The organism is Streptomyces sp. WG5 (genome assembly GCF_049974565.1).
In the GTDB taxonomy this organism is placed as follows: Bacteria; Actinomycetota; Actinomycetes; order Streptomycetales; family Streptomycetaceae; genus Streptomyces.
In genome coordinates this window covers 114,585-169,504 of sequence record NZ_JBNGGC010000001.1, presented here as the reverse complement: position 1 = coordinate 169,504, position 54,920 = coordinate 114,585, and the positions used below count along the sequence as shown (strand labels likewise).

General features: G+C 70.4%; 55 protein-coding genes, 1 tRNA gene and 1 riboswitch (2 of these 57 cut by a window edge). Of the genes, 19 read left to right on the top strand and 37 right to left on the bottom strand.

Annotated features, from left to right (window positions below; translation table 11 throughout):
* Positions 1-445 carry the 3' end of a DNA cytosine methyltransferase gene (locus tag ACP4IX_RS00710; RefSeq protein ID WP_426554426.1) on the top strand. The gene continues 905 nt to the left of window position 1, outside the view, so only the last 445 of its 1,350 coding nucleotides appear in the window; its start codon lies beyond the left edge, outside the window; the stop codon is at positions 443-445.
* On the opposite strand, the gene ACP4IX_RS00705 is transcribed toward ACP4IX_RS00710, so the two are convergent.
* Genes ACP4IX_RS00705 through ACP4IX_RS00690 form a run of 4 tightly spaced genes read right to left on the bottom strand, consistent with a single transcriptional unit; the run spans position 371 to position 4,840 of the window.
* Entirely contained in the window at positions 371-838 is a 468-nt protein-coding gene (locus ACP4IX_RS00705; RefSeq protein WP_426554425.1) for a very short patch repair endonuclease, read from the bottom strand. The genes ACP4IX_RS00710 and ACP4IX_RS00705 overlap by 75 nt on opposite strands.
* Before the next feature lie 44 nt (positions 839-882).
* Positions 883-2,700 carry a DEAD/DEAH box helicase gene (locus ACP4IX_RS00700; protein ID WP_426554424.1) on the bottom strand — a complete coding sequence of 606 codons (1,818 nt, stop codon included), beginning with the start codon at positions 2,698-2,700 and terminating at the stop codon, positions 883-885.
* Positions 2,697-4,118: a hypothetical protein gene (locus ACP4IX_RS00695; RefSeq protein WP_426554423.1), complete on the bottom strand. Its 1,422-nt coding sequence runs from the start codon at positions 4,116-4,118 to the stop codon at positions 2,697-2,699. Before ACP4IX_RS00695 ends, ACP4IX_RS00700 begins: the two co-directional genes overlap by 4 nt.
* A gap of 17 nt (positions 4,119-4,135) precedes the next feature.
* Complete coding sequence (locus ACP4IX_RS00690; RefSeq protein WP_426554422.1) at positions 4,136-4,840, bottom strand: hypothetical protein; 705 nt, start codon at positions 4,838-4,840, stop codon at positions 4,136-4,138.
* A 313-nt stretch (positions 4,841-5,153) separates the two neighbouring features.
* On the opposite strand from ACP4IX_RS00690, the gene ACP4IX_RS00685 reads away from it, so the two are divergent.
* Positions 5,154-6,140 carry a hypothetical protein gene (locus ACP4IX_RS00685; protein WP_426554421.1) on the top strand — a complete coding sequence of 329 codons (987 nt, stop codon included), beginning with the start codon at positions 5,154-5,156 and terminating at the stop codon, positions 6,138-6,140.
* Between the two features lie 138 nt (positions 6,141-6,278).
* On the opposite strand, the gene ACP4IX_RS00680 is transcribed toward ACP4IX_RS00685, so the two are convergent.
* A complete protein-coding gene (locus tag ACP4IX_RS00680; protein WP_426554420.1) occupies positions 6,279-6,911 on the bottom strand; it encodes an ATP-binding protein in 633 nt (210 codons plus the stop codon).
* Between the two features lie 217 nt (positions 6,912-7,128).
* Here ACP4IX_RS00680 and ACP4IX_RS00675 point away from each other — a divergent pair, with 217 nt between their 5' ends.
* From ACP4IX_RS00675 to ACP4IX_RS00665, 3 genes are all read left to right on the top strand, one after another.
* Positions 7,129-7,974 (top strand): helix-turn-helix domain-containing protein, encoded by an 846-nt coding sequence (locus tag ACP4IX_RS00675; RefSeq protein ID WP_426554419.1) that lies wholly within the window; start codon positions 7,129-7,131, stop codon positions 7,972-7,974.
* Complete coding sequence (locus ACP4IX_RS00670; RefSeq protein WP_426554418.1) at positions 7,975-8,187, top strand: DUF397 domain-containing protein; 213 nt, start codon at positions 7,975-7,977, stop codon at positions 8,185-8,187.
* A gap of 648 nt (positions 8,188-8,835) precedes the next feature.
* A complete protein-coding gene (locus ACP4IX_RS00665) occupies positions 8,836-10,497 on the top strand; it encodes a hypothetical protein (protein WP_426554417.1) in 1,662 nt (553 codons plus the stop codon).
* Between the two features lie 329 nt (positions 10,498-10,826).
* On the opposite strand, the gene ACP4IX_RS00660 is transcribed toward ACP4IX_RS00665, so the two are convergent.
* The 4 genes from ACP4IX_RS00660 to ACP4IX_RS00645 form a co-directional block, all read right to left on the bottom strand.
* On the bottom strand, positions 10,827-11,402 hold the full coding sequence (locus ACP4IX_RS00660) for a L,D-transpeptidase family protein (protein WP_426516766.1): 576 nt from the start codon (positions 11,400-11,402) through the stop codon (positions 10,827-10,829).
* Between the two features lie 212 nt (positions 11,403-11,614).
* Positions 11,615-11,965: a hypothetical protein gene (locus ACP4IX_RS00655; protein WP_426516764.1), complete on the bottom strand. Its 351-nt coding sequence runs from the start codon at positions 11,963-11,965 to the stop codon at positions 11,615-11,617.
* A gap of 305 nt (positions 11,966-12,270) precedes the next feature.
* Positions 12,271-13,503, bottom strand: coding sequence for a peptidoglycan-binding protein (locus ACP4IX_RS00650; protein WP_426554416.1), 1,233 nt, complete (start codon positions 13,501-13,503; stop codon positions 12,271-12,273).
* A gap of 545 nt (positions 13,504-14,048) precedes the next feature.
* The gene (locus ACP4IX_RS00645; RefSeq protein ID WP_426516760.1) at positions 14,049-14,876 is read right to left on the bottom strand and encodes an SAM-dependent methyltransferase; all 828 of its coding nucleotides are present in this window, start codon (positions 14,874-14,876) and stop codon (positions 14,049-14,051) included.
* A gap of 340 nt (positions 14,877-15,216) precedes the next feature.
* Between ACP4IX_RS00645 and ACP4IX_RS00640 the strand changes: the two genes are divergently transcribed.
* A complete protein-coding gene (locus ACP4IX_RS00640; RefSeq protein WP_426554415.1) occupies positions 15,217-16,251 on the top strand; it encodes a hypothetical protein in 1,035 nt (344 codons plus the stop codon).
* Positions 16,252-16,285: 34 nt separating this feature from the next.
* On the opposite strand, the gene ACP4IX_RS00635 is transcribed toward ACP4IX_RS00640, so the two are convergent.
* A complete protein-coding gene (locus tag ACP4IX_RS00635; protein WP_426516756.1) occupies positions 16,286-16,756 on the bottom strand; it encodes a carboxymuconolactone decarboxylase family protein in 471 nt (156 codons plus the stop codon).
* 463 nt (positions 16,757-17,219) lie between these two features.
* On the opposite strand from ACP4IX_RS00635, the gene ACP4IX_RS00630 reads away from it, so the two are divergent.
* Positions 17,220-17,522: a hypothetical protein gene (locus tag ACP4IX_RS00630; protein WP_426516754.1), complete on the top strand. Its 303-nt coding sequence runs from the start codon at positions 17,220-17,222 to the stop codon at positions 17,520-17,522.
* 86 nt (positions 17,523-17,608) lie between these two features.
* Here ACP4IX_RS00630 and ACP4IX_RS00625 read toward each other — a convergent pair whose 3' ends face one another.
* From ACP4IX_RS00625 to ACP4IX_RS00615, 3 genes are all read right to left on the bottom strand, one after another.
* Positions 17,609-17,971: a VOC family protein gene (locus tag ACP4IX_RS00625; RefSeq protein ID WP_426554414.1), complete on the bottom strand. Its 363-nt coding sequence runs from the start codon at positions 17,969-17,971 to the stop codon at positions 17,609-17,611.
* 62 nt (positions 17,972-18,033) lie between these two features.
* Positions 18,034-19,545 (bottom strand): MFS transporter, encoded by a 1,512-nt coding sequence (locus ACP4IX_RS00620; protein ID WP_426516750.1) that lies wholly within the window; start codon positions 19,543-19,545, stop codon positions 18,034-18,036.
* A 115-nt stretch (positions 19,546-19,660) separates the two neighbouring features.
* On the bottom strand, positions 19,661-21,055 hold the full coding sequence (locus tag ACP4IX_RS00615; RefSeq protein ID WP_426554413.1) for a DUF445 domain-containing protein: 1,395 nt from the start codon (positions 21,053-21,055) through the stop codon (positions 19,661-19,663).
* A 322-nt stretch (positions 21,056-21,377) separates the two neighbouring features.
* Here ACP4IX_RS00615 and ACP4IX_RS00610 point away from each other — a divergent pair, with 322 nt between their 5' ends.
* Positions 21,378-22,742: an SGNH/GDSL hydrolase family protein gene (locus ACP4IX_RS00610; RefSeq protein ID WP_426516746.1), complete on the top strand. Its 1,365-nt coding sequence runs from the start codon at positions 21,378-21,380 to the stop codon at positions 22,740-22,742.
* Positions 22,743-22,853: 111 nt separating this feature from the next.
* Here the strand turns inward: ACP4IX_RS00610 and ACP4IX_RS00605 are convergent, their stop codons facing one another.
* The 4 genes from ACP4IX_RS00605 to ACP4IX_RS00590 form a co-directional block, all read right to left on the bottom strand.
* On the bottom strand, positions 22,854-23,690 hold the full coding sequence (locus ACP4IX_RS00605) for a DUF1707 SHOCT-like domain-containing protein (RefSeq protein WP_426554412.1): 837 nt from the start codon (positions 23,688-23,690) through the stop codon (positions 22,854-22,856).
* A gap of 32 nt (positions 23,691-23,722) precedes the next feature.
* Positions 23,723-24,757, bottom strand: a complete 1,035-nt coding sequence (locus ACP4IX_RS00600; RefSeq protein ID WP_426554411.1) for an ABC transporter ATP-binding protein — start codon at positions 24,755-24,757, stop codon at positions 23,723-23,725.
* 86 nt (positions 24,758-24,843) lie between these two features.
* On the bottom strand, positions 24,844-25,608 hold the full coding sequence (locus ACP4IX_RS00595; protein WP_426517245.1) for an ABC transporter permease: 765 nt from the start codon (positions 25,606-25,608) through the stop codon (positions 24,844-24,846).
* Positions 25,609-25,714: 106 nt separating this feature from the next.
* Positions 25,715-26,521 (bottom strand): ABC transporter permease, encoded by an 807-nt coding sequence (locus ACP4IX_RS00590; RefSeq protein ID WP_426516740.1) that lies wholly within the window; start codon positions 26,519-26,521, stop codon positions 25,715-25,717.
* A gap of 221 nt (positions 26,522-26,742) precedes the next feature.
* Here ACP4IX_RS00590 and ACP4IX_RS00585 point away from each other — a divergent pair, with 221 nt between their 5' ends.
* Positions 26,743-29,124 (top strand): transglycosylase domain-containing protein, encoded by a 2,382-nt coding sequence (locus ACP4IX_RS00585; RefSeq protein ID WP_426554410.1) that lies wholly within the window; start codon positions 26,743-26,745, stop codon positions 29,122-29,124.
* 12 nt (positions 29,125-29,136) lie between these two features.
* Here ACP4IX_RS00585 and ACP4IX_RS00580 read toward each other — a convergent pair whose 3' ends face one another.
* From ACP4IX_RS00580 to ACP4IX_RS00570, 3 genes are all read right to left on the bottom strand, one after another.
* Entirely contained in the window at positions 29,137-29,457 is a 321-nt protein-coding gene (locus ACP4IX_RS00580; protein WP_165685864.1) for a DMT family transporter, read from the bottom strand.
* Between the two features lie 32 nt (positions 29,458-29,489).
* Positions 29,490-29,553, bottom strand: a riboswitch (guanidine-III (ykkC-III) riboswitch).
* A gap of 72 nt (positions 29,554-29,625) precedes the next feature.
* A complete protein-coding gene (locus ACP4IX_RS00575) occupies positions 29,626-29,982 on the bottom strand; it encodes a GroES family chaperonin (protein ID WP_426516736.1) in 357 nt (118 codons plus the stop codon).
* Positions 29,983-30,005: 23 nt separating this feature from the next.
* Positions 30,006-30,338, bottom strand: a complete 333-nt coding sequence (locus ACP4IX_RS00570) for a DUF3618 domain-containing protein (RefSeq protein WP_426516734.1) — start codon at positions 30,336-30,338, stop codon at positions 30,006-30,008.
* 92 nt (positions 30,339-30,430) lie between these two features.
* Here ACP4IX_RS00570 and bcp point away from each other — a divergent pair, with 92 nt between their 5' ends.
* The 3 genes from bcp to ACP4IX_RS00555 all read left to right on the top strand — a co-directional run bounded on the left by bcp (position 30,431) and on the right by ACP4IX_RS00555 (position 32,426).
* On the top strand, positions 30,431-30,898 hold the full coding sequence (gene bcp / locus ACP4IX_RS00565) for a thioredoxin-dependent thiol peroxidase (RefSeq protein WP_426516732.1): 468 nt from the start codon (positions 30,431-30,433) through the stop codon (positions 30,896-30,898).
* A 133-nt stretch (positions 30,899-31,031) separates the two neighbouring features.
* Entirely contained in the window at positions 31,032-31,676 is a 645-nt protein-coding gene (locus tag ACP4IX_RS00560; RefSeq protein ID WP_426554409.1) for an HNH endonuclease signature motif containing protein, read from the top strand.
* Between the two features lie 676 nt (positions 31,677-32,352).
* Positions 32,353-32,426: transfer RNA gene (locus tag ACP4IX_RS00555), tRNA-Leu, on the top strand.
* Between the two features lie 48 nt (positions 32,427-32,474).
* Here ACP4IX_RS00555 and rdgB read toward each other — a convergent pair.
* From rdgB to ACP4IX_RS00535, 4 genes are all read right to left on the bottom strand, one after another.
* Complete coding sequence (rdgB, locus tag ACP4IX_RS00550) at positions 32,475-33,077, bottom strand: RdgB/HAM1 family non-canonical purine NTP pyrophosphatase (protein ID WP_426554408.1); 603 nt, start codon at positions 33,075-33,077, stop codon at positions 32,475-32,477.
* 46 nt (positions 33,078-33,123) lie between these two features.
* Positions 33,124-33,531: a hypothetical protein gene (locus ACP4IX_RS00545; protein WP_426516726.1), complete on the bottom strand. Its 408-nt coding sequence runs from the start codon at positions 33,529-33,531 to the stop codon at positions 33,124-33,126.
* A gap of 197 nt (positions 33,532-33,728) precedes the next feature.
* A complete protein-coding gene (gene rph, locus ACP4IX_RS00540; protein ID WP_426516724.1) occupies positions 33,729-34,469 on the bottom strand; it encodes a ribonuclease PH in 741 nt (246 codons plus the stop codon).
* Between the two features lie 99 nt (positions 34,470-34,568).
* On the bottom strand, positions 34,569-34,802 hold the full coding sequence (locus ACP4IX_RS00535; protein ID WP_007388582.1) for a glucose PTS transporter subunit EIIB: 234 nt from the start codon (positions 34,800-34,802) through the stop codon (positions 34,569-34,571).
* A gap of 207 nt (positions 34,803-35,009) precedes the next feature.
* On the opposite strand from ACP4IX_RS00535, the gene ACP4IX_RS00530 reads away from it, so the two are divergent.
* Both ACP4IX_RS00530 and ACP4IX_RS00525 read left to right on the top strand, forming a co-directional pair.
* Positions 35,010-36,305, top strand: a complete 1,296-nt coding sequence (locus tag ACP4IX_RS00530; protein ID WP_426554407.1) for a PTS transporter subunit EIIC — start codon at positions 35,010-35,012, stop codon at positions 36,303-36,305.
* Between the two features lie 252 nt (positions 36,306-36,557).
* Positions 36,558-37,808: a PTS transporter subunit EIIC gene (locus ACP4IX_RS00525; protein ID WP_426516719.1), complete on the top strand. Its 1,251-nt coding sequence runs from the start codon at positions 36,558-36,560 to the stop codon at positions 37,806-37,808.
* A gap of 124 nt (positions 37,809-37,932) precedes the next feature.
* On the opposite strand, the gene ACP4IX_RS00520 is transcribed toward ACP4IX_RS00525, so the two are convergent.
* On the bottom strand, positions 37,933-38,685 hold the full coding sequence (locus tag ACP4IX_RS00520; protein ID WP_426516717.1) for an MBL fold metallo-hydrolase: 753 nt from the start codon (positions 38,683-38,685) through the stop codon (positions 37,933-37,935).
* Between the two features lie 204 nt (positions 38,686-38,889).
* Between ACP4IX_RS00520 and ACP4IX_RS00515 the strand changes: the two genes are divergently transcribed.
* Positions 38,890-39,354, top strand: coding sequence for a type II toxin-antitoxin system PemK/MazF family toxin (locus tag ACP4IX_RS00515; RefSeq protein WP_426516715.1), 465 nt, complete (start codon positions 38,890-38,892; stop codon positions 39,352-39,354).
* A gap of 31 nt (positions 39,355-39,385) precedes the next feature.
* Here ACP4IX_RS00515 and ACP4IX_RS00510 read toward each other — a convergent pair whose 3' ends face one another.
* The 7 genes from ACP4IX_RS00510 to clpS all read right to left on the bottom strand — a co-directional run bounded on the left by ACP4IX_RS00510 (position 39,386) and on the right by clpS (position 44,226).
* The gene (locus tag ACP4IX_RS00510) at positions 39,386-40,336 is read right to left on the bottom strand and encodes a PLP-dependent cysteine synthase family protein (protein WP_426516713.1); all 951 of its coding nucleotides are present in this window, start codon (positions 40,334-40,336) and stop codon (positions 39,386-39,388) included.
* Between the two features lie 5 nt (positions 40,337-40,341).
* Positions 40,342-40,620 carry a MoaD/ThiS family protein gene (locus ACP4IX_RS00505; RefSeq protein ID WP_073723595.1) on the bottom strand — a complete coding sequence of 93 codons (279 nt, stop codon included), beginning with the start codon at positions 40,618-40,620 and terminating at the stop codon, positions 40,342-40,344.
* A 101-nt stretch (positions 40,621-40,721) separates the two neighbouring features.
* Entirely contained in the window at positions 40,722-40,817 is a 96-nt protein-coding gene (locus ACP4IX_RS00500) for a putative leader peptide (protein ID WP_313662420.1), read from the bottom strand.
* 79 nt (positions 40,818-40,896) lie between these two features.
* Positions 40,897-41,319 (bottom strand): Mov34/MPN/PAD-1 family protein, encoded by a 423-nt coding sequence (locus ACP4IX_RS00495; protein WP_426516710.1) that lies wholly within the window; start codon positions 41,317-41,319, stop codon positions 40,897-40,899.
* 144 nt (positions 41,320-41,463) lie between these two features.
* Positions 41,464-42,891 (bottom strand): amino acid permease, encoded by a 1,428-nt coding sequence (locus ACP4IX_RS00490; protein ID WP_426516708.1) that lies wholly within the window; start codon positions 42,889-42,891, stop codon positions 41,464-41,466.
* A 367-nt stretch (positions 42,892-43,258) separates the two neighbouring features.
* On the bottom strand, positions 43,259-43,867 hold the full coding sequence (locus ACP4IX_RS00485; RefSeq protein WP_426516706.1) for a DUF2017 domain-containing protein: 609 nt from the start codon (positions 43,865-43,867) through the stop codon (positions 43,259-43,261).
* A gap of 41 nt (positions 43,868-43,908) precedes the next feature.
* Positions 43,909-44,226: an ATP-dependent Clp protease adapter ClpS gene (gene clpS, locus ACP4IX_RS00480; RefSeq protein WP_073723603.1), complete on the bottom strand. Its 318-nt coding sequence runs from the start codon at positions 44,224-44,226 to the stop codon at positions 43,909-43,911.
* A gap of 181 nt (positions 44,227-44,407) precedes the next feature.
* Here clpS and ACP4IX_RS00475 point away from each other — a divergent pair, with 181 nt between their 5' ends.
* Together ACP4IX_RS00475 and ACP4IX_RS00470 are read left to right on the top strand one after the other, a co-directional pair.
* Positions 44,408-45,763, top strand: coding sequence for a nicotinate phosphoribosyltransferase (locus tag ACP4IX_RS00475; RefSeq protein WP_426554406.1), 1,356 nt, complete (start codon positions 44,408-44,410; stop codon positions 45,761-45,763).
* Positions 45,764-45,890: 127 nt separating this feature from the next.
* Positions 45,891-46,478: a nicotinamidase gene (locus ACP4IX_RS00470; RefSeq protein WP_426516702.1), complete on the top strand. Its 588-nt coding sequence runs from the start codon at positions 45,891-45,893 to the stop codon at positions 46,476-46,478.
* 73 nt (positions 46,479-46,551) lie between these two features.
* Here ACP4IX_RS00470 and ACP4IX_RS00465 read toward each other — a convergent pair whose 3' ends face one another.
* Both ACP4IX_RS00465 and ACP4IX_RS00460 read right to left on the bottom strand, forming a co-directional pair.
* Entirely contained in the window at positions 46,552-46,893 is a 342-nt protein-coding gene (locus ACP4IX_RS00465) for a hypothetical protein (protein ID WP_426516700.1), read from the bottom strand.
* Between the two features lie 133 nt (positions 46,894-47,026).
* Positions 47,027-49,378, bottom strand: coding sequence for an immune inhibitor A domain-containing protein (locus ACP4IX_RS00460; RefSeq protein ID WP_426516698.1), 2,352 nt, complete (start codon positions 49,376-49,378; stop codon positions 47,027-47,029).
* Positions 49,379-49,865: 487 nt separating this feature from the next.
* On the opposite strand from ACP4IX_RS00460, the gene ACP4IX_RS00455 reads away from it, so the two are divergent.
* Entirely contained in the window at positions 49,866-50,150 is a 285-nt protein-coding gene (locus tag ACP4IX_RS00455) for a hypothetical protein (RefSeq protein ID WP_426516696.1), read from the top strand.
* Positions 50,151-50,165: 15 nt separating this feature from the next.
* Here the strand turns inward: ACP4IX_RS00455 and ACP4IX_RS00450 are convergent, their stop codons facing one another.
* On the bottom strand, positions 50,166-50,945 hold the full coding sequence (locus ACP4IX_RS00450) for an RDD family protein (RefSeq protein ID WP_426516694.1): 780 nt from the start codon (positions 50,943-50,945) through the stop codon (positions 50,166-50,168).
* 288 nt (positions 50,946-51,233) lie between these two features.
* Positions 51,234-52,973 carry an RDD family protein gene (locus ACP4IX_RS00445; RefSeq protein ID WP_426516692.1) on the bottom strand — a complete coding sequence of 580 codons (1,740 nt, stop codon included), beginning with the start codon at positions 52,971-52,973 and terminating at the stop codon, positions 51,234-51,236.
* A gap of 252 nt (positions 52,974-53,225) precedes the next feature.
* Here ACP4IX_RS00445 and ACP4IX_RS00440 point away from each other — a divergent pair, with 252 nt between their 5' ends.
* Positions 53,226-53,645 carry an SsgA family sporulation/cell division regulator gene (locus ACP4IX_RS00440; protein WP_426516690.1) on the top strand — a complete coding sequence of 140 codons (420 nt, stop codon included), beginning with the start codon at positions 53,226-53,228 and terminating at the stop codon, positions 53,643-53,645.
* A 61-nt stretch (positions 53,646-53,706) separates the two neighbouring features.
* On the opposite strand, the gene ACP4IX_RS00435 is transcribed toward ACP4IX_RS00440, so the two are convergent.
* Positions 53,707-54,920, bottom strand: partial view of an FAD-binding oxidoreductase gene (locus ACP4IX_RS00435; protein WP_426554405.1) — the 3' portion only. The gene runs 241 nt beyond the window's last position; the window shows 1,214 of its 1,455 coding nt (coding positions 242-1,455); its start codon lies beyond the right edge, outside the window; the stop codon is at positions 53,707-53,709.

Sequence of the window (54,920 nt, the reverse complement as noted above, 5' to 3'; positions counted from 1 at the left end):
CGGTGCCGACCTCGGACCTACGCGCGCCAAGCGCGCGTGGGCCGATCTGGGCGTCGACGGGATGGGGATCGCCAACGATCCGGAAAACTGCGACCCGGAACGCGATCTGTTCCGCCCGGCCGGCCCGATGCTCACTGTCGCCCAGGCGGCGGCCATCCAAGGATTCCCGGAAGACTGGAAGTTCCAAGGACGGAAGACAGCCCGTTACCGTCAGGTCGGGAACGCCTTCCCGCCGCCGGTTGCCGAGGCAGTGGGACGCGCGATCGCCGCAGTTCTCCTCCCTGAATACAGCGAAGCTCTCACCAGGGACTACGAGATGGAGCCCACAGGGGTGGCCCTCATCAACGACGTTCCGCAGCAACTGGAGATTTCAGTCGCCCCGCGCCGGGCCTCCCTCACGCCGGCCCAAGACCGTCGCAGCGATTTTGTCAGCACAGGTGTCTGACGGCTCGTGCTCCCAGAAGCGGAGCACGAGCCAGCCAGCTTCCCGCAGCCTTTCGTCGGTATCCCGGTCCCTCTTGATATTGCGAACGACTTTTTCCGACCAGTAACCGGAATTAGTCTTCGGCGGGACGTAATGCTCAGGACAGCCATGCCAGTAGCAGCCGTCGATGAACACCGCGACCTTCGCCGAACGGAAGACCATGTCCGCCGTCCGGCGAAGATCGGGGAGGGGACGGGCAGCGACCCGGTACCGCAGCCCTGTGGCATGTACGAGCCGCCTGATCAGAATCTCCGGCTTCGTGTCACGGCTGCGGATCGCCTGCATGTTGCGGCGGCGTGCTGCGGAGGAAGCCCAGGAGCCTTCCGGGGCCTCCCATTCGGCTTCGGGGGACACACCGCAGAGGGTAGTCCCGTCGGTGCCACAGCACGCAGCCAGTCCTAGCGACCCCCCATGTGACTCAGCAGCGCCTCGATGTCACCCGGTGCGAGACCAGCCGCCACTGAAGGCTCCTCCTCAAGATCCGCGAGCTGCTGCACGGTGGGGTCGTCCAGGATGCGTCCCATGAATTCCAGCTTTCTCTCCAGGCTCGCGGCCACAACCTCGTCGACGGAGTTCCGCACCGCCAGGACTGTCACCCGGGTCTCTGTGCCGGGGGCGAGCCCGAGACGGTGGATCCGGTCCAGGCTCTGGAGGAACCGCCCCGCCATGAAGTCACGGTCCACGTAGACCGCGTCATGGCAGACGTGGTGCAGGCTGATTCCCTCCCCCAGAGTGGCCGGGTTCGAGATGAGCACCATGCACGCCGGGTCCTCCCTGAACCGGCGAATCTGCTCCTCGCGGTCAGGCGTACCGCCGTAAACGACAGCCGGACTGTATTTCTCCAGCATGCGCTCCAGCGTGGTGAGACTCCGGACGAACGTCGTCCAGACCAGCGTCTTCCGGCCCTGCGCAGCGTTCTCCGCGATGATCGCCACGGCTTCCTTGTACTTGGGCGAAAGCTCGTAGTCGGGAAGGTTCTGCATGAGCGAGTACAGCGAACCTCCCTCGGGGATCTCCATCGGCGGCAGCTGATAGGCGAGTGGTTCGTAGCGGCTGCCGCCTTCCAGGAGAAGGGCGGGGCTCGTGGCAGCCATGAGGAGGCGGAGTGCCGTCTTCCCGAGGGAACTCAAGTCCTCGCGCGCGGCGCCGCTCTTCTCGCCGCCCACGATCGCCGTGTAGATCTCGTCATGCAGCGGCGGCATATCAACGAAGCGCAATCCCAACTGCACGGGGGGCAAGCCGAGTTCGTGCTTCGTCGTGCGGGTGAACAGCGGCCGGAGGACAGTGCTGGCGTGCGCGAGATCTCCTCCAGCAACCGCCTGGACCACCGTGCGCTGGCCGTGGCCGGGCCACACGAAACCCAGGAGGTTCTCCAGGTCCCGTGAACCGTTCGGAGCCGGCGTACCGGTCAGGATCAGTCGGCGTGCGGCCAGAGGTCCCAGCGCCATGCAGGCCGCCCCGTAGGTTCCCCGGGCACCCAGTTTCATCCGGTGCGCCTCGTCCAGGATGATCATGGAAGGAGCCGACTTGAGCCATCCAGCCAGCCTGGACAGTGACCGGTCGAGACGCTCGTAGTTCACCACGAGCACCTCGGCCCACTGATCCAGCGACCCGTCCAGGACGTTGATGCGCAGCGGATGGATGAGGCACTCTGCGGTCTCGTAACGCCATGACTCGTATGCCGACTTAGGGCACACGACCAGCAGTCGGCTCACCCGGCCTGCCGCCTTCTGGGCTGCGTACACAGCGAGCGCGACCCGGGTCTTGCCGGCGCCGGGCACGCTGAAGTTGGCACCGTGCTGAAGCGACAGGAGCTTCGCGATATCCCGGCGCTGGAACTCGCTCAGTTCCCCCTTCCAGCTATCGCCGAGAAGCACGGGCACGTCATCGGGCGCGACCTCGCCGGCCGTCTGCCGCCCAGCGAGCCGCTGCTGCACGGTGTGGGCGTCCTGGACCACTCCGGATACCAGGTCCCGAAGGTCGTCCGCCCACTCCACACCGGCGGGGTCGGACCAAGTACCGAGCAGGCCGAGGTCCGCGAGCAGCTCGTCCAGGGAGACGGAGGCGCTCAGCGGGCCAAGCTGGCCGCCGGTACGAAAGCGGGCGGCCAGCTGTACGAGTTCCTGCTGGAACGATTCCGTGGTTCGCAGCACCACTCGGGTCCGGGTCTCATCGAACCCAAGACGCAGCGACTTCTCGCTGACGGAACCGCTCACCGGGACCCCTCCGCCATGACCGCTTCCAGCAGCCAGGCCACGCCGTCTCCCGGCTGCGGCAGCCCGCGGCCGGCCTGCTGTGCGAGCTTCAGCAGACTGCCCCGCAGCTTCACCACCGCGTCATCGAATGCCTCCTCGTCCAAGCTGCGGGAGGTACGCGCCTGCACCAGGTCGCTCACACACTGGTCGATGCTCGCGCAGGCGTCGGCCAGCCGGGCGGGGGCGAGCTGCTTGCGCTTGCGCAGCCGGGCGCTGCGACCCGCCGCCTCGATCACCTCGTCGAACGCCTGCCAGGTGTTGTCCCAGGTATCCTGCGCGGCGGCCTTCAGCTCGTCACCGAGGTCCGAGGCTTCGTTCCTCACCACGGCGGCGGTGCGGAGGATCTCGTCGTTCATCGCCCGGGCCTCCGCGACGGCGGAGGAGGCGGCGGGCACCTCCAGGCCCAGACCGGGGATCGACACCGACTGCGGCTGCGCGGCCGTCGTACCGCCCATGGGCAGCCGCTGCTCGAACCCCGCCTTCAGGAAGTCCTCGTTGATGTGACGGACGTCGGTCTTCGAGAAGTTCAGAAGGATCGCGGCCAGGCGCAGTTCCTTCAGTACCTCAGCCTGGTCACGGTCCACCGTTTCCAGCTTCACGTACAGCCTGTGGAGCTCCTTGAGACGCTCCTGCGCGCCCTCCCAGTCCACCAGGCGCAGTCCGTTGCCGCCGCCTGTGCGACTGCGCTCGTTCAGCTCTCGGATCGTGCTGAGGATCCACCGCTCCTGGTGGTAGGTGCGGACCTGAATGCGGAAGTCCTTGGCGATCTGTTCCGGCGTCCGGCCCAGCGCCGCCTGCTCCTCCATGGCAAGGAGACGGTTGATGTAGGAGTAGTCACGCCGGTGGTCCTTGCGAAGCTGCAAGGACAGCTCGACGGCGTTGATGTCGGCCCAGGTAAACGACGCCGGCAGCACGCCGACGCGCATCGACTGCGCGCCGAGCTCGCGCAGCGCCGCAGCCCGGGTGTTGCCGTTGACCAACACCCCGTGCCGGGTCACCAGCCCGGGGTCGTTCTGCCCGAACTGGTCAAGGCTGTCCTTCAGGACATCGAAGTCCTTGTCCCGCACATTCGTGTTCTCAGGGTCCGCCTTCAGCAGGAACCCGAGATAGTCCTGGCTCTCCGCACTCCAGGGGTCCTTGTCCAACGCCGCGTCCCGCTCGGCGTCGTGGCTGCGCTGTGCCCGGATGCGGTGGGTGCTGGGGTTGTAGAAGAGGCTGCTGAGCGGCAAGTCGATCACTTCGACATGGGCCTGCTGCCCGTTCCAGTCGACGGTCACGGTCTCCCGGGTGCCGCCAGACGTCTTGACCTCCTCGACCTTCTTGCTGATCAGCTCGCTGAACTCGACCGCCCGCGGCGGGGCCGGAAACTCGCGCATCATCGTTATCCCGTCCTGTCTCAGTCGTCCGTACCGTCAAGAGAGTCGGCCACAGCCTTACGGGAGTCCTCCGGCAGGGTCCGGTACATACCCCACAGCACCTCCAGCGAGCTGTAAGTGCGCTGGTCGTTCTTCACCCAGCTGCTCAGCACGCTCCGCTCAAGGGGCGCCAGCGACTCGATCCGGGAAAGCACCTGCGGCAGATGCACGGACCGGTCCACGGTGCCCCGCCCGCACCGCTGACACTCGGTTACCAGCTGGTGGGTAACGCTGCCGTCCACCAGCGTCACCTGCCGCCGGGCGACGTTGAGCACCGCCTGCGTGACTCCGTCCTCGTACGCCTCGCCGGCCGCGATGCCGCACGTACGGCACAGGTACGCGTCGGCCTGCATCACCTTCGCCCGCTGGGCGTTGGTGATGCTCGACTTGTGACTCGGCCCCTTCGCCTGGCCCGGTACCCACACATCCTTGCCGCGCGTCACGAACCGGCGCTCCTGCGGAAGCAGTTCCGGGTCTTCGCGGGCGGTCGAGATCTCCCAGCCGTAGTCGCGCAGACCGCGCATGCGCCGGTCGATCTGCGCGACGTCCGGGAAAGCCTCGCGCAGCTTGGCCACGGTGAAGATCTCGCCCTCCCCGACGACCTGGACCAGCCAGAGAGCGGCACGCGCCATGCTCCCCAGCTTGTGGTTTCCGACACTGGTCTCCTGCCACGACGGCAACGTCACGATGGGTCCCCTCCCATTAAGAACACACACAATTAGGCGGTTCTGCCGCATACGTCACGAAATGACATGAGCGCATCATTCGTGAATGTGCGACTCGCGCCATCCCCCGCACCACTGGCGGCTGACTCCTAAAGCGTGGCACATCGAAACCGCTTTGAACCCTCTCGATGCAACTTGCGCACCAACTGGCAAGAGAAGAAGCAAAAACCGCCAGGCGGCTGCCCGTTGCTGTCCGGCACAATGGCGAACAACGTCGCCGCCTGGCGACACAAACGGCCAGCCAGTTCGGCCCAGAATGCGGAGGTTTGCCGCCATGGCAGCACGCAGCAGCACTCGCCGTCCGTTCGCGTGGACCAAGAAGGAACTCGGCGAGAGCGTCTTGCCTGAGAGACGGCGACTGGCTGCCGCGCTGCAAGAGATCTGCCGCCATCTGGTCGTCACGACTCAAGAGGGGGCCACGCTTACTCATCCGACGCAGGCCCAGGCCGCCGAGTACCTGAAGGTCAGCGAGACCACACTGACGCGATACCTCCAGGGCCAGCGCGTCCCGCCAGACCAGGTGGTCGCCTTCATCTTCGACACCGCCTGCCAGAACGCGGGAGGCAGCCAGAACGTCGGCATCACGTGGGAAGAGATGCGGGACCTGCACATAAGAGCCGAGCAGGAACGATGCGGCAACTGCTCGCGGCACAGAGAGGCGGCCCGCACCGCTGGCCAGAAACTCCGGGCTTTGCAGGAAACCCACGGACAGCTCGAACGGTCGGCGGCAGAAAGAGACCGAGAGCTCAGGGAACTCCGCCAGCGCGTCACCGTACTCAAGCAGGAGACGCACCGGATGAGGGCCACTCAGCCGCTGCCGGTAGCTGAAGCCGGCCCGCAAAAGGTCCGGGAGGCGGCACGCGCCGCAAGTCTGTTGCCGGTCCCCCGCCGAGAGGGGGACCGGCAACAGAGCACAAACGAAACCGTGGCAGCCCGCTATGTCGGCCGCCGCGCCGAAGAGCTGCTCCGCGGCGGCCGGCCGGACAACACCCTCGCACTCCTGCGGCATACGGCAGAGGCTTCTACGCCCACAGAAGTAGCATTGCTGGTAACCCTGTTGCGGTCACAGGAGCAGGACGACCTGGCCGACAACCTCGTGCACATCTATGCGCGCGACCGTCACGATCAGGACGTGGTGCGGACAGCACTGATACTGCACGAGCGACAGGCCGTCGCGGACGCGGAGGTGCTCTTGCGCACGGCCGCCGCTCACCCGGGATCAGCTCTCTCCCGGGCAGAGAAGTCCGGGCCACCCAGATAACTACGGTCGGCGCGTCATCCGTGCCGACGCAGACCGCGAGCGGGCTTGCCGCTGGCGCGGAGGCAGTATGGGCCTGGCCGGCTAACACCCGTTTCGCCGCGGCGCCATACCGGCATGCAGCGAAGGGGCCAGCGAACTTCAGGCGGCAATGTCGGACTCAACTTCGTAGTGCAGTTGGGCCTGGTCCAAGACGTCGTCTGGATCAAAGCCGCAGGAAGCCGTCCAGTGCAGCAAGTCAGCGATCAGCTCAACCGCTGACTCCTTGAGAGCGAGATCTCGCATCCGGCCCTCCGCAGCCGTGCCGCCCGCAGGGCGATAGCTCCGCAGAGCCGCAGCCGCCCGTTCCGTCCGCTGACACACCGGATCGGACCCGAGAGTGATCTCGCACCACACCGACTTTCCGGCCGCCGTCAGAACCGTCCCCCAATCCGCCGTCACGGCGTCGAGCAGATGCAGTCCGCGCCCGCATTCGTCGTCGCAGCCGGCTGCCGACAAGGACGGCACGGAGTGGCTCTTGTCATGGACTTCTACGCGCAACCGCTCGCCGTCCCACTCCAGGACCAGCGTGGCGGACGTGCCCTCACCCACGTGTTTGATGACATTGGTGGCCAGCTCCGTGACCACCAGCTCCGTTTCGTCCACGGCGTGGGGCATGCCCCACTGCCCCAGCTGAGCCGTAGCGGCCTGCCGCAGCAGCCGCACCTCAGCCGGCGCTGCCATGAAGGGCAGAACAGACCGTTGTCGGTGTTCCCTGACCTCGTCGCCGGGCATGCGGACTCCTCCCTCCCGAGCCACGCGCACATGAGCCTAACGTGTTCGCCCGGCTCCACTGCGTAGCGGTTCGTAAGGGAGAATGACACAGAGAAGTCTCTCTATGTAACTTCTCACGAGAATCCATCGAGTGAATCTGATGGTGGGAGGTCCCCTCGCTGCCTAGCCTGATCAGGCCCGGAGCGACCGCCCGGCGCACGTGCAGGAGGAAGTCCGCATGACCGTGAGGGCCACCACTCGCCGACGTCAACTCGGCGCGACGTTGAGGAAGTTGCGTGCCAGTAAGGGCCTGACCCTGGAAGAGGCCGGCCGACTCGTCGGGGTCTCCAAGGCCACGGTCAGCCGGTACGAAACCCAGGCAGGCCCCGTGAAATGGGTCATCGTCGACGCACTGTGCCGCGAGTACGGGGCTGCCGACTCCGAGCGCGAAGCCGTCGTACGGCTGGCGAAGGACGCCAAGCAACAAGGCTGGTGGAGTTCGTTCTCCGACTCCATCCCGGAGGACATGAACCTGCTGCTCACCCTTGAGGACGAGGCCGTACGCGAGAACCACTTCGCCTGCGTCTACGTTCCCGGGCTCCTTCAGACTCGCGCCTATAGCACCGCCCTTCAGCGGGCCAATGAGGTGCCCCTGTCGCCGGATGAGATCGAACGGCTTGTGGACATCCGCATGAAGCGACAGGAGATCCTCACTCGTCCGAAGCCGCTGCACCTGTGGGCGATCATCGACGAGTCCGTCATCCGCCGCGTTGTCGGGTCGCCGCAAACGATGAAGGAGCAGTTGGACCGGCTGCTCACGGAGAACGACTCACCTCACACCACGCTCCAGGTGCTCCCCTTCGCGAAGGGCGCTCACGCCGCGGCGCTCGGAAGCTTCGTCATGATCGGCGGCGCTGAGCCGACCCTCGACGTCGTGTACGTCGACTTCCACACCGGGTCGCTCTTCCTGGAGAAGGATGAGGAACTGGAGCGCTACCGACTTGCGTTCGAGTACCTGCGCGCACAAGCGTTGGACATGGAGGCCTCCTCCGACCTGATCCATCGCGTCCGCAAGGAGCTGTAGATGCCGACCGCTGACCAGCGTCACTGTGAACTCACCTGGTTCAAATCGTCGTACAGCGGAGGCAACACCACGGAATGCGTGGAAGCCGCCTTCGTCCGTTCAGGGGTGCTCATACGAGACTCCAAGCAGCCGGAAGGCCCATGCCTCGGCGTGTCAGCTGGGGCATGGCGTCACTTCCTGACCGCTTGGCCGGACCCCGTCACCGACGCCTGACCACATCCCCATGCCGGTGGCCTCTGGCGGAAGAGACACTGTTCGCGTCTGCCGCCTCTCTGAAAGAGCGAGACAACGCTGAAGAAGAGCGAGCGGTGAACGGGGCGACGGTGCAGGGGTGGAGACAAGTCGCGCTACGTCTATGTGCTTTGGAGCTCGCCCCTCGCTTTCGCCTTCCCGCGCGAACACGACGACGTCGTAGACGCGACCCAGTTCAGCATCGCGTTCTTCGCCACGCTGCTGACCGGTGAGGCGGTCATCTTCCCTCTGACCTTCTCCGCGGCCAGCTCTTGGCCGTCGCTGCGGGCGCCAGACGGCCACATCGCCTTCCGGGAGTGGGTGCTCGCCGGCTGGCGCCATCGTCAACTCGTATCTCGGCACCGTCAGCCAGGCCGCCACCAGCAACGACCCCACCGCGCTTCTCCCGTCGACGCCCGCCCCTGGGCGCCCTCACCGCCACGGCCCGCCGGTCACGTCGGCGGGCCGTACGCGGAGCAGGTGGCTCGGGAGGCGTACTCCGCCCCGCCCGCCTCCGTCGCCACGACGCTTCCCACAGCATCCACGAAGAGTTCCCCCGCCGCACCCCTCCCGTTAGCCACGCCTGGCTACCTTCGCCTCGCCCGGTCCGGCAGCAGGAGAGGCATGCCCATGAGCACCCCGGTCCACCGCACCCCGACACGGCCGTCCGTGGCCACGCTGACATCGGTCAAGCAGCGTCGGGAGGGCAGCCGGACCGGGAGTCCGTCCGCGAACTCCGCGGAGCACGCCTTCCTCCGGTTCCAGTCCAGCGTCGGCAACCGGGCCGCCACCGCGGCGGTCCAGCGTGCCAGAAGCACGACCGCGGAACAGGCGGCGGAGCCCGCCGGCACGACCACGGAACAGGCGGCGGAGCCCGTCGGCACGACCACGGAACAGGCGGCGGGAGGCGGTGGCGCGGCCGACGGCGCGCCGCAGAGGAAGAGCTACCGCGACCGGATCAACGCGCTGCTGGACCGGTTCAAGAAGAACCTCGAACCCGCGGACAACGCCGTCAAGGGTGGCCAGACCCCCACCAACGCCGCCCTCACCCACCAGGCCGGTGCCACCGCCGACGGGGCCCTCAAGAACGACGCCGCCATCTCGGGAACCTCCGCCGCGGGGTGGAACCTCCTCACGGAGGCCACCGGCGTCGTGGTCAGCGGCATGGACGCGTACAAGAACTGGAAGGACACCAAGCAGAACGAGTCCGGGGCCAAACACCACACGGCCAAACGGAAGGCCAAGGTCAAGGCGACGGACGCGGGCGTCGGTGCCGTCAGTTCGGGTTCCTACGGCGCCGCCATCGCCAAGGAGGCGACCAAGGTCCAGGGGGCGGCGAACGCCGCGACGGCGGCCGAGGCGAGCGGTGCCCTCAGTGCCGTCACCGGCGTGGCGAAGGGCGTCCGTGCCCTGATCCGTGTCGGGGGAGCGGCCAAGAAGTACAAGGAGTTGCAGAGCCTCGGCGATGCCAAGAAAGTCAACGCGGATCTGCTCGTCCGACTGGACCAGGAGGCGCACATGGCCGTGTTCCGGGCGAACACGGCCCAAGCGGAGATGTACGCCAGGTTGGACGCGGCCGCGGCGCACCCGCACGAGGGATGGCAGGAAGGCGTCGAAGAGGCCTACGCCCGCTTCGAGAGGGAGTACCGCAGCATCAAGCCCGCCGATGAGGCGTACAAGCGTGCCCAGAAGGAGGCTGCGGACCTGAGCGAAGTACGGAAGTACGCGATGACGAAGCAGAAATTCAAGATGGGCAAGGAGACGATGGGCGGCGTCGTGGGCGAACCCGCCAAGGCCGCGGCCGGCGTCCTGACGCTGGTCACGGCGACGGGAGCGATGGCGAGCAACCCGGCCGGCTGGATTCTCGCCGCGATCGGGGCCGGTTTCGTCCTGGGCACCACCAGTTACAAGGCGGGCCGCGCGGCCACCAAGCGTTACAACGAGAAACGCCACCCCGATCGCTACACGCTGGAGGGCGAGACGCCGGACAACGCCGCGCCCCGCACGGAGTCGCTGTCGCACGCCCTGAAGTTCTGGAAGAAGGTGTCGAAGGGCGAACGCCAGGCCATGGCACGCAAGATCTACGGCCTGGCGGCGGGTCCCGACGTGCCCGGGAGCGGCAGCACGACGCCCGAACTGCGGCAGTCTGCCCGGCAGCTGCTCATCGCACTCAAGGCGGGCCCCGATCAGCACAACCTGAACACGGTGGAGGAGTGGGAGCTGACCCTCAACGACCCCGCGAAGAGGGACGCCTGGATCGCGGAGATCGCGGAGCAGCTGGCCTCGGGGTGACCGTGAGGCACCGTGGTCGCCGCACGGCTCGCGCGCCGTCCCGCGACGGGCGTCGACAAAGGCGGCGGCCGGGCGGACGGCCCGGTCCTGGCGACGGGGCGCCGCCGTCACCGGCGACGCCCGCGCCGTGCGCGCCGCCCTCCCCGGACGGACGGCCCCTCAGCGCCACGGAGCAGTACCTGCTGAGGGAGTGGTCGAACCGCCTCGCCACCGACGGCTGACGCGAGGTCCGGTGACGAGGCCGGCACGTCGGCCGGGCCCTCCCCTCTCGGCCCGGCCGCGCCGCCACGGCGGCTGCCGCACGTGCCGGCAGCCGCCGAGCGCCCGGGTCAGGACACCACGCGCAGGTGGGTCGGCCAGCCGATGCGGTCGAGGAGGCGGAACATCTTCTTGATGTCCGTCGGGTTCAGCTTCACGCAGCCGTTGGACTTGTAGTCACCGGCGCCGTCCCAGCGGCGGGCCTCGGTCCGGCCCGCGCTGCCGTCGCGGTTCATCTCGGAGTGGATGAACATCTCCGTGCGGGTCAGGGTGCCCTTGGAGCACTTCATGTCCTGCAGGTAGACGGCGTACCCCTTGATGAGATTGCCGTTGTACGTGCGGGTCTTGAGCTTGATCTTCCAGTTGCCGTTCGGCATCCAGCCCCGGGCGCGGGCGCAGTCGTCCTTGACGCCGAGACCTGATCCGGCCCGGTAGGTGGCCCAGAGCTTCTTGCCCTGGTAGACGGAGAGCTTCGAGTTGGTGGGATCACCCGGATTCTTGTCGAACACCAGGGTCGTCGCCGGCGCGGCTGCCGCCGCCCTGGCCTCGGCGGGGCCCTGGGCGGCCGCGGCCGGCGCCAGGGCCAGCGTGGTCGCCACGGCCCCGGCGACCAAGGCGCCGCGCAGGTGACGTGCGTTGCTGTTCATGTGGGTTCCTCGCTTCTTGTCGTCCGGGGCCGGGCAGCCGGCCTCGCGTGTACGGCTCGGGTGGTGGCTCGGGTGTACGGCGCGCGTACACCGCTCGGGTGGGTGGCTCGGGTGGGTGGTACGGCCGCTCGGCCGACCGCCGCGGTCCGGGTGGGCGCGACCCGGGCCGACGGAGGGGGCGGGTGCCGTGGCCCGCCCCCGTCCGTTCGAGGTCAGGCGATGGCCAGGCGGACCTCGGCCCTGTTCGTCCCGGCGAAGCTGTGGCTGAACTGCTCACGGACACCGGAGCTGCACGCCGTCGACCTCTTGGTCTCGCCGTTGCCTCCGACGAGGCGGACCAGGGCGCACTTGCCGTCCATGCGGGTGTCCTCGAGCCAGCCGGAGACCGTCACCTTGCCGCCCGAGCAGCGCAGGGACCAGCTGGCCCTCGCGCCGTCGATCACCGGGGAGGCCGACGACGGGCACGTGGCCGCGCTCGCCGGGGCGGCGGCGCCCACGGCCAGTCCACCGGCGAGGACGACGGCCGACAGGACGGACGTGACGGACTTGCGGAAAGCAGACATGGGTACCCCTTCGAACGGAGAACTGACGGGAAGCGGGCCGGAACGAGACTCCGTGCGTGGCGCCCCGCCGACGGGGGCGGAGCGAGATCCGGAGTTCCGGCTGCGACACCAGCATCACCGGCGGGAGCGAGTACGAGAAGACGATCCCGGCCGCTTGCCGAGGCGCATCCATGCACCGCGTACGAGAGGGCTCTGACCTGCCGTCATGCCGTCATGCCGTCATGCGCGGCCTGCACGGCCTGCACGGCACGCGCCCGACGCGGCGCCCGCGCGTGAGGCCGACCCGCTCGCGCGGACGCGCGCCCTCACGCCGACGCGGACGACGACGCGGGGATCCTCGTGGACGTCTGGTACGCGGGGGCGCTGTCCGGCGGGAGCTGTCGCACGAGCAGGACCAGCCAGGTCTCCGTGTCCGCCCTGCCGGTCACGGGCAGATGGTGATTGCTCTGGAAGAACCTCAGGTCCGCGGCGGTCACCGCGGTGAACTTCCCCGACACCACCGTGCCGCCCTGGCCCACGTTGTCCAGGAGCTCCTGCACGGCCAGAACGTGTGCGCCCTCGGACCCGGGGGTGGCCTCCTTCACCAGCTCCGGCCACGTGTCCTTGCCCACCTTGCCGTCGGGCGCCAGATCGCGCTTGCGCTGGAAGTCCATGACGGCGTCCCGGGTCTCCTCGTCGAAGAAGCCGTCCGCCCTGACCTCGTAGCCGTGCGCGTTAAGCAGGTGCTGGAGGGCTCGGCCACGGGTGTGGTGGTCCTCCTTCTGCATCATCAGCAGCGGCCACTCGTGCGGTCCCACGCTCGCGGGTGCGGCACCGGCCGCACCGGCGGCCGGGACGTCACGGCTCGGGGCGACCAGTTCGCGAACGCCCGCTCCGGCGGCGAAGGCCAGGACCACGGCCGCCACCATCAGCGCCGGCAGGGCCCGCCGGGAGCGGGGGCGGCCGGACGTCGCGTCACCCGCGTCCGTCCCGTCCGCGGCCTCGGCTCCGGCGGCGGGGTCCGACCCGAGGGCGGCGTCCGTACCGGCGGGGGCGTCGCCACCGGCGGGGGCGCCGGTCCGGTTGGCGGGGCCGGGCCCGTCCGCGGGGCCGGCCGTGGGTGCGGCCGTGGGTGCGGTGTCCGCGCGGGGGGTGGAACCCTGCCCGCCGGCCGGACCCGGCCCGCCCGTGGAGCGGGGCCCGTCCGCGGTGTCGGCCGCGGCGGTGGTCGCCTGCTTGCCGCCGGCGATCCGCTGCCGGCTGCTCTCCTCCAGCGCGGCCCGGCACAGTGCCCGCGCCTGCTCCAGTTCCGCCGCCGGAGCACGCAACTGCGCGTGCAGGGCCTCCACCACTCGCGGAGGGGCGTTCGACGTGTGCTTCGGGTTCAAGTAGCGCGAGAGCGTGGTCTGGTCGACACCCAGTCTCGAGGCCAGCGCCTGCTGGGTCGGCCGCAGGCCGCCCGACGCGTGCCCGGCCTCCTCCCACCAGCCCCGGAGCAGCCGCGCCAACCGCTCCCCCGGCGGTTGCTCCCGGTCCGAACCCTCCTGCTCGTACGCCATGTCGTGTCTCTCCCCGTCGTCAGGCGGAACGGCCGGGCGTCCACACCGCTGCATGACGGCATAGCAGCACGTCAGCCGCGTATGCACCGCGTGCATGGACGCATCGGCCCACAGCGGCGCAGATCGTAGCGACGGAGAGCCGACCGTGGGCACGCCTTCTCCCGGCCGGTCCGTGCCTTCCCACGGCCGGCGAATGTGCCGCGGCCCCGCAGCACGGCGCCTCCGGGCCGTGGGGAGGGCCGCGCCGGAGGCCGGTGCCATGGGCATGCGCGTTCACCCGGAAGAGTGCCCGGTGACGGGCTGGTTCCCGGCCGGGCGTCGGGTTCGGTGTTCCCGGACCGGGGCGACGGGTGAGGAGATCCCGGACCGGGGCGACGGGTGAGGATCCCGGCCCGGGGCGACGGGTGAGGAGATCCCGGACCGGGATGACGGGTGAGGATCCCGGCCCGGGGCGACGGGTGAGGAGATCCCGGAAGGGCGCCGGCCGTACGGCGCGGCTCGGGCGGGAGGGGCCGGCCCTCGGTGCTGCCGGAGCCGCGCCCGCCTCACGGCTTGCGTGCCACCCCGCAGTAGGCGTCGACGGAGGCGGCGGCCGGGTCGGTGGGGCTGTCCGGGTCCGGGCGCCAGGACGTGACCTGGGTGATGCCGGGGGCGACCGGTTCCAGCCCGTCGAAGAAGCCGGCGATCTCCTCGACGCCGCGTACGTAGTACGGCGTCGCGCCACTGGCGTTGTAGGCGTTCGAGGCGGCGATCATGCCCTCGCTCGTCGCGGTGCTGTCGCTGATCACCAGGTAGCTGCCCGACGGGAGGCCTGCCATCAGGCGGCCCACCAGGTCGCGTGCCTGGTCGTAGTCGGCGACGTGGCCGAGGGTGTTGAGGATGATCAGGGCGATCGGCTGGGAGAAGTCGAGGGTCTGGGCGGCGGCCTCCAGGACGGTGTCGGGGGCGTAGAGGTCGGCGTCCAGGTAGGCGGTCCTGCCCTCGGGGGTGCTGGTGAGCAGCGCGTTGGCGTGGGCCAGCACGATCGGGTCGTTGTCGACGTACACGATCCGGGCGTCGGGAGCGACGCGCTGCGCCACTTCGTGCGTGTTGTCGGCGGTGGGGAGCCCGGTGCCGATGTCCAGGAACTGCCGGATGCCCTGCTCCCGGATCAGATGGCGGACGGCACGTCCCAGGAAGAGCCGGCTGGCGAGGGCCACGTCGACGAGGCCCGGGAAGATCCCCTTGATCTCGTCCCCGATCTCCCGGTCGATCTCGTAGTGGTCCTTGCCGCCGACGAAGTAGTTCCAGAAGCGGGCCGAGTGCGGTGTGGTGGTGTCGATCCGGGCACGTATCTCCGCGCTGGCCTCGATCTGGGAGTTGGTGTCCGACACGGCGGGGTCTCCTAGGTTTGGCGTAGGTGATCAGCACCTCCATCTAAGAGCACTCGGCTCCCGCCCGCAGCAGTTGTCGACGATCACGAACTCTTCGGCCGGGGCGGCGGGTTCGAGCGGCCGGGCCAAACGGCCTGATCCTCGGACGGGCGGAACGGTCCGACCCTTGGGACCGGCGGGTGAAGGGGGTGCGCCGCGGAACTCGCCGGGGAGGCCGGGCTCCGGCGGCGGTTCGCCCGGTGGGCGGACGAGGTGCCGGGCTGCCGGGCTGCCGAGCTGCGGGAGACCCCGCGACCCCGCGACCGCGTGACCGCGTGACCTCAGTGGCTAGGGTCGCCGCATGACGAGGACCACTCCGCCCCGCCCGCTCGACGTCGAGGCGCTCTTCCCCGCACTGGCCGCCCACCGGGGCACGACCACCCGGCTGCATCCGCGGAAGGGCAGCCCGGGCATGACGGACTCCTCCGTCGGCGGGCCGATGCTGTGGCCGGCGGACGAGCCCTGGCCGGTGTGCGGCGAGGCGCACACGCGGGGGCGGGGGCGCCGGCCGGGGGACATCCGCCGGGAGCGGGAGCTCTGGGCAGCGGCGCGGGACCGCGGCGGTCCCGACTCGGGGCTGACGGACGACGAGCCGGCTCTCCTGGAGGAGCTCGGGCGCGGGCACCGGGTGCCCGGCCTCTCCGACACGGACCCGCTGCCGCTGGTCGCACTGGCCCAGTTGTACCGGCGGGACGTTCCCGACCTGCCCGCCGGGCCGGACGGCTGCGACCTGCTCCAGGTCTTCTGGTGTCCCTTCGACGCGCACGGCAGCACCAGGTCCGGGATGTTCCTGGATCTGCGCTGGCGCAGGTCGGCGGAGGTCGGGGAGACACTGGCCGTACCGCCGCAGCCGGAGGTGGTCGGCTTCGACGGGTACCTGCCCGAGCCCTGCGTGCTCCATCCCGAGCAGGTCGTCACGTACCCGTTCGCGGGGCTGCTGCCCGAGGATCTGCGCGACCGGATCGACGCCTGGGAGGAGGCGCTCGAGGAGGCGGCCGAGGAGTCGGACGACCCCGACGAACCGGACCCGGTCGGCTACCAGTACGACCTCTCCATCCCGCCGGGATGGCGCGCGGGCGGGTTCGCGTCCTGGCATCTGACCGATCCGACGGCCATGGACTGCCGGGCCTGCGGCACCGCCATGGAGCTGCTGATCACCGTCGACAGCTCCGAGTGGGACGGCGGGAGCGGCAGCTGGAAGCCCGTCGAGGAGCACGGTCTCCCGCCCCACCCGCACGCCGCGCCCACCGGGGTCGTCGTCGGACGTCATGGTGAGCTCAACGTCTTCGCCTGCCCCGCGGACCCCGGACACCCGCATCGCTGGAGCATCCAGTGAACCGGGTCCGGGGACGGGCGGGCCGGCCGGACGGTCAGCCGAACATGCCCGGCACGTAGTCGCCCGCCGGCTGCTGGGTGATGACGTTCAGCCGGTTGTAGGCGTTGATGACGGCGATCAGGCCGACCAGTGCGACGAGCTGGTCCTCGTCGTAGTGCCGGGCCGCGTTCGCCCAGGCCTCGTCGGTGACGCCGCCGGCGCCGTCGGCGAGGCGGGTGCCCTGCTCGGTCAGTTCCAGGGCGGCGCGCTCGGCGTCGGTGAAGACCTTGGCCTCCCGCCATGCCGCGATCAGGTTCAGGCGCAGCGCCGTCTCGCCGGCCTTCTCGGCGTCCTTGGTGTGCATGTCGAGGCAGAAGCCGCAGCCGTTGATCTGGCTGGCGCGGATCTTCACCAGTTCCTGGGTCGCGGCCGGCAGCGACGAGTCGAAGACCTTGGCCGCCGAGTTGATGTGCCGCAGGAACTTACCGGCGAGCGGGCTGTCGAACACGTTGAGTCGGGCTTCCATGACGAGTTCCTCCATCGTTGTGGCATCGGGCCGGGCATCGAGGGCCGGGGCGCAGCGCCCGGCCGTGGGCTTGGCCGGCAGTCGTTCGCCCTTCGGCGTACACCGCTACGACGGAGCTCGGGGGCCGGATGTGACAGCCCCGGAAGGACGCGGGGTGTGACCTGCGTCTCAGTCACCCGGGGGTGGTCCGTGCCGGGGCTCCGCGTACGCATCGGCTGCTCGCTCCCTCGTTCCGCCCGTCGTCTCCCTCCCCCTCCGTGCTCCCTTCCCCTCCGTGCTCCCTCCCCCTCCGTGCTCGCTCCGACGCGGCGGACACCCGGACGTGACGCGGTCGGGGCACGGTGTTCGGCCGATGGAGCGGCGCGCTGCCGCCGGGGAGCACCGGCCCCGCCACCCCGGAGCGCCTGGCGCGGCCGGCGAGGTTTAGGTTCGGTACCGGTAGCCGGCACAGCAGGAGGCAGACATGGCGAAGGTTCCCAGCGCGGTGGTCGCCGCGGGTGGTCTCGTCGGCGGGTACGGCGTCGCCCGCTGGACGAAGAAGCGGCAGCTCGGCGGGGCCGTACTCGCCGTCGCCGGGGCCGCCGCCGCGCGGCAGTGGCGGGAGCGCGCGGGCGGGAGGGCCGCCGGAGCGCTGACGGCCGCCTACGTCGCCGGCTTCGCCGGGTCCCACCCGCTGGCCAGGAAGGTGGGTGCCTGGCCCGCCGTCCTCGGTGTCGCCGGCGCCGTGGCGCTGGCCTCGTGGGCGGTCGCCGACCGGCGGGGCTGAACCCCGCCCGGACGGGCTCCGGACGAGCTCCGGGCGAGCTCCGGACGGGTGCGTCCCTGCGTTCCCGGACCGGGTGCGTCAGCACGTCATCGGGCCAGGTGCGTCAGTACGTTCACCACCCGCCCGTTCGGATCCCGTACGAAGAAGCGCCGTACGCCCCACTCCTCGTCCCGCAACTCCCGTACGATCTCCGCGCCCGACGCGGCGACCTGCGCGTACACCGCGTCCACGTCCTCGACCTCCACGCTCAGGTCGGGGACGACGGGCGCGGTGCGTTCCTCGGTGAAGAAGCTGATCTGGGCGGTGGGGTTGGACGGGGACGCCAGCGTCGTCATCCAGCCCGCGTTCATGACCTCCTCGAAGCCCAGCAGGCCGTAGAAGTCACGGCTCGTGTGCAGCCGCTCCTCATGCTCGACCCGGATGTCGGGGACGATCCTGCGGACGGTCATCGGACGGCTCCTCGCGGTCGGGCGGTCGGGCGGTCGGGGCGTCAGAACCCACGACCGCGAGGCTACTTGGCCGGGGTGCCGGGACTCCGCGTCGCCGCCGAACCCGCCTCCACCACCGACAGCGGCTCCGCGATGTCCTCCAGCGAGCGGCGTTCCGCCTTCACCGCCAGGAACGCCGCCACCAGTCCGGCCGCGCACATCAGCCCGGCGCCGATCTGGAAGGCCAGGACCGTGTCGCCGACCACGCCGGACTCGGTGAGGCTGGCGAAGAGCAGCGGGCCGCTGACGCCGCCGGCGGCGGTGCCGATGGCGTAGAAGAAGGCGATGGCCATGGCGCGGGTCTCCATGGGGAAGATCTCGGAGACGGTCAGGTACGCGCTGGAGGCGCCCGCCGACGCGAAGAACAGCACCACGCACCAGCAGGCCGTCATCGTCGTGGCCGTGAGCGATCCCCGGTCGAAGAGCCACGCCGTGCCGAAGAGCAGGACGCCCGACAGCAGATACGTGCCCGAGATCATGATCCGGCGGCCGACCGTGTCGAAGAGCGGGCCGAGGATCAGCGGGCCGCAGAAGTTGCCGGCGGCGATGACGGCGAAGTAGTAGCCGGTGCTGCCGGTCGGCACGTCGAAGAAGGTGATGAGGATGGTGCCGAAGCCGAAGGTGATCGCGTTGTAGAGGAAGGCCTGGCCGATGAAGAGGGACAGGCCGAGGACGGCGCGGCGCGGGTAGCGGCGGAAGACCGTCTTGGCGATCAGGCCGAAGCCGATGCTCTTGCGCTGGTGGATGGTGATCTCACCGGCCGGCGGCGGCAGCTTCTCGCCCTTCTCCTTCTCGATCTCCCGTTCGACGGACGACACGAGGATGTCGGCCTTCTCGCCGTGGCCGTGGATGAACTGCCAGCGCGGGCTCTCCGGGACGTGCCGTCGTACGAGGAGGATGACCAGGCCCAGGACCACGCCGAGGGCGAAGCTGAGCCGCCAGCCGAGGTTTTTGGGGAAGATGTCGGTGTCCAGCATCACGATGGACAGCAGGGCGCCGCCGATCGCGCCGAGCCAGTAACTGCCGTTGATGATGAGGTCGACCCGGCCCCGGTACCGGGACGGGATCAGCTCGTCGATCGCGGAGTTGATCGCCGCGTACTCGCCGCCGATACCGAAACCGGTGAGGAAGCGGAAGAGGAAGAACCACCAGGACTCGAAGGAGAGCGCGGTCAGCGCGGTCGCCGCCAGATAGACGGCCAGCGTGGCCATGAACAGCTTCTTGCGGCCGTAACGGTCGGTCAGCCGGCCGAAGAACAGGGCCCCGGAGCACGCGCCCGCCACATACAGGGCGGCGGCGAGGCCCGTGATCTGGGCGGAGCTGATGTCGAGGCCGCTGCCCTCCTCGGCGATGCGGCCCGCGACGTTTCCGACGATCGTGACTTCCAGGCCGTCCAGGATCCAGACGGTGCCCAGCCCGATCACGATCATCCAGTGCCATCGCGACCAGGGCAGCCGGTCCAGACGGGCCGGGACGGCCGTGGTGACGATCTGCGTGGAGGCGGGCACCGAGGCCGGCGACGCTTCTCCTGTCATGGCTCCCTCTCCGTCGAGCGAACGCCTCCCGTGTGCCCTGCACCGGAAGGGACACGCCCGCCGCGCCGGGAGGCCGCAGGGCCCGCCCTCGCCCTCGGAGGAGTCCGGAGGAGCCCTACGCCCCCAGCATGCGGGAGACCGTGTGGATGAGCAGCCCGGCCAGCGAACCGACCACCGTTCCGTTGATGCGGATGAACTGCAGGTCGCGGCCGATGTTCGCCTCGATCTTCTTCGTGGTGTGCTCGGCGTCCCAGCTCGCCACCGTGTCGGTGATCAGGGAGGTGATCTCCTTGCGGTACGTGGTGACCACGTACACCGCGGCACCCTCGACCCACGAGTCGACCTTGCCCTGCACCTTGGGGTCGGAGGCCATCCGGGCACCCAGCGACAGCAGCGAGGCCCGCACCCGCATGCGCAGTTCGCTGCGTTCGTCCTCCGCCGCCGAGACGATCATGGAGCGTACGGCCGTCCAGGCGGACGCGATCAGATCCTGCACCTCCCCGCGGCCCAGCACCTCGGTCTTCAGGCGCTCCACCCGCGCGCGGGTCTCCGTGTCGGACTGGAGATCGGAGGCGAAGTCCGCCAGGAAGCGGTCGAGGGCGCCGCGCGCCGGATGGGCCGGCATGTCCCGCATCTCGGTGACGAAGCGCAGCAGCTCCCTGTAGACCCGGTCGCCGATCTTCTTGTCCACGAACCGGGGCGTCCATCCGGGTGCCCCGCCCTGCACGGCGTCCATCACGGAGTCGCCGTGCAGGACCAGCCAGTCGTGGGCGCGGGAGACGATCAGGTCGACGGCCCGCTTGTGACCGCCGTCGGCGACGACGCGGTCCAGCAGCTTGCCGATCCCGGGGGCGATCTCCTGCGCGTCGGCACGGCGCGTGATCGCCTCCCCCACCACCGCCTGCACGTCGGAGTCGCGCAGCACGGTGAGGGCGCCGCGCAGGGCGGCGGACAGCTCGGCCGTCACCCGGTCGGCGTGTTCCGGCACGGCGAGCCAGGCGCCGAGCCGGCTGCCGATGCCGACGGCGCGCAGCCGCCCGCGCACCACGTCCTCGGAGAGGAAGTTCTCGCCGACGAACTCGCCCAGCGAGACGCCCAGCTGGTCCTTCTTCTTCGGGATGATCGCGGTGTGCGGGATGGGGATGCCGAGCGGGTGGCGGAAGAGGGCGGTGACCGCGAACCAGTCGGCGAGCGCGCCGACCATGCCGGCCTCGGCGGCGGCCGACACATAGCCCGCCCAGGCGCCCGCGCCCTGATGGGCGGCCCACTCGGACAGGACGTAGACCACGGCGACGAACAGCAGCAGGCCGGTGGCGGTGAGCTTCATGCGGCGCACGCCGCGGGCCTTGATCTCGTCGGCCGGGCTGAAGGCCGTCATCGCGCGGTCGGGCACGACGCCGTCACCCAGGGTTGGCCCTCCCGCGCCCGCGGCGGGCCGCGCCGCGCCCGCCCCGGCGTCCTGCCCGGTACCTTCGGAACCCTCAGGAAGTTCCGCTCTCGCGCGTTCCATCCACTCCACCGTTCGCTGATCCGTCCCGCACCCATTGTCCCTGCCTGACCGACTCCTGGAACGGAACACAAGTTCCCGGCGTCTGTCCCGGAGGGGAACGCCCGGAAAGCCCGCGGAAGTCCCGCGGGGCTCCCGTACGTCCTGCCGGAGTCGCACGGGAGCCCCGCGGGGACCTACGGAAGTCGCACCAGGCCCTGCCGGAGTCCCGCGGAAGTCCCGCGGGGCGCCGCGAGGTCCTGCGGCCGTTCCCCGGCCCATGACGCATCATGGGTTCACCGGACCGGAGCCTCGGGCTCCCCTCGCCCGAGGAGAACAGCACAGCATGACCCGGGGACGTGACGGGGGTGCGGGGGCGCCCCCCACCAGGCACCGTGCCCTGCTCGCGGCGATCGTCACCCTGATAGTGGCGATCTCCGCGGCCCTGTACGCCGGAGTGTCCGCCGACGACGGCGCCACGGACCGCACACCGCTCGCCGGCGGCCGTTTCCCGCGCGGCGACGCCGCCCCCGCCTCCACCGGCACCTGGGTCGGCGCCTGGTCCGCCTCCCCCGCCTCGGCCGAACCGGGCACCGGCACGACCGGCATGGCGGGCCGCTCCGTGCGCAACGTCGTGCACACGAGCATCGGCGGCACCAGCGCCCGCATCACCCTGTCCAACCTCTACGGGCAGTCCCCGCTGACCGTCACGCACGCCACCATCGCCCTGGCCGACGGCCCGGACACCGCCGCCGCGCTCGCCGGCACCATGCGCCGGCTCACCTTCGGCGGCAGCCCCCGGGTCGTCGTCCCGGCGGGCGGACAGGTGATGAGCGACCCCGCCCGCATCACCGTCCCGTACGGCACCGACGTCCTGGTCACCACCTACTCCCCCGTCCCGTCCGGCCCGGTCACCCACCACCCGCACGCACGGCAGACCAGCTACGTCGCCGACGGCGAGCACACCGCGGACGTCACCGCCGTCGCCTACACCACCCGAACCCCGAACTGGCGCTACCTGACCGCGCTGGACGTGCTGAGCCACGAGGCCGACGGCACCGTCGTCGCCCTCGGAGACTCGATCACCGACGGCTTCGGCGCCGAGATGAACGCCAACCACCGCTGGACCGACGTCCTCGCCGAACGGCTGCACGACGCGGCCGGAGCCGGCCGGGACACGCCCCGCTACGGCGTCGCCAACCAGGGCATCAGCGGCAACCGGATCCTCACCGGCCGGTCGGGCCGGCCCGCCGACAACCCCAGTGCCCTGAGCCGCTTCGAACGGGACGTGCTGGACCGCACCAACGTCAAGGTCGTCGTCATCGCCCTCGGCGTCAACGACATCCTGCACAGCCCGGAACTCGCCGACCGGGAGAGCATCCTCGACGGCCTGCGCACGCTGACCGACCGGGCCCACGCCCGCGGCCTGAAGGTCGTCGGCGCGACGATCATGCCGTTCGGCGGCTACGGCCGCTCCACCCAGGACCGCGAGACGATGCGGCAGGAGATCAACGAAGAGATCCGGTCGGGACGCGTGTTCGACGCGGTCGTCGACTTCGACAAGGCCCTGCGCGACCCCTACGACCCGCGCCGCCTGCGCTCCGACTACGACAGCGGCGACCACCTGCACCCCAGCGACAAGGGGTACGCACGGATGGGCCGGCTCCTCGACCTGGACGACCTGAAGGGCGCGGCACCGGTCCAGCTGTGACCCGGGCACCGGGACCGGACCCGGCCCCGGCACCACGACGCACGGCACGGCCCGGCGTCCGGAGCGGCCGGCACGGGGAGCCCGGACCGGACCGGCGCGGGGAACCCCCGCTCAGTCCTCGTCCCACCCGCGGCGGTCCCGCTCCTCGCGGCGCAGTTCACGCTGCTCGCGGCGTTCGTCGCGGTGCTCGCGCACCAGGTCCCGGTGCCCGTCCAGCATCCTGCGGTGCGCGCCCTCCACGTCCTCCCGGAGAGCGGAGTGCCGCTCCCGCGACGCGGCCTTGCGCTCCAGCTTCTCCCGCCGGCGCTCCTCCTTCTGCCGCTGCCGCTCCGCCCGCGTCAGCTTGCGCACCACACCGACCCCGCCCCAGAAGGCGAACCCCGTCACCACGACGCGCGGCGCGCCCGGGTCGCCGGGGACGCCCTCCTCACGGTGGTCGAAGCCGCCCATGACGCCGACGCCGCGCACGATCACCTCGACACCCGGCGGCACGATCACGTTCATCCCGCCCATGATCGCCACGCAGTTGATCACGACCTCGCGGTCGGCGAAGACCGCCTCCCGCAGGTCGATGTCCCCGCCGCCCCAGAACGCGAACGAGTTGAACCGCCTCGGCACCGTCCAGCGCCCCTTGCGCTGGAACCCGGACATCACGGCGACCGCCCACGACGACGACCCCTCGCCGCCGGTGATCCGGCCCGCCCAGTCCCCGCTCCGCTCGGGCTCCTTGGTCATCGACACCCGGGACGGCCCCTCCACGGGGCCGGCCGGCAGGTCCCGGGTGATCGGCGCCAGTTCCCCGTACGTCCGCGCGTTGTACGTGGTGTCCAGCCGCTCCTGGAACTCGGTCATGTCCAGACGCCCCTCGGCGAGGGCCTCCCGCAGGACCTCGGCGACTCGTTCACGGTCGGCGTCGGATGCCCGGAGCTCCGGGGCGTCGTCGGTCATACAAGCAGCCTACGAGGTCGCCGCGCCGGACACTACGCGCCCGCGCGTTCCGCGTACATCTGGGCGATCACCGACTCGATGTCCGGCTCCCGCACCGACAGGTCCACCAGCGGGTACTCCGCCGCGATCCGCGCCACCAGCCCCGCGGCCGACGCCGACGCCGGAAACGCCAGCCACTGCCGCGGCCCCTCCACCCGCACCACCCGCGCGGGTTCCGGCGCCTCGATCGGCGGCAACTCCCGTTCCAGGTCCACCACCAGCGTCCGCTCGCTCTCCCCCACCTCGTGCAGCCCGTCCAGCGCACCGTCGTACATCAGCCGCCCGTGGTCGATCACCATCACCCGCGAGCACAGCTGTTCGATGTCCTGCAGGTCGTGCGTGGTCAGCAGCACCGTGGTGCCGCGCTCCGCGTTCAGGTCCCGCAGGAAACCCCGCACCTTCGCCTTCGACACCACGTCCAGACCGATCGTCGGCTCGTCCAGGTACAGCACCTCCGGGTCGTGCAGCAGCGCCGCCGCGATGTCGCCCCGCATCCGCTGCCCCAGCGACAGCTGCCGCACCGGCACGTCCAACAGGTCCCGCAACCGCAGGAGTTCCACACAGCGGTCCAGGTTCTCCCGGTACCGGGCGTCCGGGATGCGGTACATGCGGTGCATCAGCCGGTAGGAGTCGATCAGCGGCAGGTCCCACCACAGCGTCGTCCGCTGCCCGAACACCACCCCCATGCGGTGCGCCAGCCGCGCCCGCTCCCGGGACGGGTCGATGCCGGCCACCCGCAGCCGGCCGCCGCTCGGCGTCAGAATGCCGGTCAGCATCTTGATCGTCGTCGACTTGCCGGCACCGTTCGGCCCGATGTAACCGACCATCTCGCCGCGCGCCACCGTGAACGACAGCCCGTCCACGGCCCGCACCTGCCGCCGCTCCCGCTTCAGGAAGCCGGCCTTCTTGCGGACGTCGAAGACCTTCTCCACGCCGTCGAGTTCGATGAAGCCCGCACCCGGCCGGCGTCCCTCGCGGCCCGCCCCGACCGACACCCCTGGTTCTCCCGACTCCCTCAGCTCCCTCACTCCCTCCACTCCCTGAACTCCCCCGTCTCCGCCATGTCCCCCATCTCCTCCATCTCCTCCATCTCCTCCGTCTCCTCCCATCTCCCTCAGCTCCCCGTACTCCGGTACGAACGAAGCCCCGCCCGCCAGGCCAGCCCCGCCAGCGCGCAGCAGGCCACGGCCGCGAGCGGCGGCGTGAACGCCGCCCACCCGGGCAGATCCAGCGGATAGGGCCGCCCCAGCACGTAACTCGCCGGCAGCCAGTTGACGAAGGCCAGCGGCACCACGAACGTCACCCCCCGCACCAGGTCCAGCGCGAACACCGTCGGCGGGTACTGCAGCATCGTCGTACCGCCGTAGGTGAAGGCGTTCGCCACCTCCGAGGCGTCCTGCGCCACGAACTGGAACGCCCCCGCCGCCACGAACACCGCACAGAAGATCCCCGCCCCGCTGAGCAGCATCACCGGCATCAGCAGCAGCTTCGCCACCGACCAGTCGATGTCCACGACCACCAGGGCGTACCCCAGCACCAGCACTCCCTGCGTCACCCGGCCCAGCCGGCGCAGCGCGAACCGGTCCGCCGCCACCTGCGCCAGCACCGGCGCCGGACGCACCAGCAGCGTGTCGAGCGTGCCGTCCCGCACCCGGCGGCCCAGCCGGTCCATCGAGCCGACCGCGAGGTCGGCCAGCCCGAAGGACACACCCGACAGCCCGTACAGGAACGCCACCTCGGCCAGCGAGTAGCCGCCCAGCGCGTCGACCCGCGAGAACATCAGCAGGATCGCCACGAAGTCCAGCGCGGTCATCGCGAAGTTCCCGAACGTCGTCAGCACGAACGACGTCCGGTACGCCATCGTCGACCGGACCCACATCGCGCAGATCAGACCGTACGCGCGCAGCCCCTCGACGACCCGCCCACGCGGCTCACCCCGTTCGGCCGCCCCAGCCACCTCGGTGACCGCGGTGGCCCCGGTCCCCTCAGCCACCCTGCACCACCACCCGCCGCGTCGCCGCCGACTGCACCAGCCGCCCCACCGCCAGCAGCACCACCGCCCAGGACGCCTGGAAGACATACGTCCCCAGCGGATCGGCCTCCCCCAGCAGCACGTCCGCCGGCGCCTGGAGCAGCGACGACCACGGCAGCGCCCGCACGACCTCACCGAGCGCCCCCGGGAACACGTTCAGCGGCAGCAGCATCCCCGAGCAGAACAACCCCGCGAGCCACGCCATCTGCGTCACCCCCGTCCCGTCCATCAGCCAGAACGCCGACAGCGCCACCAGGTACCGCAGCGCGAAACCCACCACCATCGCCAGCGCCACCGCCACCAGGAACGCCACCCACGTGGACGCCTCCCGCGGCAGCGCCGCCGGGAAGAACAGCGACCCGAACACGAACGGCAGCACCCCGCGCCCCGCCAACTGGAACAGCGCCCGCCCCACGTCCGCCGCCAGCCACCACAGCTGAAGGTCCGCCGGCCGGTACAGATCGACGGCGATGTCACCCGAACGGATGCGCTCCATCAGCTCGTCCTCGAACCCACCGCCCCCGATCGCCAACGCCGCCAGCAAGGCCTGCCCCAGCCACACGAACGTGACGGCCTGCGCCTGGTCGTAACCCCCGAGCTGCGGTTTCTCGTCCCACAGGGCCAAATAGGTATAAACCAGGATCAACCCGAAGACCGTGTTGGTGAAGACCCCGGCGGCGGTAGCCGCCCGATACGTCGCGTACCGTCGGAATCCCCCCACCGCGACAGCCACGTACAACCGTCCCGAACCCACCCTCACCACCCCCTTCTCCGACCAGGCACCGAAGCGCAGGAGCTTAGTGCGACGGCGACCGCCCGTGCCACGCAGATTTCCCAGGCATGCCGTCGAGCGGGAACGGAACCCCCGGTACGGGAGTCTTCCCCAGAGCACGCAGAGGGCGCAGAGCGCGCAGAAGCGCACAAGGCCGTACGCGACACGAGACCAGACCGTACGACGCGAAACAGGAGTCCGTGCACGAGATGAGTGACGAGCCTCAGCCGCAGCAGCCGAACCAGGGCTGGGCGCCGAGAGAGCCACAGACGGCCGGCGAGGGGAAGGCCGGGAAACCCGAGCGGCCACGGCGCACCGGCTGGCGCCGGCTGATCCCGACCTGGCGCATCACGCTCGGCACCTGCCTCATCGGCGTCATGCTGCTGATCGGCGGCTTCTTCCTCGGCTACCACCTGGTACAGATCCCGGCCGCCAACGCGCTCGCCACCAAGCAGTCCAACGTCTACCTGTACGCCGACGGCAGCGTCCTCGCCCGCGACGGCGAGGTGAACCGGGAGAGCGTCGGCCTCGCCCGCATCTCCAAGGACGCCCAGCACGCCGTCCTCGCCGCCGAGGACCGCGACTTCTACACCGAGTCCGCCATCGACCCCATGGCCATGGTCCGCGCCGGCTGGAACACCGCCACCGGCCAGGGCAAGCAGTCCGGCTCCACCATCACCCAGCAGTACGTCAAGAACTACTACCTGGCCCAGGAACAGACCATCACCCGCAAGGTGAAGGAATTCTTCATCTCGATCAAACTCGATCGCGAGAAGAGCAAGAACGACATCCTCGAGGGCTACCTCAACACCAGCTTCTTCGGCCGCGGCGCCTACGGCATCCAAGCCGCCGCCCATGCCTACTACGGCATCGACGCCAAGGACCTCACCGCCGCCCAGGGCGCCTACCTCGCCTCCCTGCTCAACGCACCCAGCCAGTACGACGTCGTCGCCCACCCCGAGAACCGTCCCGCCGCCGAGGCCCGCTGGAACTACGTCCTGGACGGCATGGTCGAAAAAGGCTGGCTCACCGCCGCCGAACGCACCGGAACGAAGTTCCCGATGCCCAAGAAGACCACCGTCTCCACCAGCATGTCCGGTCAGCGCGGCTACCTCGTCAACATCATCAAGGGCTACCTCGCCAGGAACGACATCGTCACCGAGGAAGACCTCGGCCGCGGCGGCTACCGCATCACCACCACCCTCCAGAAAGACAAGCAGGACGCCTTCGTCAAAGCCGTCGACGACAAACTGATGTCCGAACTGGACACGAAGAACCGCAAGGTCGACACCTACGTCCGCGCCGGCGGCGCCTCCGTCGACCCGAGAACCGGCAAGGTCGTCGCGATGTACAACGGCATCGACTACGTCAAGCAGTACACGCCCAACGCCACCCGCCGGGACTTCCAGGTCGGCTCCACCTTCAAGCCCTTCGTCTTCACCTCCGCCGTCGACAACGGCTCCCGGACCCAGGACGGCCGCCTCATCAGGCCGGGCACCGTCTACGACGGCACCAGTGAACGCCCCGTCCAAGGCTGGAGCGGCGACCGCTACGCCCCCGAGAACGAAGACCACCACGACTACGGCGACGTCACCGTCACCGAAGCCACCGACAAATCCATCAACGCCGTGTACGCCCAGATGGCCGTCGACGTCGGCTCCGACAAGGTCAAACAGACCGCCATCGACCTCGGCCTCTCCCCCGACACCCCCGAACTGGTGCCGTCACCGTCCATCGCCCTCGGCGTCGCCCACGCCAGCCCGCTCGACATGGCGGAGGCCTACGCGACCCTCGCCAACCACGGCCGGCACGGCAGCTACACCCTCGTCGAAAAGGTCCTGAAGGACGGCAAGCACGAGGTCGAACTGCCCGAACGACACGAAGAGCAAGTCGTCAGCCGCGAAGCCGCCGACACCACCACCTCCGTCCTGCGCAGCGTCGTCCAGAACGGCACCGCCACCGCCGCCCAGACCGCAGGCCGCCCCGCCGCCGGCAAGACCGGCACCGCCGAGGAGGACAAGGCCGCCTGGTTCGCCGGCTACACCCCCGAACTCGCCACCGTCGTCGCCGTGATGGGCCAGGACCCCGTCACCGCCGCCCACAAACCGCTCTACGGCGCCATGGGCCTGGACCGGATCAACGGCGGCGGCGCCCCCGCCGAGATCTGGGGCCAGTACACCCGCGACGCCCTCGAGGGCGAACCCGTGACCGACTTCGACCTCCGCCTCCAGGCCGGCGCCGACATCACCGAATCCCCGTCCGCCGGCACCTCCGACGAACCGGGAGCCGGCGAGGAGAGCGGCAGCCGCCAGCCCGGCGACGAGTCCTCCGGCGACCGCGAGGAGAACGGCACCCGGACCCCGGGCCGTACCGGCGGCAGCACCCCACCCGGTGGCGACGGCACCGGCGCCCCCACCGCCGGCGGCCCCACCGGCGACCCGGGCCCCACCGGCAACGACGACTCGGCGAACGGCGACGGCACCACCGAGGGAGACAACGACGACGACTCGAACGGCACCGGCGGCGATGACGACGACGACTCGAACGACGGAACGATCGCCGGTATCCCCCTCTCACCCCGCCGCCCGTGACCCCGCACCGGGTCAGTGACCCGAAGTCGCCTTCAGCCCCACGACGGCGACCAGCAGCAGACAGATGAAGAAGATCCGGGCGGCGGTCACCGGCTCCCCCAGCACCACCATGCCCAGCACCGCCGCACCGGCCGCACCGATCCCCACCCACACGCCGTACGCGGTCCCGATCGGCAGCGTCCGGGCCGCGTACGACAGCAGCACCATGCTCGCGACGATCCCCGCACCGGTGAACACACTCGGCCACAACCGCGTGAAACCGTCCGTGTACTTCATCCCGATCGACCAGCCGACCTCGAGCAGACCGGCGACGAGCAGCAGAACCCAGGCCACGACAGACACCTCCGTGAAACGAACTGAACGGTGGTGCGTCGTCTTTTCCTTCAGCCCGGTACGGCGCGTCTCGTCGGGTACCTCCAAGGTAGCAAAGACAGGGGAAAGGGGCTGGTGACCTTGATCACCAGCCCCTGAAGCCTCCCGAGGCCTTCGCCTACCGCCGGTTCAGAGATACAGCCCGGTCGAATCCTCCGACCCCTCGAACCGGTCCGCGGCCACGGCATGCAGATCACGCTCGCGCATGAGCACGTACGCCGTACCCCGCACCTCGACCTCCGCACGGTCCTCCGGGTCGTACAGCACCCGGTCACCCGGCTCCACGGTCCGCACGTTCTGCCCCACCGCGACGACCTCGGCCCAGGCCAGCCGCTTGCCGACCGCCGCCGTGGCGGGGATCAGGATCCCGCCCCCGGAACGCCGCTCGCCCTCACCGGTGTCCTGCTTGACGAGTACGCGGTCGTGCAGCATCCGGATGGGCAGCTTGTCGTCCGGGGAACTGTGCTCGTTTCTCTTGGCGCTCACGCCTCGAACCTACCTGCCCCGGCTCAGCGCCCGCGCCGCCGGGTACCGCCCAGGGCGAACAGCCCCACCACCCCGACCACGACGAGCGCGACAGGCACGATCCGCTCCATCCGCGGCGAGCCCTCCTCGTCCACGAACTGCGCCTTCACATCGCTGACCACACGATTGACCTGGACGTACGCCCGTCCGAGGGTGTGATCGACGCTGGACGCGACCTTGGCCTTCGCATCGCCCACGATCGTGCTCGGGTGCACCCGCATCCCGATCTCGTCGAGCGTCTCGGCCAGCACCTCGCGGCGGCGCTTGATGTCCGCCTCGATCTGCGCCGGGGTTCTGATGTCCGACGTGTCCGCCACCGTACGCCTCCGAAGTCTGCTGACGCTGTCCCGGACAGTCTGTCAGCTACTGGCGCCGCCGCACTGTCAGGACCCCCGGTTACGCTGGATCGATGAGCGAGCGACTCCAGCCCGGGGACCCGGCCCCCGCCTTCACCCTCCCGGACGCCGACGGCAACGAGGTGTCCCTGTCCGACCACAAGGGCCGCAAGGTCATCGTCTACTTCTACCCTGCCGCGCTCACCCCCGGCTGCACGAAGCAGGCGTGCGACTTCACGGACAACCTGGAGCTGCTGGCCGGCGCCGGGTACGACGTCATCGGCATCTCCCCCGACACGCCGGAGAAGCTGGCCAGGTTCCGCGAGGCCGAGTCCCTGAAGGTCACCCTCCTCGCCGACCCGGACAAGAAGGTCCTCGACGCGTACGCGGCCTTCGGCGAGAAGAAGAACTACGGCAAGACGTACATGGGCGTCATCCGCTCCACGTTCGTGGTGGACGAGGAGGGCAAGATCGAACACGCCCTGTACAACGTCCGCGCGACGGGCCACGTGGCCAAGATCATCAAGGACCTGGGCATCTGAGTTCCCTTTCGGAAGGGCCCGTACCGGAGCTTTCCGGTACGGGCCCTTCCGGATTCCGTGCGTGACTGTCCGATAACCGGTTCGTTACTCCGTACGAGGCTGCGAACGGGCGGCCGGGGACGGAGGGGAATCGATGGGGGCAAGTGCGTACAGCCGGGAGCGGCTGGAAGAGGCGGCTCGGGGGGCGCGGACGTTGTCGGAGGCGTTGGTGCGGTTGGGGGTGGATCCGAAGAGCTCGACACGGCGGTATGTCCTGGCGCGGATGAAGAGGCTTGAGGTCGACACCTCCCACTTCCAGCGTGAGGGAGTGAAGTGGACCCGGGAGGTCCTCCAGGAGGCAGTCACTGCTTCGACGAACATGTGCGAGGTACTCCGACATCTCGGGCTAGAAGTGGTCGGTGGGCACCACACGCACATCAGCCGACGCATCAAGGCCTACGACATCGACATCTCGCACTTCCAGATGCCGACCCGGAAGGGGAAGCCCTGGCGCCCTCGGACGCCTGAAGGCTTGCTCGTCGAGCAGTCGCCCGCCAAAGCGAGGCGTATCCCCAGCGATCGACTCAAGTGGGCGATGGCGGCCGTGGGCGCACCCGAGCGGTGCGCACTTTGCGGTAACCACGGCATCTGGCACGGACGTCCGATCCCCTTGGAGGTCGACCATGTCGACGGCGACTGGCGCAACAACCGCGTCGAGAACCTTCGACTCCTGTGCCCGAACTGCCACTCGATCACGGACACGTACCGAGGACGTGGCAAGGGGCGTGCAAGCCGATGAGCAGTGGCGTGCGATACACGCGTGATCGACTTACAGAGGCAGCCGAGCAGTGCTCCGACCTCGATGAAGTGATCGTCTTCTTCGGCGCCCAGCCGTCCGGCAATCTGCGGAGGTACCTCGCGAAGAGGTTCACCCACTACGGAATCGACATGTCACATCTCGCCCCTGCCGGTAGCCGGGTCCGGCCTTCTGCTGAGGATCTACGCGCCGCAGTCGCCGAATGCGTATCGATCGCTGGTGTGCTCCGTCGACTAGGACGTCCCGACAGCGGTGCGCAACGCGCCCTCTTGCGTCGATGGCTCGCTGACGACCGTCTCTCGACAGCGCACTTCCTGGGGCAGGCTCACCGGCGGGGCAAGCCCAGCACGGCCACACCGCTCAGACAGCCTGATGACATCTTGGTCAAGCACGTTGGCGCACGCCGGACGAAGACCGCGTTGCTGCGCCGGGCGCTCTGCGCAGTCGGCGTACCCAACAGCTGCAACAAGTGCGGTACAGGCCCCGAGTGGCTCGGCCAGCCCATGACGCTGGAAGTGGACCACGTCAATGGGGACTGGAGCGACGATCGACAGGAAAACCTGCGGTTACTGTGCCCCAACTGTCACGCCGTCACTGCCACCTGGTGCCGAGGCGGCCGACGGCGGCATACTGCGCCCAGTAAAGTAGGCCCGGTCGGGCGCCCGTACGCCAACTGGCCGAGCGGCAATCTTTAGGTGGTTGTGTTTGTCGGTTCGAATCCGACCGGGCGCACAGGGTCCTGTACCTATGAATCTTAGGTACAGGGCCCTCACTCTTGAGTCAGCCCAAAAGCTCCCGCACCACCGGCACCAGTGCCCGGAACGCCTCCCCCCGGTGGCTGATCGCGTTCTTCTCCTCCGCGCTCAGTTCCGCGCACGTGCGGGTCTCGCCCTCCGGCTGGAGGATCGGGTCGTAGCCGAAGCCGCCCGTGCCGGCGGGGGTGTGGCGCAGGGTGCCTCGGAGTTGGCCCTCGACGACCCGTTCCGTGCCGTCGGGCAGGGCCAGGGCCGCCGCGCAGGCGAAGTGGGCGGCCCGGTGTTCGTCGGCGATGTCGCCGAGCTGGGCGAGGAGGAGGTCGAGGTTGGCCTTGTCGTCGCCGTGGCGGCCGGCCCAGCGGGCGGAGAAGATGCCGGGGGCGCCGTTCAGGACGTCGACGCAGAGGCCGGAGTCGTCGGCGACGGCGGGCAGGCCGGTGGCCCGGGCGAGGGCGTGGGCCTTGAGGAGGGCGTTTTCGGCGAAGGTGACGCCGGTCTCCTTGACGTCGGGGATCTCCGGGTAGGCGTCCGCGCCGACGAGGTCGTGGGGCAGGCCCGCGTCGGCGAGGATGGCCCTCAGTTCGGTGATCTTTCCGGCGTTGCGGGTGGCGAGGATGAGGCGGGTCATGGGGTCCAGTATTCCGGACCCCTGAGTCCGTCCCGCGCGGCCGTCCCTACGGCGTGCAGACCTTCGTCAGTTCGCCGGCCGCGTCGGTGACGGGGCTGAGGTCGGGGGTGTTGTCGCCGTTCTCGACCGAGGTGCGGACGTTGCCGACGGCTTCGCCGAGGTCGTCGACGGCCTTGCTGACGTCGGCGTTGTCGGTCTGGTCGCCGATCTTGTCGAGGTTCTTGTCTATGGAGTTGAGGGATTCCTCGAGCTGCGTCGGGTCGTTGGACGCGTTCTCCACGGCCTGCTGGAGCGCGGTGACGCTGTCGGCGATGGCGTCGGCGGTCTGGACGCAGTCGAGGGCCTTGTCGACGGCGTCGCATCCGGTGGTGAGGCCGGTCGTCAGGGCGAGGGCCGCCACGGCTGCGGCGGTGACGGTGATGCGGCGAAGGCGTCGGTGGCGGCTCGCGGCCATGGGTCTCGGTCCCCCCTTGGGACAGGGCCGGGTGGCCCGTGTGCGGTCGGTGCGGCGTCGGGCGTACGGCGGGTGCGTCCGGCCGTACGCCCGTAGAACTGCTGTACTGCTGTGCTGCTGTATTCCTAGTGACGCGGTGGCGGGCGGCGGAGTTGCGTGTCCGGGCCGCCTTTCTTGATGCGCCCTTGGGGTGCTCTTTACTTTTCGAGGACCGTGCCGAGGGCCTTGCGCTGGAGTTCGGCCAGTTCCGTGCAGCCGGCGGCGGCGAGGTCGAGGAGGGCGTTGAGTTCGTCGCGGTCGAAGGGTGCGGCCTCGGCGGTGCCCTGGACCTCGACGAAGCGGCCGTCGCCGGTGCAGACGACGTTCATGTCGGTGTCCGCGCGGACGTCTTCCTCGTAGGGGAGGTCGAGCATCGGGGTGCCGTCGACGATGCCCACGGAGACGGCGGAGACGGTGCCGGTGAGCGGCTTGCGGCTGGGCCTGATGAGCTTCTTGGTGGTCTGGGCCCAGGTGATGGCGTCGGCGAGGGCGACGTAGGCGCCGGTGATGGCGGCGGTGCGGGTGCCGCCGTCGGCCTGGAGGACGTCGCAGTCGAGGACGATGGTGTTCTCGCCGAGGGCCTTGTAGTCGATGACGGCGCGCAGGGAGCGGCCGATGAGGCGGCTGATCTCGTGGGTGCGGCCGCCGATGCGGCCCTTGACGGACTCGCGGTCGCCGCGGGTGTTGGTGGCGCGGGGGAGCATGGCGTATTCGGCGGTGACCCAGCCTTCGCCGCTGCCCTTGCGCCAGCGGGGGACGCCTTCGGTGACGGAGGCGTTGCAGAGGACTCTGGTGTCGCCGAAGGAGACGAGGACGGAGCCTTCGGCGTGCTTGCTCCAGCCGCGTTCGATGGTGACGGGGCGGAGCTGCTGGGGGGTGCGGCCGTCGATGCGTGACATGCGGCTGAGCCTAGCGGGGCATGCGGAGGGGCCCTTCCCGTGGTGTGTGGTGGGAGGGGCCCCTGGGGCGCTTCTCGGCGCCCGGTGCGCCGGCGGCGCTTACATCATGTCTTCGATTTCCGCGGCGATCGGGTCGGCGTCGGTGCCGATGACGACCTGGATGGCGGTGCCCATCTTGACGACGCCGTGGGCGCCTGCGGCCTTCAGGGCGGCTTCGTTGACCAGGTCGGGGTCGTTGACCTCGGTGCGGAGGCGGGTGATGCAGCCTTCGATCTCGTCGATGTTGTCGATGCCGCCGAGGCCGGCGACGATCTTCTCAGCCTTGCTGGCCATGTTCTTTCTCCCTGATCCGAGCCGCTTTGTCGCAGTAACCCACAGTTGGCCCCTCTACGCGAGCGGTCATGCGGTGTGTACCGAATGATGGCGTCACGACAGCGGAACCGTCGTCAACTGGTCTACACCACCCGACCGACGGCCGCCAAACCGCCTCCCGCCGTGGGGGACCGCGAGGCGGCCGGACGGAGACCGGAGGGAGACCGGATGAGTGCCGACAGCGCGGTCAGCCCTGTTCGTGCCCGTTGGAACAAGGGGTTCCAGGGCCTGCAGAAGATGGGCCGCAGTCTTCAGCTGCCCATCGCGGTCCTGCCCGCGGCCGGCATCCTCAACCGGCTGGGGCAGCCGGATGTCTTCGGGGACGAGGGGCTGGGCTGGTCGAACGTCTCGAAGGTGATGACGGGCGCGGGTGGTGCGCTGCTGGACGGGTCGTTGGGGCTGCCGCTGCTGTTCTGTGTGGGTGTGGCCATCGGGATGGCGAAGAAGGCCGACGGTTCGACGGCGCTGGCGGCGGTGGCGGGGTTCCTCGTCTACGTCAACGTGCTGCGGCAGTTTCCGGAGGACTGCCCGGAGGGTTCGGAGGCGGTGGCGCAGGTCGGGTGCCGGCCGACGGACGGGTCGGGGGCGGTGACGGCGTTCACGTTCCAGAATCCGGGGGTGTTCGGCGGCATCGTGATGGGGCTGCTGACGGCGTACTTCTGGCAGCGGTTCCACCGGACGAGGCTGGTGGACTGGCTCGGGTTCTTCAACGGGCGCCGGCTGGTGCCGATCATCATGGCGTTCGTGGCGATCCTGTTCGCGGCGCTGTGCCTGTGGGTGTGGCCGCCGATCGGTGACACGCTGGAGGGTTTCAGCGACTGGATGACCGGGATCGGCGCGTGGGGCGCGGGTGTGTTCGGGCTGGCGAACCGGGCGTTGCTGGTGATCGGGCTGCACCAGTTCCTGAACGTGCCGATGTGGTTCCAGTTCGGCAGTTACACGAAGCCGGACGGCACGGTGGTGCACGGGGACATCAACATGTTCCTGGCGGGCGATCCGGACGCGGGTCAGTTCACCTCGGGTTTCTTCCCGATCATGATGTTCGCGCTGCCCGCGGCGGCGTTGGCGATCACGCACTGCGCGAAGCCGCATCGGCGCAAGGAGGTCGGCGGTCTGATGCTGTCGCTGGCGCTGACGTCGTTCGTGACGGGGATCACGGAGCCGTTGGAGTACTCGTTCCTGTTCATCGCTCCGGTGCTGTACGCGGTGCACGCGGTGCTGACGGGTGTGTCGATGGCGGTGACGTGGGGGCTGGGCGTGAAGGACGGGTTCAGTTTCTCGGCGGGGCTGATCGACTACGTCATCAACTGGAACCTGGCGACCCGGCCGTGGCTGATCATTCCGATCGGTCTGTGTTTCGCGGTGGTGTACTACGTGGTCTTCCGGTTCGCGATCACGAAGTTCGACCTGCGGACTCCGGGGCGGGAGCCGGAGGAGGAGGTGGAGGACGTCACGAAGGTGTAGACCTCACGTACCCTCACGTACCCTTTGCGCGTGGTCTTGCGAAGGCCCTCGGACCGTTCGGTCCGGGGGCCTTCGGCGCGCCCTTGCACGGGCGGGTGCGGGCGCGTACGCGCGCGGGCGCGTGCGCGGTGCTGATCGGGTACGGGGTGTAGTGCCTCGGTCGCGGAATCGCGGGTTCCTTACGCGGCCTTCATCGTGCTACAACAGGTCTACACCACTGAGTGGTGTAGACCACCACCCGATGGAGGAAGTATGAGCACCGCCACCGACAAGGCGGCCCCCGCAAAGAAGCGGGGATCTGGTCTTTTCCAGGGTCTGCAGAAGATCGGCCGCAGCCTGCAGCTCCCCATCGCCGTGCTGCCGGCGGCGGGCATCATGGTACGGCTCGGCCAGGACGACATCTTCGGCAAGGACGGTCTGGGCTGGGACCGGGTCGCCGCCGTCTTCAACAACGCGGGCGGTGCGCTGACCGGCTCGCTGCCGATCCTGTTCTGCATAGGCGTGGCCATCGGCTTCGCCAAGAAGGCGGACGGGTCGACCGCGCTGGCCGCGGTGGTCGGCTTCCTCGTCTACAGCAAGGTGCTGGAGGCCTTCCCGGTCACCGAGGCGGTGGTCCAGAAGGGTGAGGACGTCGCGGCGACGTACAACGACCCGGGTGTGCTGGGCGGCATCATCATGGGTCTGCTCGCCGCCGTCCTGTGGCAGCGGTTCCACCGCACCAAGCTGGTGGACTGGCTCGGCTTCTTCAACGGCCGCCGGCTGGTGCCGATCATCATGGCCTTCGTCGGCATCGTGGTCGGTGTCTTCTTCGGTCTGGTCTGGGAGCCCATCGGTACCGGTATCTCCAACTTCGGCGAGTGGATGACCGGTCTCGGCGCGGGTGGCGCGGCCCTGTTCGGCGGCGTGAACCGTGCGCTGATCCCGGTCGGCATGCACCAGTTCGTCAACACCGTGGCCTGGTTCCAGCTCGGCGACTTCACGAACGCCGCCGGTGAGGTCGTGCACGGCGACATCACCCGCTTCCTGGCCGGTGACCCGTCCGCCGGCATCTTCCAGTCGGGCTTCTTCCCGATCATGATGTTCGGTCTGCCGGCCGCCGCGATCGCCATCGCGCACTGCGCCCGCCCGGAGCGCCGCAAGGCCGTGATGGGCATGATGGTCTCCCTGGCCGCGACCTCGTTCGTCACCGGTGTGACCGAGCCGATCGAGTTCTCGTTCATGTTCATCGCGCCGGTCCTGTACGTGCTGCACGCGGTGCTCACCGCCATCTCCATGGCGATCACCTGGGGTCTGGGTGTGCACGCCGGCTTCAACTTCTCGGCGGGTGCCATCGACTACGCCCTGAACTGGCATCTGGCGACCAAGCCCTGGCTGATCATCCCGATCGGTCTGGTGTTCGCGGTGATCTACTACGCGACGTTCCGCTTCGCGATCGTCAAGTTCAACCTGAAGACCCCGGGCCGCGAGCCCGAGGAGGAGATCGAGGACCTCACGAAGGCGTGAGTGACCGCCGCAACGCGTGACGCGGGCCCCGGAACCGGGAAGGTTCCGGGGCCCGTTTCCTGCGCGTGTACGGCCTGGGTACGGCCCGCGCCCTGTCCCGGACCCCGCTGCCCGGATCCCGTGCCTAGATCTCGTACACCGCGCCCGGCGCGGCGACCTCCACCGCCCCGTCGTAGACCTCGCGCGCGTCGGCGAGGTTGACCTGGGGGTCGGTCCACGGGGGGATGTGGGTGAGGACGAGGCGTCGGGCGCCGGCGCGGGCGGCGCTCTCGCCCGCCTGGCGGCCGTTGAGGTGCAGGTCGGGGATGTCTTCCTTGCCGTGGGTGAAGGCGGCCTCGCACAGGAACAGGTCCGTGTCGCGGGCGAGTTCGTCGAGTGTGGCGGTGACGCCCGTGTCGCCGGAGTAGGTCAGGGACCTGCCGCCGTGCTCGACGCGGAGGGCGTAGGCCTCGACGGGGTGGGCGACGCGTTCGGCGTGCAGCGTGAAGGGCCCGACCTCGAAGGTGGACGGCTTGACCGTGTGGAAGTCGAAGACCTCGCTCATGGAGGAGGCGGAGGGGGTGTCGGCGTAGGCGGTGGTGAGCCGGTGTTCGGTGCCCTCGGGTCCGTAGACGGGGAGGGGGTCGCAGCGGCCGCCGTCGTGCCGGTAGTAGCGCGCCACGAAGTAGGCGCACATGTCGATGCAGTGGTCGGCGTGCAGGTGGCTGAGGAAGATCGCGTCGAGGTCGTAGAGACCGCAGTGGCGCTGCAGCTCGCCGAGGGCGCCGTTGCCCATGTCGAGGAGCAGCCGGAAGCCGTCGGCCTCGACGAGGTAGCTCGAGCAGGCCGATTCCGCGGACGGGAACGACCCCGAGCAGCCGACGACGGTGAGCTTCATGAAGCAGAAACCTCCGCTGGCGCGTGTGGAGAGACGGGGGTCGTGCGGTTTGTCGAGCGTAAGGCGCAAAACCTGCGGTCGCTCCTCCGCCAGGGGCCGTTGTGGGCGAACTCACCTGTGGTGTCACCGGTTCGGCTGGACGCGGGGCGCGCGGGAGACCACTGGGGGCGCGCGGGGGCGGTGTGCGCCGGTACGGTCGTCGGTATGGACACGTCCTGGTGGCTCGCTCTCGCGGCGGTGGTGCTGCTCGCGCTCGTCGCCGCGGTCGTCGACGGCTGGGGGCGCGGGCGTCGGCCGCCCCGGCCGGGCGGCAGCCGGCGTCCGCCGGGGCGGCCCGCGGGGCCGAGGGGGCGGGCGGCGCGGCCGCGGCCGGCGGAGATCTGGTGGGCGAACGTGCCGTACGAGGACCGTGACGGTGCGAAGGACCGGCCGTGTCTGGTGCTTTCGGTGCGCGGGCGGCGGGTGCTGGTCGCGAAGATCACCAGCCGGTACCGGGACGAGCGGGCCGGGGTGGTCACGTTGCCGCCGGGCTCGGTCGGGGACGCGCGGGGGCGGACGAGCTTCCTGGAGACCGACGAGTTGCGGGAGGTCCCCGTGGGGGACTTCCGGCGCCGGGTGGGTGTGGTGGACCCGGCCCTGTGGGACCAGGTCCGTCACCTCGCGTCGTAGGGAACGTCGTAGGGAATCCCGGCGAGCCCCGTCAGGCCCAGAGCTGGCCCTGGAGGGTGTCGATGGCTTCCTCGGTGGTGGCTGCCGTGTAGACGCCGGTGGAGAGGTACTTCCAGCCGCCGTCGGCGACGACGAACACGATGTCCGCGCTCTCGCCGGCCTTCACCGCCTTGTTGCCGACGCCGATCGCGGCGTGCAGGGCGGCGCCGGTGGAGACGCCCGCGAAGATGCCCTCCTGCTGGAGGAGCTCCCGGGTACGGGTGACCGCGTCGGCGGAGCCGACCGAGAAGCGGGTGGTGAGCACGGAGGCGTCGTACAGCTCGGGTACGAAGCCCTCGTCGAGGTTGCGCAGGCCGTAGACCAGGTCGTCGTAGCGCGGTTCGGCGGCGACGATCTTCACGTCCGGCTTGTTCTCGCGCAGGTAGCGGCCGACGCCCATGAGGGTGCCGGTGGTGCCGAGGCCGGCCACGAAGTGGGTGACGGAGGGCAGGTCGGCGAGGATCTCGGGGCCGGTGCCGGCGTAGTGGGCGCCGGCGTTGTCGGGGTTGCCGTACTGGTAGAGCATGACCCAGTCCGGGTGCTCGGCGGAGAGCTCCTTGGCGACCCGTACGGCGGTGTTGGAGCCGCCCGCGGCCGGGGAGGAGATGATCTCCGCGCCCCACATGGCGAGCAGGTCGCGGCGCTCCTGGGAGGTGTTCTCGGGCATCACGCAGACGATGCGGTAGCCCTTGAGCCTGGCGGCCATGGCGAGCGAGATGCCGGTGTTGCCGCTGGTCGGCTCCAGGATCGTGCAGCCGGGGGTGAGGCGGCCGTCCTTCTCGGCCTGTTCGATCATGTGGAGCGCGGGGCGGTCCTTGACCGAGCCGGTGGGGTTGCGGTCCTCCAGCTTGGCCCAGATGCGGACGTCGTCGGACGGCGAGAGCCGCGGCAGGCGCACCAGAGGGGTGTTGCCCACCGCGGCCAGCGGGGAGTCGTACCGCATCCCGATCAGGCCATACCGCCGGCGACGGCCGGCAGGATCGTGATGCTGTCGCCGTCGGACAGCTTGGTGTCGATGCCGTCGAGGAAGCGGACGTCCTCGTCGTTCAGGTAGACGTTGACGAAGCGGCGCAGCTGCTCCCCGTCCACGATGCGGGCCTGGATGCCCGTGTGCCGGGTCTCGAGGTCGGCGAAGAGCTGGGCGAGGGTGTCCCCGGTGCCCTCCACCGCCTTCTGGCCGTCGGTGTACTGGCGGAGGATGGTCGGGATGCGGACCTCGATGGCCATGGCTGAGGGCTCCTGTCGGAAGGTGTCGTGGGTTCGGTGGGGCGCGCGGCGGCGCGCGGCAGCCCGCCGCGGGGCTCACGGCCGTACGGCGGCAGCGAGGATCAACAGATGGCGCTGTTCAGCCTGCACAGGTCGACGTGCAGGCGCGCCACGAGCAGCGTGCCCGGCGCCTGTTCGCTCACGTCGAGAAGAACCATGGGCTCATCGTATCGATTCCCGGACCGGCTTCCGGAGTGTGATCTCACGTGATGGACTCCTTCCGTCCGCCATGCGGTATCAGTAGGCGTCCACGACCTTGACCTCCTCCTCCGTCACCTCTCCGTCCAGGATCCGGAAGGACCGGAACTGGAATTCGCCGACGCCGTCGGTGTCCGCCGTGGAGACCAGGACGTAGTGCGCGCCGGGCTCGTTCGCGTAGGTGATGTCGGTGCGGGAGGGGTGCGCCTCGGTGGCGGTGTGGGAGTGGTAGATGACCACCGGCTCCTCGTCGCGGTCGTCCATCTCCCGGTAGAGCTTGAGCAGGTCCTGCGAGTCGAACTCGTAGAAGGTCGGCGAGCGGGCGGCGTTGAGCATCGGGATGAACCGCTCGGGGCGGCCCTCGCCCACGGGACCGGCCACCACGCCGCACGCCTCGTCGGGGTGGTCCTCGCGCGCGTGGGCGACGATCTGGTCGTACAGGGCCTGTGTGATGGTCAGCATGCGGCCAGCATAAGCAGAAGGACCGGTCCGTACCGGTGGGTGGTACGGACCGGTCCATATGCCGGACGCCCTGAGCGGTGGCCGTCGGGGACACCGCGCGCGTTCCCGGTGGCCGGACGTCCTGGGTGCGCGTGAACGCGCTGGTCAGCCGATCTTCTCGAGCTCCGGCTCGCCGGGCCGGTCGGTGATCTCCGGGTTGCGGGCCTTGAGCACCGCCCAGCCGATGCCGAGGGCGGCGGCCCAGCCGGCCATCACGTACAGGCAGACGCGGGCGTCGGCGTCGTAGGCGATGAGGCAGGTGACGAAGAGGAGGAAGGCGATGGCGACGTAGGAGCAGACCGAGCCGCCGGGCGCCGGGAAGGAGGAGGCGGGCAGGCGGCCCGCGACGACCTTGCGGCGGTACAGGACGTGGCTGATCAGGATCATCAGCCAGGTCCAGATGCCGGCGGCGGTGGCGACGGAGGTGACGTAGCCGAAGGCCTTCTCGGGGACGACGTAGTTCAGGACGACGCCGATGCCCATGAAGACCACCGAGACGCCGATGCCGATGGCCGGGGTCTTGGTGGACGACAGCCGGTTGAAGACCTTGGGGGCCTCGCCGTTGTCCGCGAGGGTGCGCAGCATGCGGCCGGTGGAGTACATGCCGGAGTTGCAGGACGACAGGGCGGCGGTGAGGACGACGAAGTTGACGATGCCGGCGCCGGCCGGGATGCCGATGACGGTGAAGGCCTCCACGAAGGGGCTGACGCCCTCGGCGAACTCGGTCCACTTCACCACGGCCAGGATGACGGTGAGGGCGCCGACGTAGAAGAGGGCGATGCGCCAGGGCAGGGTGTTGATCGCCTTGGGGAGGGTCTTCTCGGGGTTCTCCGACTCGCCGGCGGTGACGCCGACCAGCTCGACGGCGAGGTAGGCGAACATGACGCCCTGCAGGGTCATCAGGGACGAGCCGATGCCCTTGGGGAAGAAGCCGTCGAACTCCCACAGGTTGGAGACGGCCGCGGTGTCACCGGCCTGGCTGAAGCCGAGGGTGAGCACGCCGACGCCGATCACGATCATGCCGATGATGGCGGTGACCTTGACCATCGAGAACCAGAACTCGATCTCGCCGAAGAGCTTCACCGAGATCAGGTTGGCGACGAAGAGGAGGACCAGGAAGACGAGGGCGGACACCCATTGCGGGATGTCGGGGAACCAGTAGTGGATGTAGATGGCGGCGGCGGTGAGTTCCGCCATGCCGGTGACCACCCACATCAGCCAGTACGTCCAGCCGGTGAAGTACCCGAAGAAGGGGCCGAGGAACTCCCGCGAGTACTCGGCGAAGGAGCCGGAGACGGGGCGGTAGAGCAGGAGCTCGCCGAGGGCCCGCATGATGAAGAAGATGATCACGCCCGCGAGGGCGTACATGAGGATGATGCTGGGGCCGGCCTTGGCGATGTTGGCCCCGGCGCCCAGGAAGAGGCCGACGCCGATGGCGCCGCCGATCGCGATCATCTGGACCTGGCGGCTGTTGAGTCCGCGCTCGTAGCCCTCTTCGGGGGCCTTCTCCGTGTCGACCTGCGCAGAGGTCATGTGTGGTGCGCCTTTCTCCATGCCGACCCGGGCCTCGACTCGGCCTCGGATCGGGTCTCGATCCCCCCGGATGATGGAGCTGAGCGGGCCTCACGTCCCGCTCGGTGCCTGGCCGGCGGTCCGCCGGCTCGGTGGCGCACCCGGCCGAACATTCGGGTGGTGTTCGCCGGGCGGTCGTGAAGATTTACCACGACGGCGCCATTGATCACAGGGCGGAACTGTGACGTGCCACACAGACAGAAGCGGACAAAGGGCGCCCCTGCGGCGCAAAAAAGGGCGCCGGTTTGACGCGATCGTTATCCGGATTTGGAACTCCGCTGACCGGTGTCGTCCCCGCGTGCGCGAAACGCGGACGTGCCGGACCGGTTCAGGGCATCAGGGTCGCGACGAGCGTCTCCTGGAGTCCACCGAGCCACAGGTAGGCCATCACCATCGGCTTGCGGGGGTCCTCGTCCGGGAGCCGGTAGAGCAGGTCGGTGTCGTGCTCGTCGGCGATCTCCAGCCGGGAGCCGATCGCGAGGCGCAGGTCGTTCAGTGCGCTCAGCCACTGCCGGGACTCCTCGGCCGACAGCTTCAGCACCGCCCCGTCCTCGCCCGCGGCCGCCGAGGAGAGGGCGTCCAGGGTGCGGATCACCGCGAGCGCGTTCTCCCGCTTGCCGGCCCGCAGGTCGTTCTCGGTGTAGCGGCGGAACTCGGCGGAGTGCGCCCGCTGCTCCTCGGCCTCCCTGGCCTGCGGGGTGCCCTCGGGGTCGCCGTAGGCGTCCGGGAACAGGCGCCGCAGCACCGGGTCGGAGGGCGGCTCGCTCGGGCCCTCGGCGAAGAGCTCGGCGAGCGGGTCGTCGGAGGCGTCCTCGGCGGGGCCGGGGCCGATCAGCTCCAGGAGCTGCACGGCCAGGGAGCGGATGATGGAGATCTCGACGTCGTCGAGGGCGACGGCCGCGCCGCCGCCGGGGAGCGGTTCGAACTGTCCTGGCATGGAGGTGATTCAGCTACTTCCGTCCTGCGGGCGGGCGTGGGTCATTTCCGGTCCTGCTGGAGGGTGGCCCACAGGCCGTAGCCGTGCATGGCCTGCACATCCCGTTCCATCTCCTCGCGCGAGCCACTGGAGACGACCGCCCGGCCCTTGTGATGGACGTCCATCATGAGCTTGGTGGCCTTGTCCTTCGAGTAGCCGAAGTACGACTGGAAGACGTACGTCACGTAGCTCATGAGGTTCACGGGATCGTTGTGGACGATCGTCACCCAGGGCACGTCGGGCTCGGGTACGGCGAAGACCTCCTCCGCCGACTCGGTCTTCTCGATCTCCATGGGTGCGGCTGCCGTCACATGGCCCATGCTGCCACCACAGGGGGGCACTCGCACAAACGGGCCTGTGGTCCACGCCACGGAACCACAAATCGTCAGACTGACGAAATGGGGGTAGCATCCCTGCCGAGCCGCACATCCCGGGGGACCACCCCCCGGGCCCCCGGGACCACCCCGGGGGTGCCCGGCGCGTCATACCTAGGAGAGTTCGGTGGACATAGCGGACCTTGGGCTGCCGGTGAACGTTCCCTCGACGGCGCTCTTCACGGACCAGTACGAGCTGACCATGCTCCGAGCCGCCCTGCGGGCGGGTACGGCCGAGCGGCGGAGCGTCTTCGAGGTCTTCACCCGCCGGCTGCCCGACGGGCGCCGTTACGGCGTCGTGGCGGGCACCGGGCGGGTGCTGGACGCGGTGGAGAACTTCCGCTTCGACGCGGGCGTCCTGCGCTTCCTGCGCGAGCGGGGCATCGTCGACGGGGAGACCCTGGACTGGCTCGCCGAGTACCGCTTCAGCGGCGACATCTGGGGCTACCCCGAGGGCGAGGTGTACTTCCCGGGCTCGCCGATCATGCGGGTCGAGGGGACCTTCGGCGAGTGCGTGCTGCTGGAGACGGTGATCCTCTCCATCCTCAACCACGACTCGGCGATCGCCGCCGCCGCCTCCCGGATGGCCTCGGCCGCCGGGGACCGGCCGCTGATCGAGATGGGCGCCCGCCGCACCCACGAGCTGGCCGCGGTGGCCGCCGCCCGCGCCGCCTACGTCGGCGGCTTCGCGACCACCTCCGACCTGGCCGCCGGCTTCCGCTACAACATCCCCACCGTCGGCACCTCCGCCCACGCCTTCACCCTGCTCCACGACAACGAGCGCGACGCCTTCCGGGCCCAGGTGGCCGCGCTCGGCCGGGACACCACGCTGCTGGTGGACACCTACGACGTCGCCGAGGCCGTCCGCACGGCCGTGGAGACCGCCGGGCCCGAGCTGGGCGCCGTGCGCATCGACTCCGGCGACCTGCTGCTGGTCGCCCACCGGGTGCGGCAGCAGCTGGACGAGCTCGGCGCGACGGACACGAAGATCGTGGTGACCTCGGACCTGGACGAGTACGCCATCGCCTCGCTGGCGGCGGCGCCGGTGGACGCGTACGGCGTCGGCACCCAGCTGGTGACCGGGTCCGGGCACCCGACGGCCTCGATGGTCTACAAGCTGGTCGCCCGCGCCGAGTCCGGCGGTTCCACCGGCGAGGGGGCGCCGCTGGTACCGGTGGCGAAGAAGTCCAGCGGCGGCAAGACCTCGGTCGGCGGACGCAAGTGGGCCGCCCGGCGGCTGGACGCCCACGGCTACGCCGAGGCCGAGGTGGTCGGCACCGGGCCGGTGCCCGCCGGCCTCGCCGACCGGCAGCTCCTCGTCGAGCTGGTCAAGGGCGGTGAGGTCGTGGCCCGCGAGCCGCTGGACGCCGCCCGGGACCGGCACGCGGCCGCCCGCGCCAACCTCCCGCTGTCCGCCACCCAGCTCTCCCGAGGGGAACCCGTCATTCCGACGGAGTACCTGCACGAGGGCTCGGGTAGCTAAAGCTGGTGCCCCTCGATACGGGGGCGCGCCCCTCTGTCCCCCGGACCCCGACATCTCCTCCGTTCCCCCACATTCCTCCACACGACCTCTCCCCCCGCCCCATCGCCCCAGTCGAAGGACACCGACCATGCGCCGCGCCTTGATCGTCGTAGACGTGCAGAACGACTTCTGCGAGGGAGGCAGCCTCGCGGTGTCCGGCGGTGCCGACGTGGCCGCCGCCATCACCGAGCTGATCGGGCAGGCGCCCGCCGGCTACCGCCACGTCGTGGCCACCCGCGACCACCACATCGCACCGGGCGGCCACTTCGCCGACCACCCCGACTACGTCCACTCCTGGCCGGCGCACTGCGTCGCCGGCACGGAAGGCGTCGGCTTCCACCCGAACTTCGCCCCCGCCGTCGCCTCCGGCGCGATAGACGCCGTCTTCGACAAGGGGGCGTACGCGGCGGCCTACAGCGGCTTCGAGGGCACCGACGAGAACGGCACGTCCCTCGGCGACTGGCTGCGGACCCGGCAGATCGACGAGGTCGACGTCGTGGGCATCGCCACCGACCACTGCGTACGGGCCACCGCCCTGGACGCCGCGCGGGAGGGCTTCCGTACGCAGGTGCTGCTCGACCTGACCGCCGGGGTGTCCGCGGAGACCACCGAACGGGCGCTGGAGGAGCTGCGGGAGGCGGGAGTGGAGCTGTCCGGGAAGCCGGTCGTCCAGTAGCGGCCGCCGCCGGGCGCCCGCCGCCGCGCGTGCGCTGCCCCGGCGCCCGCCCCGCGCTCCGGGGCGGTTCGCCTCACGTCTGCGCCGTCGGGCGTCTGATCAGGGCCCGGATGGGGTGCCACAGCTCCTGCACCAGGTCCGGGCCGCCCAAGGCGCCGGCCACCGGCGCCGTGCGCCATATGAGGCCGTCCGGATGGTGCAGGACCGCCGTGATCTCGTCCGGGGTCGGCGGTGCGGCGTTGCCCCGCAGATAGACCGCGCGCAGGCCCAGGTTGCGCAGCCTGGTCAGGGCGCGCGCCCGGTTGTGCGCGTGGACGAGGACGCGCACGCTGCCCTCGGGGGCCGCGGGGCTGGGCAGGTTCAGTGCCACCACCACCGTGCCGTTCGGCAGCTTGCAGAAGCCTCCTGCGGCCATGCGGTCATACCCCCGTGTCAGCCGGTGTCGGTGCGGGTGTCGATAAGAGAACCACAGGACGCACCTAAACACGGATCGGCGGCGACCCGCCAGGGGTCACCGCCGATCATGCCTTGACCTGGGCAGATGCTGTTTACCTGCCCGCAGGACCGACCTCGAGCTCGATCGTCGAGCCGTTCTTGGCCTCCTTGAGGATCTTGATCTTCGTGTTGGTGTCAGTGATCTTGACGCCGCCGGCCGGGTTCGACTCGTCGTAGTAGTCGTCGGTGCGGTCGTTGAAGACCGGCACTCCCTTGGAGCCGGGGATCCAGGTCGCCACGTCGCCCTTGTGCAGGGTCATGCCGTCCGTGCGGTAGCGGCTGAACGGCGCGTCGTACGTCTGGACGCGGTTGCGCATCAGCGTGCCGTCGGAGTACTTCAGCGCGGTCGGGTGCGAGTCGACCGGGAGGAGCAGGCCGGTGCCGGGGTGCTGGCTGGTGTTGTTGTCCGCCTGGGAGGTGTCCCACTTCCAGATCAGCAGGCCGTTCTGGTACGCGTAGTGCTCCACCCAGTTCGGGCGCGACGTGAAGCCGAAGTTGTACGGGCCGGTCTTCAGCGTCTTGTCGTACGACACGTACTGCCGGTTCTCGGCGATGTAGTACTGCGCGTAGTCCTTGGTGAAGGACGCGCCGACGCGGGTGAAGCCGTCGGCCGTCCAGGCGGCGTCCGCGCTCTCGGCGTTGTCGGAGAAGAGCGTCTCGCCGTCGGCCGTCACCGTGATCGCGTCGGCCGCGAAGCCCTTCTGGGCCACGCCGCCGTCGGTCTGGTAGCGGAAGCGCAGGTCGATCTTCTTGCCGGCGTACGCGTCCAGCGGGTAGGCGAGCTTGCCGTAGGCCTCGACGGTGGCGCTCAGGGCCGGCTTGTCGCTGCCGTCGCGCTCGATCGGGCGGCCGTCGAAGGTGCCGTCCAGGGCGGTCCAGTTGGCACCGCCGTCGGTGGACACCTCGGCGTAGAGGTAGTCGTAGTTGGCCTCGATGTCGTACCAGCCGTCGAGGGTGAGGGAGGCCGACGTCCTTCCGGTCAGGTCGACACCGCGGGCGAGCGTGTTCTTCAGGTTGTCACCGCTGCCGCTCCACCACTGGGTCTCGCCCTCGGCGGGCGGGACGATCTCGGTGGTGACCGCCTTCTTCGGCAGCTCGACGACCAGCGCCTGCTTGTGCTTGGTGTTGTACTCGGCGACGCCCAGCTTGTGCCAGGAGTTGACGCCCGCCTTGGCGGTGTCGTAGTTCAGCCAGCCCAGCTGGAGCTTGTCCCAGGCGGTCATGTCGCCGGGCAGGTCGCCGATCTCGTTGCGTCCGGTGCCCAGCCACGAGCCGGACGACATCAGCGTCCAGAAGCCGGTGGAGTTGTCGCCGCCGGCCGTGTCGTAGTGGTCCGGCAGGCCGAGGTCGTGGCCGTACTCGTGGGCGTAGACGCCGAGTCCGCCGTTCTCCGGCTGGATGGTGTAGTCGCCGACCCAGACGCCGGTGGAGCCGATCTGCGCGCCGCCGAGCCGGTTCTGGTCCGGGCCGGTGGCGCCGGCGTCGGTGCCGAAGGCGTACCAGCGGTGGGCCCAGATCGCGTCGGTGCCCTGGGCGCCGCCGCCCGCGGACTCGTCCTCGCCGGCGTGCACGATCTGGAAGTGGTCGATGTAGCCGTCGGGCTCGTTGAAGTCGCCGTCGCCGTCGAAGTCGTAGCGGTCCCACTCGTCGAACCGGGCGACGTCCGCCTTGATCTGGGCGTCGGTGCGGCCGGCCGCCTTCTGCTGCTCGACCCAGGCGGTCAGGCCGTCGCTGACGACGTTCCACACGCTCGGGCAGTTGGTGTCGCCGCAGTCGTTGTTGCCGTAGCGGGCCTCGTTGTAGGGGACCTTGACCCAGTCGGAGACCTCGCCCTCGACCGAGTAGCGGCCGGAGGACTGCTTCTCGTAGTACGTCTTGACCGAGTTGACGCCCTTGCCGGAACCGAAGTACAGGTCCTGGAAGTGCTGCTGGTCGTAGTCGGCCTTCCAGGCCGTGGAGTTGTCCGTCGTGCGGTCCGGCTTGGCTATCCGATTGTGCAGCGGGCCCGGGTCGCCGCCGTAGCGGCTGTCCACCTTGTCGCCGAACTCGACCAGGATGGTGAAGATCTTGTCGGTCTTCTCCCGACCCAGCTCGACGTACTTGGCGTCGCCCTTCTTGCCCTTGAGCTGGACGACGTTGGAGCCGTCCTTCTTCTTCACCGAGGCCTTGCCGGATATGACCTGGTTCAGCGCCTCCTCGCGCTGGGCCTCCTGAGTGTCGCTCATGGGGCCCTTGAGGTCATGGGAGTGCATGCCCTTCGCGGGATGCGGGTCGTGGCGGTCCACGGCTTCCGGCCGGGCGGGCGAGTCCGCCTGCGCCACGCCGGCCGCGGAGAGCGTGGCGGTGGCCGCGGCGAGTGCGACGGTGGTCGCCGCCGTTCTGAACGTCCAGGATCTGCTGGTCACTTGAGTTCCTCCCCCGCGTGCACGCGCGCGGATGGGGGGACAAGGACAGGGCAGGTCCGCGCACACGTGATCAACGCGTGTAGTCAAGTGACGACATTTGACTAGAGGTTCACCGGAAAAGACAGACCTTGACTTGCGCAGGACAAGTGCACTATGCGGAGTCGGCGTTCGCTTTGCGGACACCGGCCCGTGACCGTCGTGCCCCGTCGTGGCCCGTCGTGGCCCGTCGTGGCCCGTCGCGGCGCCTCGGGCCGTCGGCGTGGCCGTCGTGGCGTCCCCCGACGGGCGCGCGGGACCGTCCACTTCCCGGACGCCATGAATCCGTGCGCCCCCTGTGCATCGGCCCTGTCGGTTAGGTCACGCTTACTGCCGGTTCCACTCGGGCACACAGCGGGTTAGAGTCGCTTGGCGGAACGCCCGGGAGCCGGCGGAATGCCAGGCCGACGGCCCGTCTCACCCCAGATTGTCTTCCGAGGACACGATGGCCATGCCCCGTCCGACTGCCTCACAGTTCGCCTACGGTTCGTGCACGGTGATCATCTCGACGCTCGCCATGCTGCTGCTGTCACAGACGAGTTCGGGTCCCGGAATCGCCGTCGTCGCCGTCGCGGCGCTGGCCCTCGGGCTGTTGGTCGCCATGGCGGTGGCCCGGCCCGGGACGCGGAGGGCGACCACCGTGCCGGCGAACAGGCCGACCGCGGCCCGGGAACCGGTGCCGGCGGCCCGGGTCTCCGCGGGCGCGGGCGAGCCGGCCCGAGGCCGCGCCGCCTGACACCTTCCCGGGACCTCAACGGGCACTGACCACCACCGTCTTGGCGGCCTTGTCGTGCAGGCCCTGCTTGTAGGGCCGGTCGAAGAAGCTCCAGCCACCGGTGATGACCGTCCAGACACAGGCGCAGCAGAAGGCGAACGGAATCCACAGCACCAGGGAGCGGATCAGTGACGTCTGCACCGAGGGCGTCGCGCCGTCGTCCAGGTTGGCCACCCGCAGGCCGAGCCACTTCTTGCCGAGGGTCTGACCCGTCCTGGCGGTCATGTACGTGTCGTAGGCGATGTAGAGCACCGCGGCGATCAGGGACTGCCAGAAGGAGTTGCCGACCGAGATGTCCTCGCCGTCCACCTGGTACTCCTGGACGTTGAAGGCCCAGCTGAGCAACCAGACCACGATGCCCACGAGGATCATGTCGATGATCCGGGCGAGTGTGCGCTTCCCGCTGTCGGCGAGCGGTGCCATGCCGGCCAGCGGATCGGTGGGGTAGGAACCGCCACCGTACGGATCACCGCCGTAGGGGCCGCCGCCACCGGGAGGGGGAGCACCGTAGGGTCCACCGCCGCCAGGAGGCGGAGCACCGTAGGGGCCGCCGCCCCCGGGAGGCGGGGGCGCGCTGCCGCCGTACGGCGGGGGCTGGCCGGCGCCGCCGTGCGGGGGCGGGTTGTCGTACGGCGAGCCCGTCCCGCCCCCGCCGGGGCCGGGACCGGGGTCCGGCCCGGGGGACGGGGGACGCTTCCTGAACGGGTCGTCTTCCGGCGGCTGCCCGCCGGAGCCGGGGGGCGGTTCGCTGCTCATGGCCCGAGTCGACCGCGAACCCCCAGGCCGCGCACGCGGCGAGCCGCCGTCCGGAGTACGGGCGCCTCCGGCGGTGGCGCCGGGATGCGCGGCGGCACGAGCGGCGTGACACGAGACGCGGGCCGCAGGCGGCGCGCGTCTGCGGCTGTGGCGCGTCGGGGCGGGCGGCCGGGGGGTGCTCGCGGCGGGGACCGCGCTGCCGCGCCGGCGGAGCGGCGGAGGTGGGCGCCGCGTGGCCGGCGGGTGCGCTTCGCGGCCGAGGCCGGGGGCGACGCGTGGGCCCCCGGGTCAGCCGGCGACGAAGGTGCGGGCCGCCTTGTCGTGCCAGCACTGGTGCCACGGGCGGTCGAACAGACACCAGGCGACGCCGACCACACCGACGGCCAGGAGGCCGGGGACGCTGTAGACCAGCCAGCGGCGCAGGGCCGCGCCGAAGGACGGGGGCTCGTGGGCCTCGATGTCCCGTACCTCCAGGCCGAGCAGCTTCTTGCCCAGGGTCCGGCCCCACTTGGCGGTGGGCAGCGCCTCGTAGACGACGCCGAAGAGCAGCAGGACGGCGAGCACGATGCCCAGGTACAGGGACGTCGTGCCGTCGAGCAGCCACACCGTGACGGTCTCGCCGGAGAGCTTCGCCTCGTCGATCTTGTCGTTGACGTGGTCGAGCCCCTTGATACCGAGGGGTACGGCGGCCGCCGCGGTGACGCACGCGAGGACGACGGTGTCGATCAGCCGGGCGGTCAGACGCTTGCCGAGCCCGGCGGGGCGGGCCGCGGCCTGGCGCCGGGCGGCAGCCTGGAACACGTCCTCGACCGGCGGTTTCCAGGGCGCGACGGGCTGCTCGTCACCGCCGGCGCCCGCGAGCCGGTGCACCTGCTGCGCCCAGGAGGCCTGCCCTCCACCGGGTCCGGACGCGACCGGGGCGGAGGCGGCGGGCTGCTGCTGGGGCGAGGCGTCCGGCTGCGGCACGGCGGCGGCCTGGTGCGGGAGGGCCGTGCCGCCCTGGCCGGTCGGGCCGGTGAGGCCGGTGAGGCCTGTGGGGCCGGTCGGGCCGGTGGGGCCTCCCGTCTGCTGCGGGCCGGAGAGGGCCGTGGGGGTGGCGGCCGCCGGGGGCTGCGCAGCGGCGGCTCGGCCGGCGGCGGCCTTCCCGGCACCGAAGCCGGGGCCGGAACCGCGGCCGGAGCCGGAGCCAGGGCCGGAGCCAGGGCCGGGGCCGGGGCCGCCCGCGGCGTCGGCGCGCGGGGGGAACGCGCGGAAGGTCATCGTGCCCTCGTCGGCGGCGCCGTCAGGGGCTCCCTGGCCCCCTGCCGTCGGGCGCCGGAAGACGAAGGTACTGCCCGACCCGGCCTCCTCCGCCCCGCCGGCGGACGCGGCCCCCGCCGAGGCGTCCGCCCGCGCGGCACGGGCGTCCTCGCCCCGCGCGGGCCGGCCCTCGGCGGATCCGGCGCCGGCGGGCCGGTCACCGCCCGCGGAACCCGCGGCGCCGCTCGGCGCCTGCGCACCGGTACCGGAACCGTTGCCGGCGCCGGCGGGCCGCCCCCCGGCGGCCTGCCCGTCCCGAGCGCCGTCGGCGGTCCTCGCACCGGGGATGCCGCCCGCGGCGGCAGGACCGGCCTCGGCCGCCGCTCCCCCGGCCGTTCCCGCGCCCCGGGCGTGCGGGACCCTGGGGTCCGTGCCCTGGGCGGGGTCCGGCCAGGCGACGCGCTGGTGCGGGTCACCGGCGAAGCCGGACTGGTGGGAGCGGTCGGCGCCCCAGGCCGTCGCGGGTTCCGGGCGGCTGCCGTGCGGGGACGCGGCGGCGGGCGGGTCCCCGACCGGGTCCTCGTCGAAGAAGTGCGGGCCGGTCTCCTCGACGGAGGGCCGCACGCCGGGCGGAGGCGCGAGCGGCTCGCCGTCCTTGGGGGCGGGCCGGCTCGTGCCCGGCACCCAGGAGGCGCCGTTCCAGTACCGGACGTATCCAGGAATGGACGGGTCCGGGTAATACCCTTCGCGGGGCCTGTCGTCGCCGGGGGCCGGGGTTGGGGCGCTCATGTCCGTCGTCCCGTATCTGCTCGGGGGTTGGTAGGGGGGCTCAACATCTATCAGACGGGCGCAATCCGCACCGCCGGTCCCGCCGGACCCGCCCCTTTCCGGGCAACCTCGTGCATGGATCTTCACTCCGGGGACAGAGGGGGGAGAAAAGTTCCGCGAACCCGCGTAACGCTCGCGGCCCCCGCCGTTCTCCTTCGTGCGGGCCCGCTCCAGGCGGCCCGTGCGGACCCGTACGAGAGAGGACACCCGGCCATGCGCCCCCACCCCACCGTCGTGGAACGCGAACTGGAGTTGCGGCTCATCCTGTCGCCCGAGCGCGGCATCCCGGTACCGGCCCTGCTCGGCTACCACACCGACGACCCGTACGCCGTCCACGTCACCTTCCACATCGGCTCCGCGCAGCCGGTGCACTGGACGTTCGCCCGCGATCTGCTGGTGGAGGGGGTGTTCCGGCCGTGCGGGCACGGGGACGTGCGGGTGTGGCCGTCGAAGGCGCGGGGCCGCGGCGTCGTGCTGATGGCGCTGAGCAGCCCCGACGGGGACGCCCTCCTGGAGGCGCCGACGGCACAGGTGTCGGCCTGGCTGGAGCGGACCCTGCGGGCGGTGCCGCCGGGCACCGAGGACGGGCAGTCCGGCATCGACGACGGGCTGGCCGAGCTGCTCGCCCGGTGAGGGGCGGCGCGACGCGCGGAGCACCGCGCCGGAGCGGCTCGCCGGGTCTCAGAGGCCGTTCTCAGAAGAGCTTGCCGGGGTTGAGGATGCCCAGCGGGTCGAATGCCTGCTTGACGGACCGCTGCATCTCCAGGCCCACCGGGCCGATCTCCCGTGCCAGCCACTCCTTCTTCAGGACGCCCACGCCGTGCTCGCCGGTGATGGTGCCGCCGAGTTCCAGGCCGAGGGCCATGATCTCGTCGAAGGACTCGCGGGCCCGCCGGGACTCGTCGGGGTCGGCCGCGTCGAAGCAGACCGTGGGGTGGGTGTTGCCGTCGCCCGCGTGGGCGCAGACCCCGATGGTGAGGCCGTACTTCGCCGCGACGCGTTCGATGCCCTCCAGCATGTCGCCGAGCCGGGAGCGGGGCACGCACACGTCGTCGATCATCGTCGTGCCCTTGACGGCTTCGAGGGCGGTGAGGGACAGGCGGCGGGCCTGGAGGAGGAGCTCGGACTCGGCCGCGTCGTCGGCGGGGACCACCTGCGTGGCACCGGCGGCCTCGCACAGCGCGCCGACGGCGGCGAGGTCGGCGGTCGGGTCGGCGGTGTCGAAGGCGGCGAGCAGGAGCGCCTCGGTGGTCTCCGGCAGACCCATGTGGGCGAGGTCGTTCACCGCCTTGACGGTCGTACGGTCCATCAGTTCGAGGAGGGACGGCACGTGCCCGCCCTCCATGATCCGGCAGATCGCGTCGCAGGCGGCGGTCGCGGAGGAGAACTCGGCGGCCAGCACGAGCTGCTCGGGCGGCTTGGGGCGCAGGGCGAGGACGGCCCGTACGACGATGCCGAGGGAGCCCTCGGAGCCGACGAACAGGCGGGTGAGGTCGTACCCGGCGACGCCCTTGGCGGTGCGGCGGCCGGTGGACATCAGGCGGCCGTCGGCGAGGACGACGTCGAGGCCGAGGACGTACTCGGCGGTCACCCCGTACTTGACGCAGCACAGGCCGCCGGAGGCGGTGCCGATGTTGCCGCCGATGGTGCACGTCTCCCAGCTGGAGGGGTCGGGAGGGTAGTACAGGCCGTGTTCGTGCACCGCGCGGGAGAGCGTCGCGTTGACGACGCCCGGTTCGACGACGGCGACGCGGTCGACCGGGTTGATCTCCAGGATGCGGTCCATCCGGGTCAGGGAGAGCACGACGCAGCCGTCGGTGGCGTTGGCCGCGCCGGACAGGCCGGTGCGGGCACCCTGCGGGACGACGGGGACGCGCAGCTCGGTGGCGGTGCGCATGACGTGCTGGA

Excerpts from the sequence above, each read along its gene's own strand:
- ACP4IX_RS00695 (WP_426554423.1), bottom strand. The coding sequence starts at position 4,118 with ATGATGCGCGAGTTTCCGGCCCCGCCGCGGGCGGTCGAGTTCAGCGAG.
- ACP4IX_RS00685 (WP_426554421.1), top strand. The coding sequence starts at position 5,154 with ATGGCAGCACGCAGCAGCACTCGCCGTCCGTTCGCGTGGACCAAGAAG.
- ACP4IX_RS00680 (WP_426554420.1), bottom strand. The coding sequence starts at position 6,911 with ATGCCCGGCGACGAGGTCAGGGAACACCGACAACGGTCTGTTCTGCCC.
- ACP4IX_RS00675 (WP_426554419.1), top strand. The coding sequence starts at position 7,129 with ATGACCGTGAGGGCCACCACTCGCCGACGTCAACTCGGCGCGACGTTG.
- ACP4IX_RS00670 (WP_426554418.1), top strand. The coding sequence starts at position 7,975 with ATGCCGACCGCTGACCAGCGTCACTGTGAACTCACCTGGTTCAAATCG.
- ACP4IX_RS00665 (WP_426554417.1), top strand. The coding sequence starts at position 8,836 with ATGAGCACCCCGGTCCACCGCACCCCGACACGGCCGTCCGTGGCCACG.
- ACP4IX_RS00660 (WP_426516766.1), bottom strand. The coding sequence starts at position 11,402 with ATGAACAGCAACGCACGTCACCTGCGCGGCGCCTTGGTCGCCGGGGCC.
- ACP4IX_RS00655 (WP_426516764.1), bottom strand. The coding sequence starts at position 11,965 with ATGTCTGCTTTCCGCAAGTCCGTCACGTCCGTCCTGTCGGCCGTCGTC.
- ACP4IX_RS00650 (WP_426554416.1), bottom strand. The coding sequence starts at position 13,503 with ATGGCGTACGAGCAGGAGGGTTCGGACCGGGAGCAACCGCCGGGGGAG.
- ACP4IX_RS00640 (WP_426554415.1), top strand. The coding sequence starts at position 15,217 with ATGACGAGGACCACTCCGCCCCGCCCGCTCGACGTCGAGGCGCTCTTC.
- ACP4IX_RS00635 (WP_426516756.1), bottom strand. The coding sequence starts at position 16,756 with ATGGAAGCCCGACTCAACGTGTTCGACAGCCCGCTCGCCGGTAAGTTC.
- ACP4IX_RS00630 (WP_426516754.1), top strand. The coding sequence starts at position 17,220 with ATGGCGAAGGTTCCCAGCGCGGTGGTCGCCGCGGGTGGTCTCGTCGGC.
- ACP4IX_RS00625 (WP_426554414.1), bottom strand. The coding sequence starts at position 17,971 with ATGACCGTCCGCAGGATCGTCCCCGACATCCGGGTCGAGCATGAGGAG.
- ACP4IX_RS00620 (WP_426516750.1), bottom strand. The coding sequence starts at position 19,545 with ATGACAGGAGAAGCGTCGCCGGCCTCGGTGCCCGCCTCCACGCAGATC.
- ACP4IX_RS00615 (WP_426554413.1), bottom strand. The coding sequence starts at position 21,055 with ATGGAACGCGCGAGAGCGGAACTTCCTGAGGGTTCCGAAGGTACCGGG.
- ACP4IX_RS00610 (WP_426516746.1), top strand. The coding sequence starts at position 21,378 with ATGACCCGGGGACGTGACGGGGGTGCGGGGGCGCCCCCCACCAGGCAC.
- ACP4IX_RS00605 (WP_426554412.1), bottom strand. The coding sequence starts at position 23,690 with ATGACCGACGACGCCCCGGAGCTCCGGGCATCCGACGCCGACCGTGAA.
- ACP4IX_RS00595 (WP_426517245.1), bottom strand. The coding sequence starts at position 25,608 with ATGTGGGTCCGGTCGACGATGGCGTACCGGACGTCGTTCGTGCTGACG.
- ACP4IX_RS00585 (WP_426554410.1), top strand. The coding sequence starts at position 26,743 with ATGAGTGACGAGCCTCAGCCGCAGCAGCCGAACCAGGGCTGGGCGCCG.
- bcp (WP_426516732.1), top strand. The coding sequence starts at position 30,431 with ATGAGCGAGCGACTCCAGCCCGGGGACCCGGCCCCCGCCTTCACCCTC.
- ACP4IX_RS00560 (WP_426554409.1), top strand. The coding sequence starts at position 31,032 with ATGGGGGCAAGTGCGTACAGCCGGGAGCGGCTGGAAGAGGCGGCTCGG.
- rdgB (WP_426554408.1), bottom strand. The coding sequence starts at position 33,077 with ATGACCCGCCTCATCCTCGCCACCCGCAACGCCGGAAAGATCACCGAA.
- ACP4IX_RS00545 (WP_426516726.1), bottom strand. The coding sequence starts at position 33,531 with ATGGCCGCGAGCCGCCACCGACGCCTTCGCCGCATCACCGTCACCGCC.
- rph (WP_426516724.1), bottom strand. The coding sequence starts at position 34,469 with ATGTCACGCATCGACGGCCGCACCCCCCAGCAGCTCCGCCCCGTCACC.
- ACP4IX_RS00535 (WP_007388582.1), bottom strand. The coding sequence starts at position 34,802 with ATGGCCAGCAAGGCTGAGAAGATCGTCGCCGGCCTCGGCGGCATCGAC.
- ACP4IX_RS00530 (WP_426554407.1), top strand. The coding sequence starts at position 35,010 with ATGAGTGCCGACAGCGCGGTCAGCCCTGTTCGTGCCCGTTGGAACAAG.
- ACP4IX_RS00525 (WP_426516719.1), top strand. The coding sequence starts at position 36,558 with ATGAGCACCGCCACCGACAAGGCGGCCCCCGCAAAGAAGCGGGGATCT.
- ACP4IX_RS00520 (WP_426516717.1), bottom strand. The coding sequence starts at position 38,685 with ATGAAGCTCACCGTCGTCGGCTGCTCGGGGTCGTTCCCGTCCGCGGAA.
- ACP4IX_RS00515 (WP_426516715.1), top strand. The coding sequence starts at position 38,890 with ATGGACACGTCCTGGTGGCTCGCTCTCGCGGCGGTGGTGCTGCTCGCG.
- ACP4IX_RS00510 (WP_426516713.1), bottom strand. The coding sequence starts at position 40,336 with ATGCGGTACGACTCCCCGCTGGCCGCGGTGGGCAACACCCCTCTGGTG.
- ACP4IX_RS00505 (WP_073723595.1), bottom strand. The coding sequence starts at position 40,620 with ATGGCCATCGAGGTCCGCATCCCGACCATCCTCCGCCAGTACACCGAC.
- ACP4IX_RS00500 (WP_313662420.1), bottom strand. The coding sequence starts at position 40,817 with ATGGTTCTTCTCGACGTGAGCGAACAGGCGCCGGGCACGCTGCTCGTG.
- ACP4IX_RS00495 (WP_426516710.1), bottom strand. The coding sequence starts at position 41,319 with ATGCTGACCATCACACAGGCCCTGTACGACCAGATCGTCGCCCACGCG.
- ACP4IX_RS00490 (WP_426516708.1), bottom strand. The coding sequence starts at position 42,891 with ATGACCTCTGCGCAGGTCGACACGGAGAAGGCCCCCGAAGAGGGCTAC.
- ACP4IX_RS00485 (WP_426516706.1), bottom strand. The coding sequence starts at position 43,867 with ATGCCAGGACAGTTCGAACCGCTCCCCGGCGGCGGCGCGGCCGTCGCC.
- clpS (WP_073723603.1), bottom strand. The coding sequence starts at position 44,226 with ATGGGCCATGTGACGGCAGCCGCACCCATGGAGATCGAGAAGACCGAG.
- ACP4IX_RS00470 (WP_426516702.1), top strand. The coding sequence starts at position 45,891 with ATGCGCCGCGCCTTGATCGTCGTAGACGTGCAGAACGACTTCTGCGAG.
- ACP4IX_RS00465 (WP_426516700.1), bottom strand. The coding sequence starts at position 46,893 with ATGGCCGCAGGAGGCTTCTGCAAGCTGCCGAACGGCACGGTGGTGGTG.
- ACP4IX_RS00455 (WP_426516696.1), top strand. The coding sequence starts at position 49,866 with ATGCCCCGTCCGACTGCCTCACAGTTCGCCTACGGTTCGTGCACGGTG.
- ACP4IX_RS00450 (WP_426516694.1), bottom strand. The coding sequence starts at position 50,945 with ATGAGCAGCGAACCGCCCCCCGGCTCCGGCGGGCAGCCGCCGGAAGAC.
- ACP4IX_RS00445 (WP_426516692.1), bottom strand. The coding sequence starts at position 52,973 with ATGAGCGCCCCAACCCCGGCCCCCGGCGACGACAGGCCCCGCGAAGGG.
- ACP4IX_RS00440 (WP_426516690.1), top strand. The coding sequence starts at position 53,226 with ATGCGCCCCCACCCCACCGTCGTGGAACGCGAACTGGAGTTGCGGCTC.